Source organism: Leptobacterium meishanense (genome assembly GCF_037645805.1).
Classification (GTDB): Bacteria; Bacteroidota; Bacteroidia; order Flavobacteriales; family Flavobacteriaceae; genus Leptobacterium_A; species Leptobacterium_A meishanense.
Window position 1 is genome coordinate 1 of the sequence record NZ_JBBEXE010000007.1, and the last position, 57,671, is coordinate 57,671.

The 57,671-nt window shown below is 36.7% G+C and carries 56 protein-coding genes and 1 tRNA gene (1 of these 57 running past the window's edge); 21 read left to right on the top strand and 36 right to left on the bottom strand.

Annotated features, from left to right (window positions below; genetic code table 11):
* Nucleotides 1-340: 340 nt before the first annotated feature.
* The 3 genes from WBG21_RS08650 to WBG21_RS08660 are packed head-to-tail and all read right to left on the bottom strand — an operon-like array spanning nucleotide 341 to nucleotide 2,613.
* Nucleotides 341-805, bottom strand: coding sequence for a hypothetical protein (locus WBG21_RS08650; RefSeq protein ID WP_340076927.1), 465 nt, complete (start codon nucleotides 803-805; stop codon nucleotides 341-343).
* Between the two features lie 49 nt (nucleotides 806-854).
* Entirely contained in the window at nucleotides 855-1,967 is a 1,113-nt protein-coding gene (alr, locus tag WBG21_RS08655; protein ID WP_340076929.1) for an alanine racemase, read from the bottom strand.
* A gap of 7 nt (nucleotides 1,968-1,974) precedes the next feature.
* Nucleotides 1,975-2,613, bottom strand: coding sequence for a thymidine kinase (locus WBG21_RS08660; RefSeq protein WP_340076932.1), 639 nt, complete (start codon nucleotides 2,611-2,613; stop codon nucleotides 1,975-1,977).
* A 104-nt stretch (nucleotides 2,614-2,717) separates the two neighbouring features.
* Here WBG21_RS08660 and WBG21_RS08665 point away from each other — a divergent pair, with 104 nt between their 5' ends.
* From WBG21_RS08665 to WBG21_RS08680, 4 genes are read left to right on the top strand one after another with little or no spacing between them, the layout of a single operon-like run.
* Entirely contained in the window at nucleotides 2,718-3,368 is a 651-nt protein-coding gene (locus WBG21_RS08665) for a hypothetical protein (protein ID WP_340076934.1), read from the top strand.
* A 14-nt stretch (nucleotides 3,369-3,382) separates the two neighbouring features.
* On the top strand, nucleotides 3,383-3,733 hold the full coding sequence (locus WBG21_RS08670; protein WP_340076936.1) for a DoxX family protein: 351 nt from the start codon (nucleotides 3,383-3,385) through the stop codon (nucleotides 3,731-3,733).
* Nucleotides 3,734-3,746: 13 nt separating this feature from the next.
* A complete protein-coding gene (gene rsmI / locus WBG21_RS08675; RefSeq protein ID WP_340076939.1) occupies nucleotides 3,747-4,418 on the top strand; it encodes a 16S rRNA (cytidine(1402)-2'-O)-methyltransferase in 672 nt (223 codons plus the stop codon).
* Between the two features lie 4 nt (nucleotides 4,419-4,422).
* Nucleotides 4,423-4,995, top strand: a complete 573-nt coding sequence (locus WBG21_RS08680; RefSeq protein WP_340076942.1) for a uracil-DNA glycosylase family protein — start codon at nucleotides 4,423-4,425, stop codon at nucleotides 4,993-4,995.
* Between the two features lie 84 nt (nucleotides 4,996-5,079).
* On the opposite strand, the gene WBG21_RS08685 is transcribed toward WBG21_RS08680, so the two are convergent.
* Nucleotides 5,080-5,670, bottom strand: a complete 591-nt coding sequence (locus WBG21_RS08685) for a carboxymuconolactone decarboxylase family protein (RefSeq protein ID WP_340076944.1) — start codon at nucleotides 5,668-5,670, stop codon at nucleotides 5,080-5,082.
* Nucleotides 5,671-5,761: 91 nt separating this feature from the next.
* Between WBG21_RS08685 and recJ the strand changes: the two genes are divergently transcribed.
* On the top strand, nucleotides 5,762-7,477 hold the full coding sequence (gene recJ / locus WBG21_RS08690; RefSeq protein WP_340076946.1) for a single-stranded-DNA-specific exonuclease RecJ: 1,716 nt from the start codon (nucleotides 5,762-5,764) through the stop codon (nucleotides 7,475-7,477).
* Between the two features lie 150 nt (nucleotides 7,478-7,627).
* On the opposite strand, the gene WBG21_RS08695 is transcribed toward recJ, so the two are convergent.
* From WBG21_RS08695 to WBG21_RS08720, 6 genes are all read right to left on the bottom strand, one after another.
* Nucleotides 7,628-8,383: an alpha/beta fold hydrolase gene (locus WBG21_RS08695; RefSeq protein ID WP_340076948.1), complete on the bottom strand. Its 756-nt coding sequence runs from the start codon at nucleotides 8,381-8,383 to the stop codon at nucleotides 7,628-7,630.
* 106 nt (nucleotides 8,384-8,489) lie between these two features.
* Nucleotides 8,490-9,248, bottom strand: a complete 759-nt coding sequence (locus tag WBG21_RS08700; RefSeq protein ID WP_340076950.1) for a UDP-2,3-diacylglucosamine diphosphatase — start codon at nucleotides 9,246-9,248, stop codon at nucleotides 8,490-8,492.
* A gap of 27 nt (nucleotides 9,249-9,275) precedes the next feature.
* Nucleotides 9,276-9,725 carry a 6-pyruvoyl trahydropterin synthase family protein gene (locus tag WBG21_RS08705; protein WP_340076952.1) on the bottom strand — a complete coding sequence of 150 codons (450 nt, stop codon included), beginning with the start codon at nucleotides 9,723-9,725 and terminating at the stop codon, nucleotides 9,276-9,278.
* 32 nt (nucleotides 9,726-9,757) lie between these two features.
* Nucleotides 9,758-10,522, bottom strand: a complete 765-nt coding sequence (locus tag WBG21_RS08710; protein ID WP_340076954.1) for an enoyl-CoA hydratase/isomerase family protein — start codon at nucleotides 10,520-10,522, stop codon at nucleotides 9,758-9,760.
* Nucleotides 10,523-10,553: 31 nt separating this feature from the next.
* A complete protein-coding gene (locus tag WBG21_RS08715) occupies nucleotides 10,554-11,894 on the bottom strand; it encodes an MATE family efflux transporter (RefSeq protein ID WP_340076956.1) in 1,341 nt (446 codons plus the stop codon).
* Complete coding sequence (locus tag WBG21_RS08720) at nucleotides 11,891-12,418, bottom strand: GNAT family N-acetyltransferase (RefSeq protein ID WP_340076958.1); 528 nt, start codon at nucleotides 12,416-12,418, stop codon at nucleotides 11,891-11,893. The genes WBG21_RS08715 and WBG21_RS08720 overlap by 4 nt, the downstream gene beginning before the upstream one ends.
* 60 nt (nucleotides 12,419-12,478) lie before the next feature.
* Here WBG21_RS08720 and WBG21_RS08725 point away from each other — a divergent pair, with 60 nt between their 5' ends.
* Together WBG21_RS08725 and WBG21_RS08730 are read left to right on the top strand one after the other, a co-directional pair.
* Nucleotides 12,479-13,270 carry a universal stress protein gene (locus WBG21_RS08725; protein ID WP_340076960.1) on the top strand — a complete coding sequence of 264 codons (792 nt, stop codon included), beginning with the start codon at nucleotides 12,479-12,481 and terminating at the stop codon, nucleotides 13,268-13,270.
* A gap of 1 nt (nucleotide 13,271) precedes the next feature.
* A tRNA-Ala gene (locus tag WBG21_RS08730) sits at nucleotides 13,272-13,345 on the top strand.
* A gap of 3 nt (nucleotides 13,346-13,348) precedes the next feature.
* Here WBG21_RS08730 and WBG21_RS08735 read toward each other — a convergent pair.
* From WBG21_RS08735 to WBG21_RS08755, 5 genes are all read right to left on the bottom strand, one after another.
* Nucleotides 13,349-14,191, bottom strand: coding sequence for an alpha/beta hydrolase family protein (locus WBG21_RS08735; protein WP_340076962.1), 843 nt, complete (start codon nucleotides 14,189-14,191; stop codon nucleotides 13,349-13,351).
* Complete coding sequence (locus tag WBG21_RS08740; protein WP_340076964.1) at nucleotides 14,188-16,950, bottom strand: PD-(D/E)XK nuclease family protein; 2,763 nt, start codon at nucleotides 16,948-16,950, stop codon at nucleotides 14,188-14,190. The genes WBG21_RS08735 and WBG21_RS08740 overlap by 4 nt, the downstream gene beginning before the upstream one ends.
* A gap of 65 nt (nucleotides 16,951-17,015) precedes the next feature.
* Nucleotides 17,016-18,380 (bottom strand): OmpA family protein, encoded by a 1,365-nt coding sequence (locus WBG21_RS08745; protein WP_340076966.1) that lies wholly within the window; start codon nucleotides 18,378-18,380, stop codon nucleotides 17,016-17,018.
* A gap of 112 nt (nucleotides 18,381-18,492) precedes the next feature.
* Nucleotides 18,493-19,686 (bottom strand): glycine C-acetyltransferase, encoded by a 1,194-nt coding sequence (kbl, locus tag WBG21_RS08750; RefSeq protein WP_340076968.1) that lies wholly within the window; start codon nucleotides 19,684-19,686, stop codon nucleotides 18,493-18,495.
* A 40-nt stretch (nucleotides 19,687-19,726) separates the two neighbouring features.
* Complete coding sequence (locus WBG21_RS08755; protein WP_340076970.1) at nucleotides 19,727-22,855, bottom strand: UvrD-helicase domain-containing protein; 3,129 nt, start codon at nucleotides 22,853-22,855, stop codon at nucleotides 19,727-19,729.
* Between the two features lie 113 nt (nucleotides 22,856-22,968).
* Here WBG21_RS08755 and WBG21_RS08760 point away from each other — a divergent pair, with 113 nt between their 5' ends.
* On the top strand, nucleotides 22,969-23,577 hold the full coding sequence (locus tag WBG21_RS08760; RefSeq protein ID WP_340076972.1) for a superoxide dismutase: 609 nt from the start codon (nucleotides 22,969-22,971) through the stop codon (nucleotides 23,575-23,577).
* A 546-nt stretch (nucleotides 23,578-24,123) separates the two neighbouring features.
* Here WBG21_RS08760 and WBG21_RS08765 read toward each other — a convergent pair.
* The 5 genes from WBG21_RS08765 to purN are packed head-to-tail and all read right to left on the bottom strand — an operon-like array spanning nucleotide 24,124 to nucleotide 28,702.
* A complete protein-coding gene (locus WBG21_RS08765) occupies nucleotides 24,124-26,022 on the bottom strand; it encodes an amidophosphoribosyltransferase (protein ID WP_340076974.1) in 1,899 nt (632 codons plus the stop codon).
* A gap of 46 nt (nucleotides 26,023-26,068) precedes the next feature.
* Nucleotides 26,069-26,995: a PfkB family carbohydrate kinase gene (locus tag WBG21_RS08770; RefSeq protein ID WP_340076976.1), complete on the bottom strand. Its 927-nt coding sequence runs from the start codon at nucleotides 26,993-26,995 to the stop codon at nucleotides 26,069-26,071.
* Nucleotides 26,996-27,022: 27 nt separating this feature from the next.
* Nucleotides 27,023-27,619, bottom strand: a complete 597-nt coding sequence (locus WBG21_RS08775; protein WP_340076978.1) for an START domain-containing protein — start codon at nucleotides 27,617-27,619, stop codon at nucleotides 27,023-27,025.
* Between the two features lie 50 nt (nucleotides 27,620-27,669).
* Nucleotides 27,670-28,149 carry a ribonuclease HI gene (rnhA, locus tag WBG21_RS08780; protein ID WP_340076980.1) on the bottom strand — a complete coding sequence of 160 codons (480 nt, stop codon included), beginning with the start codon at nucleotides 28,147-28,149 and terminating at the stop codon, nucleotides 27,670-27,672.
* Entirely contained in the window at nucleotides 28,142-28,702 is a 561-nt protein-coding gene (gene purN, locus WBG21_RS08785) for a phosphoribosylglycinamide formyltransferase (RefSeq protein WP_340076982.1), read from the bottom strand. The genes rnhA and purN overlap by 8 nt, the downstream gene beginning before the upstream one ends.
* A gap of 165 nt (nucleotides 28,703-28,867) precedes the next feature.
* Here purN and WBG21_RS08790 point away from each other — a divergent pair, with 165 nt between their 5' ends.
* The 5 genes from WBG21_RS08790 to pyk all read left to right on the top strand — a co-directional run bounded on the left by WBG21_RS08790 (nucleotide 28,868) and on the right by pyk (nucleotide 33,209).
* Nucleotides 28,868-29,101, top strand: coding sequence for an acyl carrier protein (locus tag WBG21_RS08790; RefSeq protein ID WP_340076984.1), 234 nt, complete (start codon nucleotides 28,868-28,870; stop codon nucleotides 29,099-29,101).
* Nucleotides 29,102-29,199: 98 nt separating this feature from the next.
* On the top strand, nucleotides 29,200-30,447 hold the full coding sequence (gene fabF / locus WBG21_RS08795; protein WP_340076986.1) for a beta-ketoacyl-ACP synthase II: 1,248 nt from the start codon (nucleotides 29,200-29,202) through the stop codon (nucleotides 30,445-30,447).
* A 10-nt stretch (nucleotides 30,448-30,457) separates the two neighbouring features.
* On the top strand, nucleotides 30,458-31,201 hold the full coding sequence (gene rnc, locus WBG21_RS08800; protein WP_340076988.1) for a ribonuclease III: 744 nt from the start codon (nucleotides 30,458-30,460) through the stop codon (nucleotides 31,199-31,201).
* Nucleotides 31,202-31,299: 98 nt separating this feature from the next.
* Nucleotides 31,300-31,764: an IPExxxVDY family protein gene (locus tag WBG21_RS08805; RefSeq protein ID WP_340076990.1), complete on the top strand. Its 465-nt coding sequence runs from the start codon at nucleotides 31,300-31,302 to the stop codon at nucleotides 31,762-31,764.
* A 2-nt stretch (nucleotides 31,765-31,766) separates the two neighbouring features.
* Complete coding sequence (pyk, locus tag WBG21_RS08810; protein WP_340076992.1) at nucleotides 31,767-33,209, top strand: pyruvate kinase; 1,443 nt, start codon at nucleotides 31,767-31,769, stop codon at nucleotides 33,207-33,209.
* A gap of 9 nt (nucleotides 33,210-33,218) precedes the next feature.
* Here pyk and dinB read toward each other — a convergent pair whose 3' ends face one another.
* Entirely contained in the window at nucleotides 33,219-34,322 is a 1,104-nt protein-coding gene (dinB, locus tag WBG21_RS08815; RefSeq protein ID WP_340076994.1) for a DNA polymerase IV, read from the bottom strand.
* A gap of 55 nt (nucleotides 34,323-34,377) precedes the next feature.
* Here dinB and WBG21_RS08820 point away from each other — a divergent pair, with 55 nt between their 5' ends.
* Together WBG21_RS08820 and WBG21_RS08825 are read left to right on the top strand one after the other, a co-directional pair.
* Nucleotides 34,378-34,845, top strand: coding sequence for a CYTH domain-containing protein (locus WBG21_RS08820; RefSeq protein ID WP_340076996.1), 468 nt, complete (start codon nucleotides 34,378-34,380; stop codon nucleotides 34,843-34,845).
* A gap of 10 nt (nucleotides 34,846-34,855) precedes the next feature.
* On the top strand, nucleotides 34,856-35,320 hold the full coding sequence (locus WBG21_RS08825) for a YciI family protein (RefSeq protein ID WP_340076998.1): 465 nt from the start codon (nucleotides 34,856-34,858) through the stop codon (nucleotides 35,318-35,320).
* Between the two features lie 6 nt (nucleotides 35,321-35,326).
* On the opposite strand, the gene pbpC is transcribed toward WBG21_RS08825, so the two are convergent.
* The 3 genes from pbpC to WBG21_RS08840 all read right to left on the bottom strand — a co-directional run bounded on the left by pbpC (nucleotide 35,327) and on the right by WBG21_RS08840 (nucleotide 39,189).
* A complete protein-coding gene (gene pbpC, locus WBG21_RS08830) occupies nucleotides 35,327-37,675 on the bottom strand; it encodes a penicillin-binding protein 1C (protein WP_340077000.1) in 2,349 nt (782 codons plus the stop codon).
* Between the two features lie 75 nt (nucleotides 37,676-37,750).
* Nucleotides 37,751-38,770, bottom strand: a complete 1,020-nt coding sequence (gene pheS, locus WBG21_RS08835) for a phenylalanine--tRNA ligase subunit alpha (protein WP_340077002.1) — start codon at nucleotides 38,768-38,770, stop codon at nucleotides 37,751-37,753.
* Nucleotides 38,771-38,826: 56 nt separating this feature from the next.
* Complete coding sequence (locus WBG21_RS08840; RefSeq protein ID WP_340077004.1) at nucleotides 38,827-39,189, bottom strand: hypothetical protein; 363 nt, start codon at nucleotides 39,187-39,189, stop codon at nucleotides 38,827-38,829.
* Nucleotides 39,190-39,321: 132 nt separating this feature from the next.
* On the opposite strand from WBG21_RS08840, the gene WBG21_RS08845 reads away from it, so the two are divergent.
* Nucleotides 39,322-39,816: a CvpA family protein gene (locus tag WBG21_RS08845; RefSeq protein ID WP_340077006.1), complete on the top strand. Its 495-nt coding sequence runs from the start codon at nucleotides 39,322-39,324 to the stop codon at nucleotides 39,814-39,816.
* 1 nt (nucleotide 39,817) lies between these two features.
* Here WBG21_RS08845 and WBG21_RS08850 read toward each other — a convergent pair whose 3' ends face one another.
* From WBG21_RS08850 to WBG21_RS08885, 8 genes are read right to left on the bottom strand one after another with little or no spacing between them, the layout of a single operon-like run.
* The gene (locus WBG21_RS08850) at nucleotides 39,818-40,579 is read right to left on the bottom strand and encodes an SH3 domain-containing protein (RefSeq protein ID WP_340077008.1); all 762 of its coding nucleotides are present in this window, start codon (nucleotides 40,577-40,579) and stop codon (nucleotides 39,818-39,820) included.
* A gap of 5 nt (nucleotides 40,580-40,584) precedes the next feature.
* Nucleotides 40,585-42,354 carry a BatD family protein gene (locus WBG21_RS08855; protein ID WP_340077010.1) on the bottom strand — a complete coding sequence of 590 codons (1,770 nt, stop codon included), beginning with the start codon at nucleotides 42,352-42,354 and terminating at the stop codon, nucleotides 40,585-40,587.
* A 16-nt stretch (nucleotides 42,355-42,370) separates the two neighbouring features.
* A complete protein-coding gene (locus WBG21_RS08860; protein ID WP_340077012.1) occupies nucleotides 42,371-43,243 on the bottom strand; it encodes a tetratricopeptide repeat protein in 873 nt (290 codons plus the stop codon).
* A complete protein-coding gene (locus WBG21_RS08865; protein WP_340077014.1) occupies nucleotides 43,243-44,286 on the bottom strand; it encodes a VWA domain-containing protein in 1,044 nt (347 codons plus the stop codon). The genes WBG21_RS08860 and WBG21_RS08865 overlap by 1 nt, the downstream gene beginning before the upstream one ends.
* Nucleotides 44,287-45,288: a vWA domain-containing protein gene (locus WBG21_RS08870; RefSeq protein WP_340077016.1), complete on the bottom strand. Its 1,002-nt coding sequence runs from the start codon at nucleotides 45,286-45,288 to the stop codon at nucleotides 44,287-44,289.
* A gap of 2 nt (nucleotides 45,289-45,290) precedes the next feature.
* On the bottom strand, nucleotides 45,291-46,946 hold the full coding sequence (locus tag WBG21_RS08875) for a hypothetical protein (protein ID WP_340077018.1): 1,656 nt from the start codon (nucleotides 46,944-46,946) through the stop codon (nucleotides 45,291-45,293).
* Between the two features lie 4 nt (nucleotides 46,947-46,950).
* Nucleotides 46,951-47,817, bottom strand: coding sequence for a DUF58 domain-containing protein (locus tag WBG21_RS08880; protein ID WP_340077020.1), 867 nt, complete (start codon nucleotides 47,815-47,817; stop codon nucleotides 46,951-46,953).
* A gap of 54 nt (nucleotides 47,818-47,871) precedes the next feature.
* Nucleotides 47,872-48,873 (bottom strand): AAA family ATPase, encoded by a 1,002-nt coding sequence (locus tag WBG21_RS08885; RefSeq protein WP_340077022.1) that lies wholly within the window; start codon nucleotides 48,871-48,873, stop codon nucleotides 47,872-47,874.
* Between the two features lie 164 nt (nucleotides 48,874-49,037).
* Here WBG21_RS08885 and WBG21_RS08890 point away from each other — a divergent pair, with 164 nt between their 5' ends.
* From WBG21_RS08890 to WBG21_RS08900, 3 genes are read left to right on the top strand one after another with little or no spacing between them, the layout of a single operon-like run.
* Nucleotides 49,038-49,910 carry an aldo/keto reductase gene (locus WBG21_RS08890; protein WP_340077024.1) on the top strand — a complete coding sequence of 291 codons (873 nt, stop codon included), beginning with the start codon at nucleotides 49,038-49,040 and terminating at the stop codon, nucleotides 49,908-49,910.
* Nucleotide 49,911: 1 nt separating this feature from the next.
* A complete protein-coding gene (locus tag WBG21_RS08895) occupies nucleotides 49,912-50,547 on the top strand; it encodes an HD domain-containing protein (protein WP_340077026.1) in 636 nt (211 codons plus the stop codon).
* A complete protein-coding gene (locus tag WBG21_RS08900) occupies nucleotides 50,540-51,676 on the top strand; it encodes an ATP-binding protein (RefSeq protein ID WP_340077028.1) in 1,137 nt (378 codons plus the stop codon). Before WBG21_RS08895 ends, WBG21_RS08900 begins: the two co-directional genes overlap by 8 nt.
* Before the next feature lie 27 nt (nucleotides 51,677-51,703).
* On the opposite strand, the gene WBG21_RS08905 is transcribed toward WBG21_RS08900, so the two are convergent.
* Both WBG21_RS08905 and WBG21_RS08910 read right to left on the bottom strand, forming a co-directional pair.
* On the bottom strand, nucleotides 51,704-53,029 hold the full coding sequence (locus tag WBG21_RS08905; RefSeq protein ID WP_340077030.1) for a M16 family metallopeptidase: 1,326 nt from the start codon (nucleotides 53,027-53,029) through the stop codon (nucleotides 51,704-51,706).
* 70 nt (nucleotides 53,030-53,099) lie between these two features.
* Entirely contained in the window at nucleotides 53,100-53,771 is a 672-nt protein-coding gene (locus tag WBG21_RS08910) for a PfkB family carbohydrate kinase (protein WP_340077032.1), read from the bottom strand.
* Between the two features lie 54 nt (nucleotides 53,772-53,825).
* Between WBG21_RS08910 and WBG21_RS08915 the strand changes: the two genes are divergently transcribed.
* A complete protein-coding gene (locus tag WBG21_RS08915) occupies nucleotides 53,826-54,557 on the top strand; it encodes a metallophosphoesterase family protein (RefSeq protein ID WP_340077034.1) in 732 nt (243 codons plus the stop codon).
* A gap of 126 nt (nucleotides 54,558-54,683) precedes the next feature.
* Here WBG21_RS08915 and amaB read toward each other — a convergent pair whose 3' ends face one another.
* Entirely contained in the window at nucleotides 54,684-56,237 is a 1,554-nt protein-coding gene (gene amaB, locus WBG21_RS08920) for an L-piperidine-6-carboxylate dehydrogenase (protein WP_340077036.1), read from the bottom strand.
* A 59-nt stretch (nucleotides 56,238-56,296) separates the two neighbouring features.
* Nucleotides 56,297-56,827, bottom strand: coding sequence for a 3-hydroxyanthranilate 3,4-dioxygenase (locus tag WBG21_RS08925; protein WP_340077038.1), 531 nt, complete (start codon nucleotides 56,825-56,827; stop codon nucleotides 56,297-56,299).
* Nucleotides 56,828-56,947: 120 nt separating this feature from the next.
* Between WBG21_RS08925 and WBG21_RS08930 the strand changes: the two genes are divergently transcribed.
* Nucleotides 56,948-57,671, top strand: partial view of an isoaspartyl peptidase/L-asparaginase family protein gene (locus tag WBG21_RS08930; RefSeq protein ID WP_340077040.1) — the 5' portion only. It continues 347 nt past the right edge of the window; only the first 724 of its 1,071 coding nucleotides appear in the window; its start codon is at nucleotides 56,948-56,950; its stop codon lies off the right edge, out of view.

Below are 57,671 nucleotides of genomic sequence, written 5' to 3' on the forward strand. Positions count from 1 at the left end.
TAATATTTAATAGTGATATGTCAGTTAGTTTTTCACATAGTTTTATTTATTAAGGTTAGGTATTATGGTTGTGTCTGTTTTTTAATGATTTCAAAAGAAAATAATTAAACGACTACAATTATAACAATTAAAGATAGAAATACCCTACCCTTTTTATTGATTTTTTGATATAAAAAATAAAGTTTTAATTGCTGAAGTATTGTTTATTTTTATTTAATCCTTGTTCTGTCTATATCAAATGGGATTTTCTATAATTTAGAAGGACTACCTATATAAGTCATTTTGCACATTATTTTTTTCTCTATGCCTACGGTTAGTATAAAAGATATTGTAATACCATTTATAGATTGTTGACAGTAGCTTTCTTTTTAATAAACAGCAATGAAGCACAATAAATGACTATGATTAAAAGGGCTCCAATTTCAATTCCATAGCTTAAGCGCCAAAACCATTTCATTGCATTTTGTCCGCCCTGAAATGATTCTTTTTCAGAAAAAGAAAAAGAGAGATTACCTGCGAGTAAATATGCTAATGGCAGCCAAAGAATTGCTAGGGTGATTATGATTTTAAGAAATACCGCTAGAATTTTGTTGAACTTTTTTGTAGGCCTCCTTAATTCTTTAACTCCCCAGTATATTGTATGCGGAAATGAAATTATTCCAGCCCAAATAATAAAACTTCCTAGCGGTACAGTATTAGAATTATCTATAGCCACTGTCAATAAAAAAGAGCCGGTGGCTAAAAGTAGAATCGTTGAAAAAGTCACAATTAGACAACTGAAAAACCAAATATTTCTTTTATTCATTTTTTAATTGCTGCTAACCAATGGTTATATGTCATAACTTTAAAAACTATTATTTAAAAACCACCCGTTTTACCCGTTGGGAAACAGCAGTAAGCAATTCATAAGAAATGGTATTTGCCGTAGCGGCAAAAGTGGCTACGTTGGGGTTTTGGCCAAAGAGGATAACTTCGTCGCCTTCGTGGCAATGAATATCTGTGATGTTTACCATGAGCATGTCCATACACACGTTGCCAACAATCGGGGCTTTTTTACCATGAATGGTGACGAAGCCGTTTCCGTTTCCGTATTGCCGTCCAATACCATCGGCATGACCTATGGGAATGGTAGCGGTTTTCATTTTTTCAGAAGCAATAAACCCCCGGTTATAGCCCACACTTTCCCTAGGCGCAATGTTGTGAATCTGCGAGACAACACTTTTTAAGGTAGCAATAGGTTTTAGATGTTGGTTGTAATTAGGGTCATTGCCAAAACCGTACAGCCCAATACCGCTTCGAACCATATCAAATTGCGCAATAGCGGCATAGTTAAGTATCCCGGAGGTATTTAGCAGGTGAAGCATTGGCCGGAAGCCTATTTCGCTTTCAAATTGCGCAGCAATTTTTTTAAATTCTTCAATCTGGGCAAGCGTAAAATCTTTTTCGTTGAGATCTTCCGAGGCTGCCAAATGAGAAAAAACAGAGGTTACTTTTACCTGTGGGGCCTCTTTTAATATGGAGACAAGGGAGTTGGTCTCACTACTCTCAAAACCAAGCCGGTTGAGCCCGGTATTGAATTTTATGTGAACGGGATAATTGGTTTGCTTGTTTTTTTCCGCAGCGTCCAAAAAAGCGTTCAGTATGTAGAATGAGTAGATGCTAGGCTCGAGACATCGTTCAATTAGCATTTCCAGATTCGCCTTTTGAGGATGCAAGACCAAGATCGGGGCGGTGATCCCGGCATTCCGCAACATAACACCTTCATTCACATAGGCTACGGCAAAATAATCAACGTTTAGTTCATCTTGGAGGTAACGGGCTATTTCAACGGCATCACTCCCATAGGCAAAGGCTTTTACCACTGCTAAAAATTTGGTTTCCGGTTTTAACTTTGACTTTAAGTATTCGTAATTATGCTTTAAGTGGTTGAGGTTGATCTCCAAGACAGTCTCATTAGCTATTGGCATAGGCGTATTATTTATTGTTTTTTCCGGAGATTTCCTCAGGGTCTTTTACATCTATTTTTCGCACTTTTTCGTGGAGCATAGCTTTGAAAAAAGCGGCACGGCTTAGGGGTTCATAAGCTTCAGTTTCCCCTAAAAGCACCAAGTTGTCATCATTCGACTTTCGGAAGCTGTAATTGGCCAGGTTTCCGGTACGGGTACAAACGGCATGTACTTTGGTTACATATTCGGCCGTAGCCATAAGTGCCGGCATAGGGCCAAAAGGGTTTCCTTTAAAATCCATGTCCAGTCCGGCAACAATCACCCGGATACCTTTGTTGGCCAAATCGTTGCAAACGGCTACAATTTCATCGTCAAAAAACTGGGCTTCGTCAATTCCTACCACATCACAACTATCAGCCAATAAGCGGATGTTGGCAGCAGCAGGAACGGGTGTAGAACGGATTTCATTGGCGTCGTGCGATACCACCATTTCATCATGGTAGCGACTGTCAATGGCAGGCTTAAAAATCTCTACTTTTTGGTGGGCAAATTGCGCACGTTTTAGCCTGCGGATGAGCTCTTCAGTTTTTCCGGAAAACATAGAACCGCAAATTACTTCGATCCACCCAAATTGTTCTTTATGATTTACCGTATTTTCGAGAAACATTTTGTATTTTTCAAGACGAAAACGGGGATCATTCCCGTTTATAGCTATAAGCTGTACAAATTTATTAAAAAAGCGGAGTGCCTGTTGGTATAAATTAAAAACTTATGAAGAAGAAATTAGAATCCGAATTGGTTAGCATTGCTCACAGGATATTAAAACTAAAAGGAAAGGAAGATATTGTAGCATTGCAAAAAGAGGCTAAAAATGTGTATGAGCAACTTACTATTTTAAAGTTTGTAGAGGAACACTTTGGCTCTTTAAAGCCGTTGGTTGGCAAAAGTGAAGTAGTTGCTAAGTTTGAAGAACTGGCAGCATCTGTACTTGATGAAAACAAACGAGTGCCGGAAAGTAACCCACATGAGGAGGATATCGTGACTCCGTTGATGGACACTATAAAAGATATGGTAGCAGAAATGCCCAAAGAGGATTCACTGGATGATCTCCTGGCAGATTATAAAATTGAGCCCCAGTTTGTGGAAAAAGAAAAAGTAGCATCAAAGCCGATATCGGTACAACAAAAATTGAAAAAGGGCATCTCCATTGACCTGAATGACCGGATTGCTTTTGTAAAACACCTCTTTAATGGAAGCACGGAGGATTTTAACAGGGTGGTTTCACAGCTCAATACCATTGATAATGAAAAAGAAGCATTGCACTTTATCAATGACATGATAAAACCGGACTATGGTAACTGGAAAGGAAAGGAAACATACGAGCAACGTTTGGTAGAATTGATACAATACAAGTTCAATTAATATTTTCATATAAAATGGTACAACGTATTATTTATTGGATAGTCACTGGACTGATATCACTTCTATTTTTGTATTCGGCAACGATATATTTTACCAATTATGAAAGAGTTGAAGATTTCTTTCAACAATATGGGTATCCCACTTATATTGTGTATCCGTTGGCTGTGGCCAAGGTATTGGGAATAGCAGTAATTCTTATTAATAAATGGAAGGCCTTAAAAGAATGGGCGTATGCCGGATTCTTTTTTAATTTAGTTTTAGCTTTTTCTGCCCATTACACATATCAGGATAGTATTTTTACAGTGAGTTTGGCCTTACCACTATTATTGATTTCTTATTTCTTAGGGAAAAAAGTCCGATCGTAAAAATTTACAAAGCGTGTCAAAACTATACATTGTTCCTACTCCTATTGGCAATCTGGAAGACATAACCCTAAGGGCTATTAGGGTTTTAAAGGAAGTGGACATTATTTTGGCAGAAGATACCCGTACTAGCGGAAAACTTCTTAAGCATTTTGATATTACCACCCCTATGCAAAGCCACCATATGCACAATGAGCACAAAATGGTAGATGTTATTGTAAAGCGAATCCAGAATGGTGAAGCGATTGCTTTAATAAGCGATGCCGGCACCCCAGCAATTTCCGATCCGGGATTTTTACTCACCCGTGCATGTATTGAAAACGATATTGAGGTAGATTGTTTGCCGGGAGCAACGGCTTTTGTACCCGCGTTGGTGAACAGTGGATTGCCGAATGACCGATTTGTTTTTGAAGGGTTTTTGCCGGTTAAAAAAGGACGGCAAACACGTTTAAAACAATTAGCAGAAGAACCTCGAACCATCATTTTTTACGAATCGCCACACAAGTTGATAAAAACACTAGGGGATTTCATGACATACTTTGGGGAAGACCGACCTGTTTCTGTTTCCCGTGAGCTTTCCAAACTCCATGAAGAAACCATACGCGGTACTGTAAAAGAAGTGTTGGAATATTATACCAACAAACCCCCGAAAGGGGAAATTGCCCTCATCGTTGGAGGGAAGAAGTGATACTATGCAAAACCTGCTGACCACCATTAAAACCTGCACACTTTGTGAAAAACACTTGCCTTTAGGCGCAAACCCGGTGGTTGCTGCGCATCCTGAAGCGAAAATACTAATTATAGGACAGGCACCCGGAACGAGCGTTCATAAAACCGGCATCCCGTGGGATGACCCCAGCGGAAGACAACTTCGTAAATGGTTGGGGGTTTCCAACCCGGTATTTTATGATGAAACCAATATAGCATTAATGCCGATGGGGTTTTGTTACCCGGGAAAAGGAAAAACAGGCGATTTGCCACCCCGACCGGAATGTGCCCCACAATGGCATGAGCCATTATTCAAAAAAATGCCAAATATAGAATTGGTTATTTTAATTGGGCAATATGCACAGCGTTATTACTTAAAAGAACATATTAAAAGGAACTTGACGGAAACGGTTAGGGCATTTCAAGAGTACATGCCAAAATATTTGCCATTACCACACCCCTCACCTCGAAACAGATTTTGGTTGACAAAAAACCCTTGGTTTGAAGAACAAGTGCTCCCAGAGTTGCAGGAACGGGTGAAAAAAATATTGAAATAATTGTCATTCCTGTGAAAGCAGGAATGACAAAGATACTGTTATCCCTTCTCTCTACTCAATACCAACTTCTCATATCTAAAACAACTACACATGCTTTCCAACATCCCAACCATTTTTGTCGAGGTATTGTTTACCACTTTCAATAGCATCATCTTCTAAGGTAGTGCCCATACTGTCGTTCCATCGGTTCAGGTACCCGAACAGGGAAATAACTCCTAACATTTCTACGATTTCCCCTTCATCCCAATGCTCATAAAGCCGGGATTTTGTCGTTTCATCTACTTGGTTAGGCACAAGTGAAGCAGCTAAAGCAAAATCCAAAGCAGCTCGCTCTGCCTCTGAAAAAGCAGGATGTGTTTTATATTCCCAAATATTGTCCAATTGTTCCTGCTCGGCACCATAACGCTCCGCCGCTCTAATGGCATGTGCCTGGCAGTACCGGCAACCCGTAGCGTTACTGCTTACCCAGGCAATCATCCGCTTTAAAGCAGAAGAGACACGCCCATGATTTTCCATAACCGCCATGTTGAGGTTAATGAACGACCGGGCTATTTCCGGCCGTATTTGCATGGTGAGGACACTATTGGGACAAAACCCAAGGGTTTCGTTAAAAAACTCGGCTAATTTTTTCACTTCCGGATTGGCATCCGAGGATAATGGCGTCACTAAAGGCATTTGTTTATAATTTTCAAAATTCAAGAGCCAAAATACAAAATTAGTTTTCCATTTTTGTGCTTTGTTAGAGGATTAATACCTATTTTACACAATGCGTTGGAAATTAAAGCCAATTCCCGATGACGATAAAATAAAAACCCTTTCCCAGGAATTAGGGGTAGATAAAACCATTGCCATTTTATTGTTACAGCGGGGGATTGAAACCTATGAAGCCGCAAAAAAATTCTTTCGGCCGTCACTGGATGACCTGCACGACCCGTTTTTGATGACAGATATGGACAAAGCGGTCAGCCGGATTGAAAAGGCGATAGAAAACAAAGAGAATATTCTCGTTTTTGGGGATTATGATGTAGATGGCACCACAGCTGTCTCTTTGATGTCATCATATTTAAAAACCATTTATCCCAACGTGGCTACCTATATCCCAGACCGTTATGACGAGGGGTATGGAATTTCCTATCAGGGGATTGATTTTGCAGATGATAACGGGATGTCGCTCATTATTGCGTTAGATTGTGGCATTAAAGCCATTGAAAAGGTAGCATACGCAAAAGAAAAAGGCATTGATTTTATTATTTGCGATCACCACCGACCGGGTAATGCATTGCCGGAAGCCGTTGCGATTTTAGACCCGAAAAGGGACGATTGCAATTATCCGTATGACGAGTTATGTGGTTGCGGAATAGGGTTTAAGCTGACACAGGCCTTAGCCACCAAACGAGGAAAAACCATACAGGATTTATTGCCTTATTTGGATCTGGTGGCGACGGCCATTGCCGCAGACATTGTCCCCATAACGGGCGAGAACCGGATATTGGCGTATTATGGATTAAAGGAAATCAATGAGCAACCGAGGCCGGGGATAGCGGCCATTGCACATCAAATAAAAAAAGAAGAACTTACCGTAACTGATGTTGTTTTTATTATTGCCCCACGGATCAATGCGGCTGGAAGGATGAAACACGGGCAGCATGCTGTGGACTTACTCACAGAAACCAATTTTGATACTGCAGTACAGTTTGCGGAAGCGATAGAGCAGTATAATCAAGACCGGAAAGACTTGGACGAACAGATAACCAAAGAGGCGTTGCTTCAAATCGAAGAAAACAAGGAGCAACATGGCTGTACTTCTGTGGTTTATAGTGAACATTGGCATAAAGGGGTGATAGGCATTGTAGCATCCCGTCTTATAGAAACACACTATCGCCCCACATTGGTATTTACAAAGTCGGGGGAAAAACTGGCAGCATCAGCCCGCTCTGTAAAAGGATTTGATGTGTATGAAGCCATAGAAGCCTGTTCAGGGTATTTAGAACAGTTTGGCGGACATAAATATGCAGCAGGGCTTACCTTGAAAGAAGAACAATATAACGCTTTTAAGGAACGGTTTGAGGAAGTTGTTTCCACCTCTATTGACAAGGAATTGCTAACGCCGGAAATTTCAATAGATATAGAAATTGAGTTAAAAGAAATCACGCCAAAGTTTTATCGTATCCTGAAACAATTTGCACCTTTTGGCCCGGGAAACATGACGCCGGTTTTTATGACCCGCAATCTTCGGGATACCGGATACGGAAAAGTTGTGGGAGGGTATGGCAAACATTTAAAAATAAAGGTTTTTCAAAACATGCCTAAGCGTTCGGATGGAAGGGCCCAGTATTCTATAGATGGTATTGGGTTTAATTTAGGTGAAAAATTAACGCTTGTTCAAAACAAAAAAGAATTCAGCGCGGTCTATTCCATAGATGAAAATGAATGGAACGGGAAAGTTGATTTGCAGTTGAAGGTTAAAGATTTAAGAGAATAAGAGAAGGGAACCTCAAAAGTAATTTTTGCTGTCAACTTGAGCGCAGTCGAAATATTTTATTGTCAATGATATATAATTTTCGACTGCGCTCAATATGACAAATTTGATGTTTTTACGACTTTTGAGAAACTCTACTACAAGAGAAGGTATTTATTTCTCTAGAAGTTCTAAAATCTCATCTACAATTAGGGCATGCTGTGTCCAGGGGATAAAATGGTTTTCTAGTGGGAGTTCTATTACCTTGAGGTGCTCCTCATTGAAATTTTCCTTTGAGAAGGGAACATTCTCAAAGGGCACAATATTATCTTTTTTTCCATGCATGTGCACTATAGGGACATTAACGGAGGGCCATACATTTTTCACCTTTTTAAGCTCTTCTACATGCGTAAATTTTTCTTCTCCGGCTACACAGAGCGCTCCCGGGACCATCCATTTGGTCAATTTCCATTTGGAGATATTGGCAAACCAAAAGATTTTTTCATTTTCAGGGTCGATGGCAGGGGCCAACATCATAACACTTTTTACTTTATCAGAAAAAAGGCTAGAGTAAGCGGCAATAGGCCCGCCATAGGAATGGCCCACTACCAATACGTAATGCTGCGGAAGGCTGTCAATGACATTAGAGATAATACGGGTCTGTTCCTCAATAGATGTTAAAGGTTTTCCGAAATTTGAATAACCATATCCCGGACGGTCAATTGCATACAGATGTGCTTTTTCTAACAATAAAGAGTCACTTAAATAACGATAAAAAGAATCGGCTGATCCGGGGGCTCCATGAATAAAAACAATCGCAGTATCAACCTTTTTTGATGAAGTATTTACAACCCGGATTTTATAATCGTAATTGGAAGGGGAGAAATAATCGATGCGGTTTTCTATCTGCCTTTCGTTAAACAATTCCATAGATTTTTTATCGGATGTCCTTAGTCGAAAACATGACTGAAAAGCAACAAGGATCACAAAGAGAATAAAATATGGGGTAACCGAAAGGTTGTTTTTATGAAATAACTTATTCACCATATTTTTTTAAAAGAAGTTCATCGTCCTCAAAAACGCCATATGTAAAATAGCGTATCCAATCCCCCAAATTCACATATTTTGAACGTTCCCCTACAGGGATTTCCAATGGCAGGTGACGGTGTCCAAAAATGAAATAGTCGTAATGCTTACTTTCTAATTTGCGTTTGCTGTATTGTGCCAACCATTCGTTTTCTTCACCAAGGAATTTTATGTCTTCATCGCCGGAAATCAATTTGTTTTTAACAGAAAGGTATTGTGCTAGCCGAACACCCCAATCGGGGTGCAGCCATTTAAAAAGCCATTTTGACAAGGGATTGGTAAATACTTTTTTCATGCGTTTATAACCTTTATCCCCTGGGCCTAGGCCATCACCATGGCCAATATAAAAAGATTTGTTGTTAAAAGTATATTCTTGAGGTTTGTGATACACAGGAATGTTCAGTTCTTCTTCAAAATAGCCGTTCATCCATAAATCATGGTTACCTACAAAGTAATAAATGGGGATGCCGGAGTCGGTTATTTCGGCCAGTTTCCCTAAAGTCCTAGTAAACCCTTTTGGAACAACAGTTTTGTACTCAAACCAAAAATCAAACAAATCTCCTAACAAAAAAATGGCGGCAGCGTCTTGCTTTACCTCATCAAGCCATTGTACAAATTTTTTTTCCCGTTCGAGGCTTTGCATACGGGAAGGTGCCCCGAGGTGGTTGTCGGAAGCGAAGTATATTTTTTTGCCTTTAGGGATGTCCATTTTTCTGTTTATGGTGTATATTATTTTCTAGTTGTCGGTTGCAAACCATTCGGCAAAGGAGGTTTCAGTTTCCTGTAGTTTTAAAGAATAAAGCTGGATATTTTCAGGCAATCGGGCTTTAATTTTTATGGCGAAATCAATCACCATATTTTCACTGGTAGGCTGGTAGTTAGCTAAAATAACTTGATGCCCACGTTCTTTCAATTCATTGGCAAGCTCTATATGGGGGGTATTTTTATTAAAAACGGTAGCGTGGTCAAAAACATCTACAATTTCTTCTTTGACAATTTTTTTGAGGTCGCTGAAATCAATGACCATTCCATATTTTACATGATTAATATCAGAAATAGGCGATCCGATAACCGTTACAGAAAGTTTATAACTATGCCCGTGCACATTTCTACATTTTCCATCATAACCGTACAGTGCATGGCCGGTTTCGAAATTGAATTGTTTGGTAATACGAATAGTACTCATCTGTAGACAGCTTTACGCAAAGATATGACGAATTACTTTTTAAATTTTTCTAAAGCATTTTTTGTAACATCAGAAAGCACAAGCTTTCCTGATATTTCTGTTCTTTTAGCAAGTAAAGTATCCCATTGATCGGTGCCTTCCCAAAGAATCTTTTTTAGTTCAATAAGTGCTTCAGGGTTATAAGAAGCTAATTTTTCTGAAAGGGCTTCTACTTCGCGGTCTAATTCTGATATTGTTTCATATACCTTTGCATAAAGCCCTTTTTCTTTTGCCCAATAGGCATTTTTCCATTCATCAGCAGCCAAAGAAAGCTCAGCAAAAGCAGCGATCCCTATTTTATGCTCCACGGCAGGGGCTATTACAAATGGGCCAATACCAATAGTAAGCTCAGAAAGTTTGATGGAAGCATCTATTGTAGCTAATGAATAATCACATGCTGCGGCCAGCCCAACACCCCCTCCTACAACTTTTCCCTGAATGCGCCCTATAATGATTTTACCACATTTGCGCATAGCATTGATTACATTGGCAAACCCACTAAAAAAAGTTTTTCCTTCTTCAATGTTGGTTATGGAAATCAATTCATTAAAAGATGCGCCCGCACAAAATGCTTTATCGCCTTCGCTTTTTAAAACAATGACATTTACAAAGGTGTCTTTAGATAGTTTGTTGAGTTCTTTGGTAAGCCGCTCCAATAATTCAGACGGGAATGAATTACTCGCCGGGTGCCCAAATTCTATAGTGGCTATTTTGTTCTGGATGTGAGTGTATAAACTTCCGTTGGGCCAGTTGGTCATTTTTATAGTGATTTCTTCAAAAATAATAAATCTAATCGATGGTTTTTAGATATTTCTTTCTAAACTTCAGTATCAATCCACCACTACGGATAATCATCCATATAATAAAAGCCATCCATACGGCATAAAGTTTCAAATCAAAATAGTCACCTATCAAAAGGACGGGCACAAACCCTATAAAGGTAGCCACAAGGAGCAAATTTCTAAGGTACCGGGCTTCTCCCAGCCCTTTAAAGATACCATCAAACACAAAAGCGATTGCATTAATAGGCTGCATGGCCAGAACAATCCAAAAAGTAGTATAAAAAAGATTCAGTACACCTTCGTCTTTATTAAAAAGAATGCCTATGGAGTGATAGAAAATGCTGCATATAATAATTAAAAAGAATGCAATAAAAATGGCATATTTACTAATATCAATACTCAAAAGCCATAGTTTTTTATATGCTTTAGCGCCCAAAAGCTTTCCTGAAATAGCATTTCCGGCATTCGCATACCCATCCACAAAGAAGGCAAAAAACAACCAAATATTCATTAAGACACTTTGTGCAGCAATGTAATTTTTTCCATAATCAGTAGCATATGCATTGGCAAGATATATGGCAAAATTAAGTGCCGCAGTTCTTATAAAGAGATTGAGGCTCATTAAAAAAAGAGGCTTTATTTGCGGATTAGGCTTGAAACGGATTTTTAGCCCAAACGGGGTTTTCTTAAAAAAGAAATACAGCGCAATTATCAGCATCAACAATTGTGAAACAACACTTGCATAAGCAGCCCCTTTGAGGTGCATGGCAGGAATGAAATCACCTACTCCGTAAACCAAAAGATAATCTAGAACAACATTGGTTATGGCACCTGCCAAGCTGGCTTTCATTGCCCAATAGGTGTTTTGAAGCCCCCTGAACACCCCAAAAACAGCAAAGGTAACTAGCGTAACAGGGTAGCCAAAAGCCCGTATTTGATAATATTCTTTGGCATACGTGAGGATAAGCCCTTCTGCGTTATAGGCTTTAAAAATAACATGTGAAAACCAAGCGGTTGAAATATAGATAATGACTCCTAACAAAAGATTAAATATAATTGCTTGGGGCACTAATGTTTTTACAGCATGTAGCCGATTAGCCCCTAGGTGTTGTGAAACGATGGCAGAAATGGCTGTTTTTGTTTGCGCAACAATCCATACGATGGCAGAAAGGAAAGAGCCTACAATCCCAGCAGCAGCCAAGGCTTCTACAGGGTTTTTATCAACATTTCCGATGATAGCAATATCTGTAAGGGAGATCAATGGTTCGGCAATTCCCGCAATGATAGCCGGAATAGCTAATGAATTGATTTCTTTGAAAGAGACTTTATGAAGCGTTGTTTTGCTCATAGAGAAGAAAAAATATTTTCGGTTAAGATCAATTCATAACAATAGAATGGATACTCACTTTGCAAGGGAAAGTATATTTCTTCTAGCCGGGTGTACCCTCTGGTTTCATAAAAAGCACAATTCTTAGGGTTTTTGCTAAAAGTATCTAATCGTATAGATTGAAATCCATTTGTGATTGCATACTTTTCTGCGTAGTTCATGAGTTTTTGTGCATAGCCTTTGCCTTGTTCTTTTGGTTGAATAGCAAGTCGATGAATGTATATGTTCTTATAATTGGGAGTTAACCATTTAACAGGTTGATATACGTTGTCCATATAAGTAGAAACCGTAATACACCCAATAATACTATTATTAAACTCCAATATATATAATTCATGTCTTTTAAGGTCGTTTTCGAAAGCTTCTAATGAAGGATAATCATCAGTCCATTGAAAAATGCCTTTTGAGCGCATATAGCTGTCACACGAACGGGCTATGGATACTAAGGCATTCAAATCGTTTTTTTCAGCTAATCGAATTTTCATCTATTATTGCACCTTTTTGCGTACTTTTGAGCCTGTAAAAGTAAAGAAAGATATTTACGGATGAAAAATATTCTCGTACCTGTAGGTGCATCAAAAACCCCGGAGAGTACAATACAATACGCAATTGATTTTGCAGCATATTTTAATGCTCGTGTATATGTTTTGGGAGATTACAATGTGATATCCCGGGCAGGTAGGATGCAAAATATAGATGAGATTATAGAAGAAGAAACAAAAACATATTTAAAGACCTGTTTAAGTAAAGTTGACAAGCGTAGTGTTGATGTCGCTACAGTTACAGCAAAAGGGAATATAATAGACCTCATAAAGAACCTTTCTGAAGAATTAGCCATAGACTTGGTGATAATAGAATCTAACAGCAACATAAAAGAAGAAGTTTTTCTGGATACTGTATCAGGAAGTATCGTTAAGCAAACAGAAATTCCACTAATGATAGTTCCGGGAGGATACGGGTTTAAAGAGCCTTCTTCAATATTAACGGCTTTTAGGTCTGGCATATTGAAACGGGAAAATGTATTAAAACCATTGAAAGAAATTCGGGAAGCTTTTAACGCACAGATAAGCTTACTTCTTGTAAAAACTCCGAAGCTTAAAGAAAAAGATTTAATCTTAGCACCTGAATTAAAAGCATTGAGCAACAAATTGACTACAACAGAAAATGCAACTACTTTTCAAGGGGTTTTGGAGCATTTTCAAGAACACCATCCAGATATATTGTGTGTTTTTAGAAGAAAAAGAGGATTTTTTACCAAACTTTGGGAAAAAAATATAATTTTGAAGCGTGAGTTTCATTGCAGTATTCCACTATTGGTACTCATAGGGAAATTATAAAGGGGCATTAGCTCAGCTGGCTAGAGCGCTACGCTGGCAGCGTAGAGGTCATCGGTTCGAATCCGATATGCTCCACTTTTATTTTAAGAAATCGATTGTTTTTTCAACTACTTGCCCTAAAGCATCCGGCAAGTTTTTGTTTTTCCAAGGATGGTTTCCCCCAAATACATGGTTTGCTCTTTGTATAATACATAATTCACTTTTGGAGTTCCATCGGTGGAGCGCTTTAGCTTCATTAATAGATACTGAGTTGTCAGTATTACCATGAATAATTAAGTGGGGGATGTTTAATTTTTCTGAAGCACTTTGAATATTTAATCGGGACTCATTGGCTTTGAAGTTTTCATAAAACTGGTAATTGTGGGGCATTTGTTGTTTTGTTCGGGCGTTTTCTACATACATTACTCCTAACTCCTTCCATTCGGCTAATTTTTCCCCTTTAGGAAATCGGGTAGAATAATCGCTAACACCTGCCCATGAAACTATATTTTTGATTTTGTGATCTTCAGCAGCTTTTATGGTAACAATACCTCCGCCCCTAGAATGTCCGATTAATGAAATATTAGAAGTATTAATATGGGCTGCAAAAGGAAATTCAGTACTGCATAGCCAATTAATAACAACATCTAAATCGGTCAATTCTTTTATATAATTGTTTTCTGCAAAAGCATTTAAATCTGGAAAATCAATAGGATTTTCTACAGTTCCTCCATTATGGGAAAAATTGAATTTTATAAAACAATAATCAGCAGCTGCAAATCTTTGTGCTACTAAATCCCAGCATCCCCAGTCTTTAAAACCTTTATATCCATGACAAAAAATAACAAGAGGTAAAGAAGAGGAATTATTTTTTAGGAAAACATCTAAAAGGAATGATCGTTTATGAGCTCCTTCTATAACAATATTCTTTTTTATAATCATGCTGTTGTTTCTTTTTCAATAAATGGAATATCAGGATTAAATATCTCAAGAATAAGACTTTTTAAAGAAGCCATAAATTCTATATATGTTTCGTCTACTATAAGGGTGTTTTTTATTCTACTTTTAGAAGAGGTTTTTGTAGCAAACTTCAAAAAACCACTATTAAGATTTTTGAAAGAAAGAATTCCCCCCTCAACAGTTTCATGAGGCATTTTTTCATGGAACATGTAAGCATAAGCAAGTACCTGAAAAGCTTTGCTATATCTATAATCAGACCTTAATAAGTCCCAATCTGTAATTTCCAGATCATTCTGTGATACACTGCCTGTTTTATAATCGATAATACGAATTACTCCATTTTTCTCATCAATACGATCTACTTTTCCTTTTAGATATACAGGAAAGTCCAATTCAAGGATAGGCAAACGTATTTTAAATTTGCTTTCAATATGTAATATTTTTATAGAGGCTCCCTTCTCTAAATCTTTTTTCTCCATATTTAGAAAGCGCTCTATATGCTTAATAGCAACATTATAAGCAATTAAATTTTTCCCTTTGGCGTATGCTTCAGCAGGATATATTTTCTGAAAGTTTTTATCAATTAAGTTTCTAACTTTAGAGCTCATATCATCAAGCAATTCAACACTTAACAGCTGTCCTTCCAGAGGCTTATATAATGCTTCAAGTGTATCATGTATGATAGTTCCTAAGGTATTTGCCGCTAGTGTTTCTTCTATTTCTTCTTCGCTTTGGATTCCTAATATGACTTGATGATAGAAATCAATGGGATTTCTGATGTAATTAGTTAGAGAGGTAGGAGAAAAGCCCTCTTTTACAATTGTTTGTAATTTTTTTAGAACAGTATGGGTTTTTTTAACTTCTTTTAGCGCAGAAATGATCGGGGGAGTTATAGGGCTTGCAATAATTTCTTTTATATGGTGCGCAGGAACATTGTTATTTATTAATTGTAGCAAAAATCGACTTTTTTCTCCACCTTCAAGTGTATCAGGCTCTGTGTTGTATATAAGAAAAATATTTTTGGCCCTTTGTAAGACTCTATAAAAGTGATAAGTGTAAATAGCATCTTTTTCTTTGTATGTAGGTAAGCCAAAGGCTTTCTTTACATCAAAGGGAATAAAAGATTGTTCTTTTTTTCCTGCCGGAAGGATACCCTCATTAACCGATGAAATGATAATAGTTTCAAAGTCTAGATTTCGACTTTCAAGCAACCCCATGATCTGTAACCCTTCTAATGGCTGTCCTTGAAAATCGATCCGCTCTTTAATTAAAAGCTCTTTATATAAGCCTTTTAGAGCTTTTATATGGAGAATAATCTGATTTTGTTCATTCAGCACGTGTAGTTGATTAAAAACCTGATGAAACCGATATAAATATTCTAACGATAGTCTATCGTTGCGTATTTGATACATTTCTTTTAATCTTGAGATGATTTTAAGGCAATTTAAGATAGTGTTTCGAACAGAATTATCTGTATTAAATATTGTTTTTACAATTTCGCCTAACTCCTTAGGAATGTTATTTTCTATGAAATTAATACTGACATAAATACTGTTTTCTCGATGGATATTTTTAATTAATGAACGAGCAAAATTTATTTTTTTAAACTCGAAAAGCAATGAAAAAATAGGATGAGATAATATGGAAAGAACATTTTTATAATACCATCCGTTATTGTTTTTTTTCTCAAGCAACTCAAAAAACATATTAAAAAATGCAGCTATTGATGTATTATACAAAGAGAGGCCGCTTGTAATATTTACCGAAGGAATAGTCGCTGGAATGCTATTTAAAACAGCAGGCAATAAATTTTCATTTCCTAAAATCACTGCGGTATTTTTTATTGATAGATCGCCTTCTTGAATCTTTTTTAATAGATTGCCAATGTATTTTGCCTGCCCAATATTTTTGGAAACACCAATTATCTGAATGTTTTTTTCTTCCTGAAAATGATTGGAAATGTGTTTAAGTGGATTTTTTTGATAATAGCTCCATGAACGGAGATAACTTCGTATGAAAAAACTAGCATCGTGCTCCTTATCGTCAAGAAAGTGGTTGTCACAGTCCCAATAAATTTCTGCTAATGAAGCATCTAATAATGATTGAATGATTTTAGACTCAGCATTATTTAGTGCATTAAAGCCAATAAATAAATGTTTTTTTTCAGTATTATTATGGATGTATTTTTCTAAATTATTAACAGCCTGCCTGTAAAGTAGACCTTGATAGCCTATTTTCTTTTTTAAGAGCAGTTTTTTATAATCATCATAGTAACATTTCAGGTTTTCAAAAAAGCGGAGATAATTTTTTTGTAACGCTGTTTGATCTTTTCCCATTCCCCATTGGTCAAGTTTTTTAAGGGAAGATAAATATGAAAATAGTTGATCGTTTGAAATTAAATGCCGATCAATCTCATTAAAGTCATGTATTAAAGTAGTGCCCCATTTGGAAAAGGCATAAAAATCCTCAATAGGATCATTTTTATGAGTACGCCTATAAATATTATAAAGTTCAAAAAGCAAAGTTAAGTTTTGGGGTAGTATAATTCCCGATAACTCTTGAATAAACTCCTCAATACTGTAAATCTTAGGAGCTAAAATTGTTTGTGTATTTTGATTTAGCAGGGCATTTTTAAAAAACAACCCAGCTCTTTTACTGGGTAGTATGAAGGTTATTGAGCTTAAACGATTGGCATAGTTTGCATATACCTCTTCAGCAATTTCGTTTAAAAAAGGCTTCATATTTTAAAAATAAAAAAACGCTCAGATATCTGAGCGTTTTTTGTGAATTATTATATATAGTTAAATTAATTCTTAACTAGGTTTATCTCAACTCTTCTGTTTTGTGCTCTTCCAGCTCTGGTAGCATTGGAAGCAATAGGCTTAGATTCACCATAACCTAGGGCAGATAACCTAAAGGCATCAACACCGTTTGCAATTAAATATTCTTTTACTGAGTTTGCTCTTGAATCAGATAATCGTTGATTAAGTTTTTCACTACCAACACTATCCGTATGGCCTTCTACAGTAAATTTGGAATTAGGATACTCATTAAGAATAGCAATGATATCTTTTAATACTGCTTCAGATTCATCTTTGATAGAAGATTTTCCTGTGTCAAATAAAATAGTTCTTGCATATTCATTAAGTTGTTTTTGAACTTCTTCAGTAATTTCTGGACAACCTTGGTTCGCTACAGTACCAGCTAAATCAGGACAAGCATCATCTTTATCAAGAACACCATCATTATCTCTATCAGGATATGGACATCCTCTGTTTGCTTTTGGACCAGCTTCATTGGGACAGTTGTCATCTTTATCAGCAACACCATCACCGTCAGCGTCAGGACATCCATTTAAAGCAGGAAGACCAGCTTCATTTGGGCAAGCATCATCTTTATCAGCAATACCATCACCATCAGAATCAGGGCATCCGTTTAGTTCAGCAAGGCCAGCCTCGTTGGGGCAAGCATCTTTACTGTCTTCTATGCCATCACCATCAGAATCAGGGCACCCGTTAAATTCTGGAAGTCCAGGAACTTCTGGGCAAGCATCATCGTCATCAAATATCCCATCTTTATCCGTGTCAACACCTCCAAATTTGAAGCTGACACCAAATACATGTTGGAAATGAGGGAGTACTACAGCTTGTTGAAAAGTATGCTTGTACGTAGATTGCACAGTTAATCCAACATTTTCAGTAAACCAATAATTAAAACCTAAACCTCCATTAAGAGTGATTCTAGAACTTTCTTCACCTAGCCATATTGAACCACCTCCAATTTCTGCAAAAGGATCAAATTTACCTAAATTTAGAAATTCATTAAAGCTATATTTAAGATTAGCGTCAACACTAAAGTAGCTTAAGTTATCAATACTTGTGTCTCCTATTTTTTCAATTTTATTTATTGTTGCACGAGCACCAATAGAAAAACCATCTCCAATATATCTAGATACTGATATTGCCGAAACTGTGGGAAGATAATTCCAGTGATCTTCCACATTGAAATATTCATCAAACCAGTTTCCTGTTGCTGGATGATTGGTAGGATATAAATCTATAGCATTGATGCCAAAACTTATCAACCAAGGATTATTCTGATCTTGTGCTTGTAAGTTGCTTAACCCTACAAAAAGCAAAGAAGCAATTAGAAATTTGCTAAGATGTTTCATGTTTATTATTTAATTTTAAGTGTTAATTAACGACAAATGTAAGTTGTTAAAATTTATTAACAAAAACAAATATATTAATTTTTTTGATTTTTTAATGAAATTAAAACAGTGTTTAAATAACGTTAAGGCGATTTCCTGCCGAAATAAAAGCTTCAATAGCTTTATCTAGGTGCTCTTTTTCATGCGCTGCTGAGAGCTGAACCCTAATCCTAGCCTTTCCTTTAGGGACAACAGGATAGAAGAACCCAATGACATAAATCCCTTTTTCTAACAACATATCTGCCATGGTTTGAGATAACTCAGCGTCATAAAGCATCACTGGAATAATGGCAGAGTTACCATCAATAATATCAAAGCCAGCGGCTTTGATTCCTTTTTTAAAGTAGTCAGTATTCCACTGAAGTTTATCTCTCAGAGAAGTGTTATTTGATAATATATCAAAAACCTTAATTGAAGCACCTACTATTGCCGGGGCTAATGAATTGGAAAACAGATAAGGTCTAGAGCGTTGGCGTAGCACTTCTATAATTTCTTTTTTGCCTGTTGTATAGCCTCCCATAGCACCTCCTAATGCTTTCCCTAATGTTCCTGTGATGATATCGACACGCCCCATAACATTTTTTTCTTCTAATGTTCCTCTACCAGTTTTTCCTATAAATCCGGCAGCATGACATTCATCCACCATTACCAATGCATCGTATTTATCTGCCAAATCACATATTTTGTCCAATGGGGCCACTAACCCATCCATTGAGAAAACCCCATCAGTAACAATTATTTTAAATCGTGTATTATCTTGATTGGCTAATTTCAATTGTTTTTCCAAATCATCCATATCATTATTTTGATAACGATATCTTTTGGCTTTACACAGACGAACACCATCAATAATGGAAGCATGGTTTAAAGAGTCAGATATAATGGCATCTTCAGCTGTGAATAAAGGCTCGAAAACTCCTCCGTTGGCATCAAATGCAGCAGCGTAGAGAATGGTATCTTCTGTTTGATAAAAATCAGCAATTCTTTTTTCCAGCTCTTTGTGAATATCTTGGGTGCCACAGATAAATCGGACAGAAGACATTCCATATCCATGAGAATCCATGGCATCCTTAGCAGCTTGGATAACTTCAGGGTGTGATGAAAGCCCTAGATAATTATTGGCACAAAAATTAATGACTTCTTGACCGGTTGCAATTTTTATAATAGCATCTTGAGGAGATATGATGATCCGCTCTTTTTTATATAACCCACTTTTTTTTATTTCTTCTAATTCAGATTGAAGATGTTCTTTTATTTTTCCGTACATAAATTGTTTTTTACAAAAATATTAAACTTTAAACTTTAGATTACAGTTTTTGAACATGTATGCTCTCATTTATGTAAACAAGGATTTTGGCAGTTACTTTAAAACCAATTTCCTTTAGTATACTCCCATAACGTTGTATTTGTTCTTCATGTGAAATATGATGGCTTCCTGTTTTATAGTCAATAATAATAACATTATTGTGCTTATCATCAAATACTAATCTGTCAGGCCGTAGAATAATACCATCAGCAGTAAAAATTTCGCGTTCATTATGAATGGTATAATTAGCAGAAAAATATACTTTTAATTCAGGATGGGTAACTATATTCTTCAGATTCGATGCTATAGTAATCTTATCTTCTGTCGCTAATGTCCCATTAAGAACATTCTTTTCTATAATAACACTTACATCTTCAGCGTAAATAATCTGTGAGAGCAACAAATGATAAACATTCCCTTTTTCAATAGTCTTTTCTTTAGAGGCGGCCCATAGAGAGCCGGATTTAGTAACAATTTTAAAAGGACTTTCCCCAGACTGATTACTGATAAAAGGGATTATTGTATTATGTGTTCTTGAAGTAAGAGTGCTTTTATTTAACTTTTTTCCTATCGAATAATGCAATTTTTCATCATTCCAAAGAGCCTTAACTTTTAAATAATTAATAAAAAGACCTGAAAAAGTATTGGTGTTTTCTTCACCATTTCTTTTAATATCTTTTTTGGATATGATATACAAACGTTCAACAGCCCGAGTTAATGCAACATACAAAATGTTAATCTGATCAAGTTCTAATTTTGATTGCGCATCTTCGTAGAGGGTTTTTGCACTGTTATTGAAAAAAGAAAAGTCTTTATTTTTAGAAAATAACGCATTATCAATGCCCCATTGTTCTTTTTCTACGGGAAGCCATATTTTTGGGTCTTGTTCTTCATAAATATAGGTGTCTGCAAACGGATAAATAACAACTGAGAACTCTAGTCCTTTGGCTTTATGTATGGTCATGATTTGTACCGCATTAGTTTCTTGAGGTGAAACAATGCTTAAAGTATCTTTTTTCTTTTCCCAATAAGCAATAAAGTCAGTGAAACTTGAATGATTTTTAAAACTGAAATCTAGTACTTCATCTAAAAAATATTGTAAATAAGCATCCGATTCATCACTCAATTCGAAACAATTGATAGTATATTCCAAAGCATCTAACAATGATAAACGCATGAACAGTGCTGTTCGGAATGAATAATCCAGGAACAATTGCTCAAGGTTGTCCAAAAATGTTTTAAAAAAAGCATCCTTATCATCAATTTGTTTTTTCATTGCGATAAAATGAAGCAATGACATTTGTGTTTCTTTGTTTTCAGGTTGCAAAGAATATAGAATGAGCTGGATTAGAAAATCAATTTTAGGGCTGTTTTTGAGCAATAAAGACTCAGAAGAAATAATAGGAACCTGATTTTTTGACAAAAAGTCAGCAACAATTAACCCGTGCTTCTTTTTTCGGGTAAGAATACAGATATCACTATACTGATAGCCATCATCGATTAATTGTTGAATGTGAGTTATAACAGTCTCTACATATTGTTGGAGCATTTCTTTTTTATCTGATACTATAAGGGGATCTATGAAATCAATGTGTATATACCCACCAGGATTTCCATTCGTTTTTTGAGTACTTTTATTTAAATATAAGTCCTTGTAATTGTCATTGGTTAAAAATTGTGAAATATGTTGAAAAAAAGAATTGTTAAATTGGACAATTTCATCTTTGCTTCGATAATTTATGGGCAGTGATGTAACCTCTTTTTCTGTTTGGAATGGGTTATTACAGTTATATAAATCAATAAACTGTTCTGCTTTTCCCCCGCGCCATCGATATATAGCTTGCTTAGCATCTCCTACAATCAATAAAGACCCTCTTTCACCCGAAGAAATTTCACCTTCCAAGGCATTTCCTATAAGAGGGATTAAGTTTTTCCATTGCATTTCAGAGGTGTCCTGAAACTCATCAATAAAATAATGACGATATTTTTCTCCTATTCGCTCATAAATGAAAGGAGCAGGCTCATTAACAATAACATTTGAAAGGATGGCATTAAACTCTGAGATTAAAAGAATATTTTGATCTGCTTTTATCGTGTCTAATTCATTTTGAATGGCATTTAAAAGGGTTAACGGGACACAATTCTTATAAAAGTTTTGTAGAAATTTAAGTTGATAAACTCCTTTCTTCATAGTCTGATAGTGCTCTATAAGTTGAGGAATAATACGATCAATAATTACTGCTTTTTCTTCAGGAGTTGATTTTGGATATATTTTTCCTTGCAAAAGGTTTTCTTCCAGTAAATTGTTGTATAAACCGTTAAAGTCCCCTGCAGCAATTTTTTTAAAATGATTGGGGAGGGTTTCACGAGAAAAATCAGAAGGTTCCAACAGGTTATTTGTAATTAAATCTAAGACATTACGGGCTTGTTTTTTTAATATAGTTATTTGTTTTTGAATAGCATTTTGCAGTAACTTTTTTAATTGTATGAAATCTGATAATGAATAATTTTTTAGTTGCTCTATATGTTCGTTATGGTTTTCTTCCAATAATAATTTGGCAACTTTGTTTAGATCATAAGCGATATCCCAACTTTTGTCATCATCAGTTTTTTCAATGGCATAGTCAACTAATATTTGTGTAACTGCATCATCTTCTCCAGCTGTGTATATCAGATTATCAACGGCTTCTTGAAGCAGGAGTTCAACATCCAGTGCCACATCAAAATTCATGGGAAGTTTTAGATCATATGCAAAGGCCCGAAGTAAACGATGGTTGAATTTATCTATTGTTATTACATCAAAAAATGCATAATTATGCAAAATTCGCTTTAATACTTTTGAAGCCCTGTCCTGAAGTATTTCGGGAGTTATTTGGAGCACTTCACTTAAAGAGTCTGAAAGTTCTGTTGACGTGTTTGTATTAGAAGGGGGTGTAATATTTTTAAGATTTTTAATAATTCGTTCTTTCATCTCATTTACGGCTTTATTAGTAAATGTGATAGCTAGGACATGCTTAAAAATATCTTTTTCGGGATTTTGTAATAATAATGTTAGGTATGTTTTTACAAGCACATAAGTTTTTCCAGAACCAGCTGATGCATTGTATATTTTAAAAGGAATATTGCTCAAAGCTAAATTTTATACCAAAATAATGAAACTCTATGAGTTCGCGAGAAATAATTCTAATAGAATCTTTAAATTTGAACAACAATAAAAATACTAACATTAAAAAACAAAATATTATGGCATTTGAATTACCAAAATTACTCTATAAATATGACGCTTTAGAACCACATGTAGATGCACGTACCATGGAAATACATCATACAAAGCATCATAATGGCTACACTACAAATCTAAACAATGCAATATCAGGGACACCTCTTGAGGGAAAATCAATAGAAGCAATCCTTTCAGGATTAGACATGAACAATACTGCTGTTAGAAATAATGGAGGAGGGTTCTATAACCATTGTTTGTTTTGGGAAATTATGTCTCCTGAGGGAGGTGGGGTGCCTTCCGGTGAGCTGGCAACTGCAATCAACAATTCTTATGGTTCTTTTGAAGGCTTTAAAGAAGCTTTTTCTAAGGCTGCGGCTACGCGTTTTGGATCAGGATGGGCATGGTTGTGTGCACACAAAGGTGGAAAAGTAGAGATTTGTTCCACAGCAAATCAAGACAATCCTTTAATGCCGGGTATAGGTTGTGGAGGGTTTCCAATATTAGGAATTGATGTATGGGAACATGCTTATTATTTACATTATCAGAACAGGAGGCCGGATTATATTACTGCTTTTTACAATGTGATCAATTGGAATAAAGTAGAGGAACTATATATAGCAAACAAATAGCGATTTAGTTTTTAGATATTGTAAAATAAAAAAGGTGGATTTTGTCCACCTTTTTTTGCCCCAAATCTTACCATGAACTTAACCTACTTATGCTATGGTGATACAAACATAAATCGTATTTGAAAACTGTGAAAATATATTAGGTGTAACTACAAATTTATCAGATGAATAGATGAACTACACAATAGTAAAATAAAAAAGGTGGATTGCTCCACCTTTTTTGCCCCAAATCTTACCATGAACTTAACCTAACTTACGCTATGGTAGTACAAATATACGATTATTTTTAAAATTAAACAGAAAAACAAATAATATTCTGTTAAACTTTTTAAATAGTTAAAATCAGGAATGTAATATAAAAAGAAGAGAAGTAAAAAAATTGCTTATAAATAAAAAAGGCGGATTGCTCCACCTTTTTTTGCCCCAAATCTTACCATGAACTTAACCTACTTATGCTATGGTGATATAAAAGTATGCTAACGATGTATACAGGTATAATTATTCAGGTAAAATACATGTTTATCCGATGAAATACACATTTCAACTTTAATATGCACGTTCTTTTTTCCCTTCATAGAAGTTAATAAACGCTTTATTGACGACTCTATTGCCACCGGGGGTAGGATAGTCACCTGTAAAGTACCAGTCCCCTAAATTATTAGGACAAGCTATATGGAGATTAGGTACTGACTGAAAAATGATATTAATTTTAGCAGTGATAGATTCAGGCGTCAGAAGTTCAGCAATTTTGGCAGAGAGCTCCTCATCGGAAAACGGGCTATATATATCTTTTACATGATTTATGATTTCAGCATCTTCTTTATTTAACTGAGCAATACATTTGGAATACACATTTTCAACTACATCATACGAACCTTTTTCTTTATGAATTGCTAGTGCAGCCCTGAACGCGACTAAATCTTCTAAACGGGCCATGTCTATTCCATAGCAGTCGGGATATCGTATTTGAGGTGCAGAAGAAACTACAATAATTTTTTTAGGGTGTAAACGGTCTAAAATTTTTAAAATACTTTTTTTAAGTGTAGTGCCCCTAACAATACTATCATCTATGATAACCAAATGATCTGTAGGTTTTACAGAGCCATACGTTATATCGTAAACATGGGTAACCAAATCATCCCTACTAGTATCTTCTGTAATGAATGTGCGGAGCTTTACATCTTTAATAGCTACTTTCTCAATTCTGGGGCGTAGTGCTAAAATTTCACGCAACCGTTCTTTAGTAATATTAACCCCTTCATTAAGGATCAAATCTTCTTTTTTCTTATTCAAGTAGTTTTGAGCTTCTTTTACCATTCCATAATAACACGTTTCGGCAGTATTTGGAATGTATGAAAATACAGAATTTTCCATATCATGATCAATAGCCTCTAGTATTTTAGGAAATAAAAGACGACCTAAGTTTTTGCGTTCTTTATAAATCTCGGCATCACTTCCTCTTGAAAAATAGATACGCTCAAAAGAACAGGCCTTTCGTGCAAGAGGAGGAAGTATTTCTTTAAATGTAGTTTCTCCTGTTTTTTTGATAATGATGGCTTTGCCAGGATCAAGTTCATGAATAGCATCGTAATCCACATCGAAAACGGTTTGTATTGCAGGACGTTCAGAGGCAATGACAACAACTTCATCGTCTTTGTAGTAATATGCAGGCCGAATTCCTGCCGGATCGCGTAAAACAAAAGCATCACCATGTCCTAAAAGACCGGCCATAGCATAACCGCCGTCCCAATTTTTAGATGCTTTTCTGAGTATTTTAGCAATATTGAGCCGTTCTGCAATAAGTGGGGAAGCCTCAATTTTGGAATGGCCTTCTTTTTTAATCTGTTTGTATAGCTTTGCAACTTCATCATCTAAAAAATGTCCGATTTTTTCCATAACGGTGATGGTATCCGCTTTTTCTTTAGGATGCTGTCCCAGACTTACAAGATTTTCAAACAACTCACTTACATTGGTCATATTAAAATTCCCTGCGACAATAAGGTTTCTGTGCATCCAATTGTTCTGTCTTAGAAAAGGATGAACACTCTCTATACTGTTTTTACCGTAGGTTCCATAACGGACATGTCCCAGTAGAAGCTCCCCCAAATAAGGGATGCTTTTTTTCTGAGCAGCTACATCATTATTAAACTCCGGGTTTGTATTTAGCACATCATTTATCCGGGTGTTTATTTGTGAAAAGATGTCCTGTATGGGTTGTGCTTTATTAGAGCGTATACGGCTTATATAGCGCTCCCCAGGATCCATATTGACTTTTATACTGGCAAAACCGGCTCCATCTTGCCCTCTGTTGTGCTGTTTTTCCATCATGAGATACATTTTATTGATTCCATAAAATGCACTACCATATTTTTCTTTATAAAATTCGAGCGGTTTTAAAAGCCTTATTAAGGCAATTCCGCATTCATGTTTAATAGCATCGCTCATAAGCACTGTTAAGAATAAAAATGCCTTGAATATTCAAGGCATTTGTTTATGATACTTCTATTTCAAATTGTGTTAGCTCTTTAAATTGCAACAACCTATCTTGTACTTCTTCTTGAGACAAATTTTCTAATCGTTCTGTTCCAAACTTTTCCACACAGAAGGAGGCAAGTGTAGAACCATATATGACACCATTTTTCATGTTCTCAAAAGAAATGTCTTCAGTTTTTGCTATGTAGCCTGCAAAACCTCCTGCAAAAGTATCTCCTGCACCTGTGGGGTCAAACACATCTTCCAATGGTAAAGCAGGGGCATAGAAAATATTGTCGTCATGAAATAATAACGCCCCATGCTCTCCTTTTTTAATCACCACATATTCCGGACCCATTTTATGAATCTTTTGAGCCGCCCTAACTAAAGAGTACTCTTTCGATAACTGCCGTGCTTCTTCATCATTAATGGTAATAACATCTATTTTGGCAATCACATCTATTAATTCATCCCATGTATTGTCCATCCAAAAGTTCATAGTATCAAGGATAATAAGTTTAGGAGGTTGTTCCATTTGTTCTATAACGTCCTTTTGTATAGAAGGGTGTAAATTCCCCAACATCAAAACATCAGCATCATTGTATTTTTCAGGAACTATAGGTTTAAAATCAGCCAGCACATTAAGCTGTGTATCTAATGTATCTCTTGTATTAAGGTCGTTGTGATATCTTCCGCTCCAAAAAAAGGTTTTTCCTCCGGGAACTATTTCTATTCCTGATGTATCTATATCACGATATTGAAGCATATGTAGATATGCTTTCGGGAAATCATCCCCAACAACAGAAATAATAGCTGAATTAACATCAAACTGAGATGCTGCCAACCCTATATAAGTTCCTGCACCACCCAGTATTTTATCTGTCTTGCCAAAAGGCGTTTCAATAGCATCAAAAGCAACAGTGCCAACAATTAAAAGCTTGCCCATTTACATAAGTTTTTTGCAAATATAAGGTTAGTTTTCAAGAAGTTGTTTTAAGTTGAAAAAAGAATGATAAGCACCATTAGATAACATTGTATTTACCAGCCATGGAGCAAGCGCCCCTTCGGGATCACCATACATTTGTTGAGTAACCTCTACACCTTCCGGTTTTGGAACAATGAGCCAATATCCTTTAAAATTTGTAATTCTTATAACCCCTTTTTTAGCAGGGAAATTGTAGGAAGGTTTTGGCAGGATGTCAATTCTTACTTCTCCTTTATTGTTAGTTATTGTTTTAACTAACGAGATATGGTCTCTGTCACGAATAGGCCATGGAAGATTATTGCTCATCCATAAGATAAATTCACCATCGGCATATTTTTTTAAAACTTTACTGGCAGATGTTCGATAATTCCATATCCATATGTTATCTCCGTCGGTGATTGTCTCATAAACCTTCTCGATAGGGATATCTATTATCATTACAGCTTTATACTCATGAATTTTTGTAGAATCAAGTGTTCTAGTATAAACTTTTATACCATTTTTGTCTTTTTTAAGTTTCCATTCTTGAGCAAGTCCGTTGAAAACATGGAAAGATGTAATTAAAAGAAACAGGTAAAATTTCATATGTGGGGGCTACTGTATTAAGAAATAACATATTTTGTTCAACTTTATTGCTATAAGAGTGTATCTGCTTTATTAAACCCTTTGTCAATCAATAATAGTTTTTTTTTAGAAGCTTGTACCGCTAATTTATCACACCGTTCATTTTCAGGATGGTGATTATGGCCTTTTATCCATTGAAAATAAATATTATGTTTTCGATATTGTTTTAAAAACCGGATCCATAAATCAACATTCTTTTTGTCCTTAAAAGCATTTTTTTCCCATTTGAAGACCCACCTTTTTTCTACAGCATTTGTAACGTATTTAGAATCAGTAAATATTTTAACCTTTGTATTGTGATTTTTTAACTTACTTAATGCAACAATTATGGCCATTAACTCCATTCGGTTATTAGTAGTAAGCTGATATCCTTCAGAGAACTCTTTCTTATAATTTTTTCCTACCCATTCCATGATAATCCCATAACCGCCTGGCCCCGGGTTTCCACTACAGGCACCATCGGTATATATGTAAACATCAAAATCAGGCATTTAGTAGTTTTTCAATTACAACAGGGAAGTGCTTTTGTTCCAATAAATGCACTTTATGGGCAATATCATTAGGCGTGTCTGAGGGTGAAATATTGGTTTCAGCTTGAAAAATGATGGCTCCATCATCATAATTTTCATTTACAAAATGAATTGTAATCCCTGTTTGGGACTCTTTATTTGCACAGACAGCATTGTGAACATGTATGCCATACATGCCTTTCCCTCCATATTTTGGGAGTAATGCAGGGTGAATATTTATAATTTTATTTGGGAAAGTAGCTATAATTGCTTTTGGGAATTTCCATAAAAAGCCTGCAAGGACTATTAAATCAGGATTTAGTGTTTTTAATATTTCGGGAATAATAGTATTAAAAGCAAACTTATTAAAATAAAGTGCACTAACACCATGTTCATCGGCTCTTTCCAATACTTTTGCTGTTTTTTTATTGGCAAAGACTGCACTAATCTCTACAGAAGGGTTGCGCTTAAAATAGCGTATAATATTTTCAGCATTGGTTCCCGATCCGGAAGCAAAAAGGATAATTTTTTTCATCTAAAAACTAAAAAAAAGCATTAGAGTATTTAATTAATTTGGTAAAAATACATATTGATACGTTAATTTTTAATGAATTAAGAAGACATTTTAAAATGTAAAACGTTGTTTTAAAGCAAAGTTTTTTATTTTTGCCAACAATTTAATATTAAAACCAAAAAAATTATGTCAGACATTGCATCAAGAGTAAAGGCTATCATCGTAGATAAACTAGGTGTAGATGAAAACGAAGTAGTACCGGAAGCAAGCTTCACAAACGATTTAGGTGCAGATTCACTAGACACTGTTGAATTGATCATGGAATTTGAAAAAGAATTTGATATTCAAATCCCTGATGATCAGGCTGAAAACATTGCTACAGTAGGCCAGGCAATTCAATATATTGAAGAAGCAAAATAAGTAAGACCTTATAAACACAGGAAGGAGATGCGCTTAAGTATTTCTTTCCTGTGTAAAATTTTGTACCTTACCAAACAATCAATTTATTCATTCACAATATGGAATTAAGGCGAGTTGTTGTCACAGGTTTAGGAGCACTAACCCCCATAGGAAATACTATTGATGAATATTGGAATGGGTTGAAAAATGGTGTTAGCGGTGCAGCTCCTATCACATATTTTGATGCATCAAAATTTAAAACACAATTTGCCTGTGAAATAAAAAACTTCAACGTTAATGATTTTCTTGACCGAAAAGAAGCGAGAAAACTTGATAAGTTTGCACAATATGCATTAGTCGCTTCTTCAGAGGCAATTCAAGATTCCGAATTAGATATAGAAAAAGAAAATAAAGACAGGATTGGGGTTATTTGGGGAGCTGGAATAGGCGGTTTGGAAACCTTTCAGGAAGAAGTTTTAAATTTTGGAAAAGGGGACGGAACCCCTCGATTTAATCCCTTCTTCATTCCTAAAATGATTGCTGATATTGCCCCTGGGCTTATTTCCATTAAGCATGGGTTCAGAGGGCCTAACTTTACAACAGTATCCGCTTGTGCATCCTCTGCAAATGCAATGATAGATGCGCTCAATTATATCCGGTTAGGTTATGCCGACATTATTGTATCAGGAGGTTCTGAAGCGGCTGTTACTGAAGCAGGCATCGGAGGGTTTAATGCTATGCACGCACTTTCCACAAGAAATGATGACCCTAAAACGGCATCAAGGCCATTTGATAAAGACAGAGATGGGTTTGTTTTAGGAGAAGGGGCAGGAGCATTGATTTTGGAAGAATATGAGCACGCTAAAGCACGAGGGGCGAAAATATATGCAGAAGTAGCTGGAGGTGGCTTATCAGCAGATGCATACCATATGACAGCACCACATCCTGAGGGGTTAGGGGCAAAGCAAGTAATGTTGAATTGTTTGCGAGATGCACAAGTGTCTGTAGAAGAAGTAGATGCGATTAACATGCATGGAACATCAACCCCTTTAGGGGATGTTGCAGAATCAAAAGCAATACGTGACGTTTTTGGAGAGCATGCCTATAAACTAAACATTAATTCAACTAAGTCTATGACAGGACATTTACTGGGAGCAGCAGGTGCCGTTGAAGCTATTGCATCTATTTTGGCGATAGAACACGGTATAGTGCCACCGACAATTAACCATCAAACGTATGATGAGAATATAGACCCTAAAATGAACTTCACATTCAACAAAGCTCAAAAAAGGGATGTAAAAATAGCAATGAGCAACACATTTGGCTTCGGAGGGCATAATGCTTGTGTGCTTTTCAAAAAGCTATAAACTGCCTTTTATGAGTGGCATCAAAAAAATATTAAATCCCCGTTCAAATGATGACGGGGATTTTTTTTTGAAAATCAAAGCAATTATTGGTTTTAAACCTAAAAAACTACACTACTACCATAAAGCCTTTACACATAGGTCAGCCAATATAAAAGATAAAAAAGGAAATCCGCTAAATTATGAACGCTTAGAGTTTGTAGGCGATGTAATGCTAGGGGCTATTATCTCCAACTACTTATTTAACCAGGTTCCTTCCGGAGATGAGGGCTATCTTACTAAAATGCGCTCTAAAATAGTTAGTAGGGAGCATTTAAATGAATTAGGGAAAGATTTAAACCTTATCGCACTTTTAAAATCGAAAATTCCAAGAAATAATTTTGGAGAAAATATACATGGGAACATATTTGAAGCACTTATAGGCGCAATTTATTTAGATAAGGGGTTTAAGTATTGCGAGAAATTTGTTTATAGCCGTGTTATAGAACCATATGTTGATATTGAGCAGCTAGAAGGAAAAATAATTAGTTATAAAAGTTTGTTGATAGAATGGTGCCAAAAAACAAAAAAATCTTTTTACTATGAAGTTTACGAAGATGATGGTAATGAAGAGATAAAACATTTTGCGGTTAAGCTTCATATAGATAGGAGAGTAATAACCAAAGCCAGAGCAACCTCTAAGAAAAAAGCAGAAGAAAAAGTGTCAAAAAGAGCATATTATGTATTGCAGGCTCATATAGAAACTGAAGGATATTAACCATAACGTTTTCGTTATTAAATAAGGGTTAAACACATATTCAAAAGTTGCTAAGTCGTTTATAGAATCATATCTTTACATTTCCATGAAAACAACATATGGCTATTTTAAAAATACCAGATGATTTTTACGAACCCACGTATGGACTGATAGCTATTCATAGCTATAAAGAAGATTACCAAATAGCGTATTTTTTGAATGTGCATCTTAAAACCAATCTTAAGCGTATGCCTTTTTCTATTGAGCTTGATAACAGGTTTTCTTTTTCATTATATGAATGGGAAGATATATACAAGGAAGTTCGATGGAATTTGATAGCAAATGTATCGATTGATGAACAGGAAATCAATGAAACAAAAGGTTTGTTCAAAGGAACAAATACCCTTGTAAAGAATTATTTAATTCCTGAATATAGAAAAGCAGACTATTTTTTAAAAATAGAAAATGGAGAAATGCTTGATATGAAGCCTATTATCGAAAAAATAAATAATATTCCTCAGATAGCGACAGCATATACTGTTTATACAAACAAGCTGAAATCCAAGAACAATTTAATTTTTTAAAAATGCCAAGCATAAAAAAAACAAAAATCGTTGCAACCCTTGGCCCGGCTACAAGTAAAAAAGAAATACTTAAAGCGATGGTGGAAGCTGGGGTCAATGTTTTTCGGATTAATTTTTCACATGCTGATTATGACGATGTGAAAGAGCGAATAGCAATGATACGGTCACTTAATGAAGAATTTGGATACAATACAGCAATATTGGCAGATTTGCAAGGTCCTAAACTTCGTGTTGGGGCGATGGCAGAAGACGTCGTGGTTCATGAAGGAGATGAAATCACTTTTGTTACCGGTAAAGAGTTTAAAGGGAATGCTGAAAAAGTTTATATGAATTACAAAGCATTCCCCAAGGATGTGAATCCCGGAGAGCGGATATTATTAGACGACGGCAAACTTATTTTTGAAGTGGTAGAAACAGATAAAAAGGGAGAAGTAAGGGCAAAAGTAATTCAAGGAGGCCCTTTAAAGTCTAAGAAAGGTGTAAACCTTCCAAATACAAATGTCTCATTGCCGGCCCTTACGAAAAAAGATATAAAAGATGCTGCCTTTGCTATTGAACAACAAGTAGACTGGATAGCACTTTCCTTTGTGCGCCATAGTCAGGACTTAATTGATTTACAGGAGATTATCGAAAAAAAATCAGCAATAAAAATCCCAATCATTGCTAAAATTGAAAAACCGGAAGCGGTTGAGAATATTGATAAAATAGTAGCATATTGTGATGGACTTATGGTGGCTCGAGGTGATCTGGGCGTAGAAATACCAGCACAAGAAGTACCGCTCATTCAAAAACAATTGGTGTTGAGGGCCAAAAAAGCCCGGATTCCAGTGATTATTGCTACCCAGATGATGGAGAGTATGATTACCAGTCTTACCCCTACCCGTGCAGAGGTAAATGATGTGGCCAACTCCGTAATGGATGGGGCAGACGCAGTAATGCTCTCTGGAGAAACTTCGGTGGGGAGCTTTCCTGTTCAAGTAATTGAAAAAATGACCAGTATTATCAAAAGTGTAGAGCACTCTTCCCTTATTAAAGTGCCACAAGAACCACCCCACATACGCACCAAACGGTACATTACCAAATCTATTTGTTACCATGCGGCATTAATGGCCAATGAGATCAAAGCACAAGCCATTTCTACATTGACCAATAGTGGGTACACCGCCTTTCAGATATCAGCATGGCGCCCGAGTGCACATATTTTGGTATTTACGTCTAATAAACGGATACTTAACCAACTAAGCCTCCTATGGGGAGTGAAAGCATTTTATTATGACAAATACGTAAGTACCGATGAAACCATTGAAGATGTTAACCGGATTGCCTGTGAAAAGGGGTTCTTGGATGTTGGAGATATGCTAGTTAGTCTTGCAGCAATGCCTATTCAAGAAAAGGGGATGGTAAACACATTACGGGTTACCGAGATTACCAGTTGTTATATTTAATATTTGAAGCTAAAATTCCAACGTCAACTGTACCGAAACACTTTTTTGTATAGGTTTTTTTTCAGGTTTTTTTTGCGTGTTTAAATTAGAAAGGGATATACCTAGCAGTCGTACAGAATTTTGCAAAGTGTCTTGATACAACAATTCTTTGATAGTATCGAGTATACTAGATGCATCGGCAATAAAATAATCTAACGTTTTACTGCGGGTTTGGAGGGTAAAGTCACTATATTTTATTTTTAACGTGACTGTTTTTCCGGTAATGCGGTGCTTTTTTAACCTTCGTTCCAACTCATTGGCAATGGTCTCCAGGCGTTCCAACATAAAAATTTCACTGCTTAAATTCTCAAAAAAAGTATGCTCTGCACTTACCGATTTGTGGGCACGATGTGGTTTTACTTCACTTCGGTGAATACCTCGCACCACATTGTAATAAAACGAACCATGCTTGCCAAAATGGGTTTCCAGAAAATCTAAAGGCTGTTCTTTAAGATCCCTTCCGGTAAAGATGCCCAACCGGTACATTTTTTCAGCGGTAACCTTCCCCACACCATAAAACTTACGAATGTCCAACATTTCTAAAAAACCCAACACTTCCTCGGGAGGTACTGTTTTTTGTCCATTGGGCTTATGAATGTCACTGGCAATTTTTGCAATAAATTTATTGATGGAGATTCCGGCAGAAGCCGTTAAGCCGGTTTCATTAAAAATACGTGTTCGAATTTCTTCAGCAATAAGTGTAGCAGAAGGATTTGCTTTTTTATTTTTCGTTACATCTAAATAAGCCTCATCAAGCGAGAGTGGCTCTACTAAATCGGTATAGTTATAGAAGATAGCGCAGATTTGTTTGGAAAGTTCTCGATAGCGGTCAAATCGAGAGCGCACAAAAATAAGCTGTGGACATAATTTTTTAGCCATGACCCCGCTCATAGCACTTCGCACACCATATTTTCGTGCTTCGTAGCTTGCAGCAGAAACCACACCCCGTTTTTCACCGCCTCCAACAGCCACAGGTTTCCCTCGCAATTTTGGGTCATCCAGTTGCTCTACTGAAGCATAAAAGGCATCCATATCCACATGGATAATTTTCCGTATGGGAAGCATATTCTCCATAGCATAAAATTACTATATTTAATCCATTGAGTTAGATTATGATAACAACACATAGATGCTTGAAATAGAACGTAAATTTTTGGTCAGTTCAGAAGGTTACAAAGAGACAGCTATAAAAACGGTTCGGATTACACAAGGCTTTTTAAACACAGATCCGGAACGAACGGTGCGTGTGAGAATTAAAGAAGATAAAGGGTATATAGCTGTAAAAGGCAAAACAAATGCTTCAGGATTAACACGTTTTGAGTGGGAGAAAGAAATTCCACATGAAGAAGCCACCGAATTAATGAAGTTATGTGAGGCGTTTGTTATTGATAAAATTCGGTATGAAGTCCCTTTCATCAATCATTTGTTTGAGGTGGATGTTTTTTTAGGAGACAATGAAGGATTGGTAGTAGCAGAGGTTGAGTTGATTTCGGAAGCAGAAAAATTCTCTAAACCTAAATGGCTTGGAGGGGAGGTGACCGGAGACATAAAATATTACAATTCGCAATTGAGCAAAAACCCTTATAAAAATTGGTAAACATAAGAAAATGAAAAAATTAACCTCTTTTTTGATTCTTTTGATGATCGTTGCTTGTACTACACAAAAAAAGGACACCCCAACTACAAATACGGAAGTAGAACCAATAGACTCAATAAAAGATACCGGACATGAAACGTTTTCATACAAAGAAGGTGATACTACGTATGTGATGCAAAAATATTTTTTGGTGCTGTTGAAAAAGGGGCCTAACCGAGATCAACCGGAAGAAGCATATCAAAAAATACAAGTGGCACATCAGGCATATTTAGAGCAGCTTTTTTTAGAAGGGAAATTAAGTATATCAGGCCCTTTAGAAGCTGAAGAAAGCGATATTTCCGGGATTGTTATTTTTAACACACCTACCAAAGAAGAGGTGGAAACATTGATGCAAGCTGATCCTGCAGTAAAAGCAGGGCGGTTGGTGGTAGAGGTACTGCCGTGGTGGGCTGCGAAAGGGAGTGTGCTGAAATAGTATAGATTACCTTTCTACTTCAATTGCCTGTATTAATTGGTTACCTAACTCATCTACAACAGTAATGAGATGTTTTCCGGTTTTGGGAAGAATGGCCATTTCATGAAAAGTCTGTGTTTGCCCTACAAAAATAGCATCTACATACCAAAAAACGGTAAGCTCTGGTTTAGAGTGTGCCAGTTTTAATACCAATTCATTAGTGGTTCCGTCAAAATCCTTAGGCAGTATTACCCGCCCATTTTCTTTTGGGTAAATAAAATCCATGGTTGCTTGCCCTTCCGAGAAACAATCACTCCTATATGGAGGCAGGCTCCGGTATTGTGCATTATTGCTTTTGTAATAGTATTCCATAAGGGGGGGCAACACAAACCAAGAGACCGGTTCCATAGTATCAAGTGCTTCACAGGACGTGTTTACCCTGAATTGTTTTTGTGTATCTAAGTGGACTAGTTGGTGATAAGGGCAGGGAGGGGTTCGTTGTCCGGTGATTGGAATCCATGTCGTTGTTTTTGGGCAAATATCAGTAGCTAAGTGACCACTATTTATACAAACTTCTGCCTCTGTCAGTTCATCAAAAGGCTTTCTGAACCATGGAGCATTAGGAAGAACATCAAACACATCAAATAAAATAGGAGCTGCTGAACCTACTCCGGTTAAATTCGGTCGGCCTTCACCATCAGCATTGCCTACCCATACACCAACAACATATTTTGGAGTGACACCGATGGCCCATCCGTCCCTATTTCCAAAACTGGTGCCAGTTTTCCAAGCAATTTCTTTGGAAGAATCAAAAAACTCCCAAGCCTGTTCACCTTCAGGGCGGTTTACTTCTTTCATCGCTTCAAAAGTGAGGTAAATGCTACCTGCATCAAATGTTATTTTTTCCCGGGAACGATTGCCAAAATCCGTATTACTGTTAATAGTTGTTATAGGCTCAGTGAATTCATGTGTAAAATATTCACTAGAGGTTTCGGTATAATGGTTAACGGTACCTGCAAGAGCAGCATAGGTTTTACAAAGATCCCAAAGATTGCTTTCAGCACCCCCCAAAATTAAGGATAGCCCATAATGATTTGCAGAACGGTTAATGTCTCTTAAATTAAAAAAATCAAGTTGGTCCCGAAACCGCTCTAAACCATAACTTTTAAGCAATCGTACTGCAGGGACATTTAAAGAACGTGCCAATGCACGCTTTGCGGGGACTGCACCATCATAGGTTTCCTCAAAGTTTTCCGGGCTATAACCAGCTATTTGGGTAGGGACGTCAGCGACTAGGGTATTAGGCAATAGTTCTCCGGAATCGAGCATGGCAGCATATAAAAAAGGTTTCAAGATACTCCCGGTGCTTCGTGGCGCTGAAATCACATCTACATCTTTTTGATGGTTTCTATCGGTAGGGGTATTTCCTACATAGGCCAAAACATGTCGGGTATTTACATCCATGACCAATACACCTGCATTATGTATCTCATTTTGGAGGAGTGTTTCGTGGTGTTTTTTTACAATAGCAACAACATTGTCCTGGAGTTGGGCATCCAATGTTGTTTTTACCCTTTTTCCTTGCTGGGTTTTGGCAATGTATTCTAAGAAATGAGAAGCTTTTTGTGGAAGCGGAAAAGGTTTTTTAGGCAATGCTTCCACGATGGCAAGTTGATAAGTCAGGGAATCAATTATAGCATTCTCAAGTAATTTTTTTAACAGCTTATTTCGTTTTGCCAAGAGTTTTTCTTGGTTCTTTCCGGGATAAATGAGTGAAGGAGCATTGGGCAAAACGGCTAAAGTAGCACTCTCTGCCCATGAAAGTTGATGAGGATGTATACCAAAATACCTCCAGGAAGCCATATCAAGGCCTACAACATTACCACCAAAGGGGGCATGTGAGGCATAAAGATTTAAAATCTCATTTTTGGAATACCGTAATTCAAGACGGGTAGCAAGAATAATTTCAATTGCTTTTTCAAAATAAGTGCGGTTTTTGTTTTTGCGGGACAAACGAATTACTTGCTGTGTAAGTGTACTTCCGCCCCGGACTACTTTTCCAGCTTTTATATTTGTTATCAACGCCTTTGCTATAGATACCGGATTGAACCCGGGATGGCTGTAAAAATGTGCATCTTCGAAGAAAAGAAGGCTTTGTTTAAACTTTTCTGGTACACTATCGGACTTTGGGAACCGCCATTGTCCATCAGCAGCAATTTTTGCACCAAGTAATGTGCCGTCTTTGGTTTCAATAACAGTAGCGGTGGGGTCATTAAACAGTTGCTTGGGAAGTGAAAAATAATATAGGACCAGCAGTACCAATAGGATAGCTGTTTTTAACTTGTGTTTTTTTATGTGGTTGATAATGGTTTGCAACTTTTCCTGACTTTGTTATTAGAAAGGTATTGTTTTTTTAGGGGAAAAGAGCAATAGAAAACAAACGGATGTTTTTTATAGCGCTGATTTAAATTGCTCTAGGAAACGAAGATCATTTTCACTCAGCATACGGATATCCGGAATCTGGTAGAGTAGCAGTGCAATACGGTCAATCCCCATTCCGAAAGCAAAGCCGGAATATTCTTTAGAGTCAATTCCGCAGTTTTCAAGTACATTTGGGTCTACCATACCACACCCCATAATTTCGAGCCATCCGGTACCTTTGGTCATTTTATAATCAGTTTCCGTTTCTAGGCCCCAATACACATCAACTTCGGCACTCGGCTCGGTAAAAGGAAAATAAGAAGGACGCAAGCGTATTTTGGACTTTCCAAACATCTCGGTAGTGAAATACTGAAGTGTTTGTTTTAAATCGGCAAAAGAAACCCCTTTGTCAATATACAACCCTTCTACCTGATGGAAGAAACAATGCGACCGTGCAGAAATATCTTCATTTCGGTACACTCTACCCGGGGAAATAGTCCTAATAGGGGGTTTGTTATTTTCCATATATCGTACTTGTACAGATGAGGTATGGGTGCGCAGTAAAATATCAGGGTTGGTTTGGATAAAAAATGTATCCTGCATATCACGTGCCGGGTGGTGTTCAGGAAGGTTGAGTGCCGTGAAGTTATGCCAATCATCCTCAATTTCAGGGCCTTCGGAAACGTTGAACCCTATTCGGGAAAAAATGTCTATAATTTGGTTTTTTACAATAGAAATGGGATGCCGTGCACCAATTTCTATAGGCTCTCCCGGACGGGTAAGGTCTCCGTATTTGCCTTTTTCTTCTATAGTATTCTCTATAGCTTCTTTTAATGCATTTACTTTATGGATGGCTGCATTCTTAAGCTGATTGATGGTTTGCCCATATTCTTTTTTAAGCTCGGAGGGCACATTTTTAAATTCAGCGAAGAAAGTGTTTAACAATCCATTTTTCCCCAAGTATTTAATGCGGAAATTTTCGATAGCTTCTTGGGTATCGGCATGGAACTTTTCCACTTCTTCAATATGTCCTTTTATTTCGTCGAGCATTGTTCAGTTATTAAGAGCGGCAAATTTAATGATTTTTATACTTTACGAGAAGTGTGTTATATATCTTCAAGATATTCTTTTTCTATAAAATAGCTTACAATGGCTTCTTTCATTAAAATAGTTTGCTCACCGGGCTTAAGAGTAGGAAGCTGTTCTTTTATTTTATAGTGTGGCCAGCCATCGTCATCAAAAAAATCAAATTCATAATAGCCATAAGGTTCTAATAATCTACAAATGGCAATGTGCATGAGGTTTACTTTTTCATCTTTTTTAAAAGAACGGTGTAGTTGGCCAAGCTCTTGTATGCCAATAAGGTAGATAATACTATCTAGCTCCAAAGGATCACTGTCTGAGAACTGTTGGGATAGTTTTTCTATAATGGTATCCCATTGTTTTTTGAGTTTTTCGTCTCTTGCCATTTTTACGATTGAGTAAACAAAGATATAGGTTATAAGGGAAATTTTTGGTAAAGAAACCTCACAGGGTTTTAAAACATATGGGAGCTTAAAAGGATATGATCAAACTCGTATATTTGTTTGAAAGAATACAACATGAATTTCATTGATATCGTTTTGGGAGGTTTGATCATCTATGGGGTAGTAAGAGGCTTGATGAAGGGTTTTTTTGTTGAATTAGCTTCTCTCTTGGCACTGATTTTAGGAATATATGGAGCTATACATTTTTCTTATTATGCAGGGGATTATCTTTCTACTCGTGTGCAATGGGAGGAACGCTATATAAATTTAACAGCCTTTGCAATTACATTTGTTGGAATAGTTGTAGCAGTAACTTTTGCAGGAAAACTATTTACCAAGATTGCCAGCTTTGCTATGCTAGGGATTCTTAATAAATTATTGGGAGCTGTTTTTGGAGGGTTGAAAATAGCGATTATTCTTGGAGCTGTTCTTGTGTTTTTTAGCAGGACAAATAATTTAATGGGCTTTGTGAGTGAAGAAACGATTGAGGGTTCTGTGTTATATAAACCATTGAGTACTATAGGAGAATATGTATTTGCAATGGTTTTGCAAGAGACGACGAAAGGTTAATTTAGTTTATTTTCAATTCTTTAATTTCTTGTTGTGGAACCCAACCCACTTTTCCATCAGCTAACCGGATTTTTTTCCAATCGTTTAATTCTTCCAAAACAGTTACTTTAGCACCTTCGTGCAGGGAGAATATTTCTTCGCTTCGATCATTGGGTTCAGATTTTATACCTACTTCTTGTGCAAAGACAATTGCAGGCCGATTATTTTTATAGACGTTATATTCCTGAAATGCCATTATTATAGCAATAACAGCTAAAAAAACAGTAATTAGGCTTGTCACAAAGAACAAACGTTTTAGTTGTTGTTTGTTGAAGAAATAGTATAGTAGAAATAAGAGAATAAATACGAATACAAAAATGACAGCAGTTATTGCCCATTGGTTGTATGATAATTTCCCAATACTTTTTTCAATAAGCTTGGAAAACCCAGTTTGTGGCAATGGTTCAATAACATCAATAGTCATGTTTTTTGCAAATGCAAGATTATTTTTTACATCTTCATCATTAGGCGCAAGGAGTAATGCTTTTTCATAAAAGTAAATACTAGGCCCTATGCGGTTGAGTTTGTAATGTGCATTTCCTAGATTATAATAGAGTGCTGCAGAATGTTCTCCGGATGCTAAGATAGTAGTGTATTTTTCAATAGCACTTTCATAATCTCCTTCATTATATAGTTTTGTGGCTTCTTCAAACAACACATTGTTTTGTGCGGTAAGAACATTTGCCAAGAAGCCTATCAATAAGATTAAAAACAATTTCTTCATGGCCATTAGATTTGTTTGTCAATTTGAGAAATTACTTCTGCCGCTTTTTGGTAATCTTGCTGCATGGCTACTTCTGATGCAGGGCTGTACCTTGCCAATTCACAGCTTTTTAAAAGTCCGATAAAACTGTCTACAACAACACTGTTCACCTTTTTAGAAGTTAATAAAGCGTGAATTTTATCTTTACTGAATTCAGCAGTTTCAATGTGGAGTTTTGCTTTTAAATAGTTATGCAAGGCTCTTTCTAAAGCTTCATAAAACAGCTCCTTTTTGCCTAATGTTTTTTTAGCTTCCGACAGATATTTTTTGGCAAGCTTATTTGCTTTTCTAATTCTGTTCCCTTGTACATCTGCGTTTATAGCCTTTTTCTTTCTACCTACAAAAATGGCCACAGGAATTAGCAGTAGGGGTGCAAGGAGCAATGCATAAAATGTTTTTGAGTTGAAAAACTCTTTTTGTTTAATAGGTTTCAGGTTTGGGGTTAATTTGATGAATCTAAATTGACTTCCGGTAGTTATAATAGCTTGTTTATTGGGTGTTGAGGTCACAGCATTGGTTGAATTGCTATTGTTGACAGGTCCTTCAAAAACATTGACTAGGATTTCTTGAGATTTTAGTGTTTTATAGATTTCATCTGAAGGATCAAAATAAGAGAAGGTTACCGGAGGAATAGGATACTTTCCTCTGTATTGTGGTACAACCGTGTAATTGTCAGTCATTTTTCCTCTAGACCCGGAAATATTAGTATTGACATTTTCTTCATATTCAGGGTCATATACTTCTAAAGATCCGGGAAGGGTTAGTTTGGGCAGATCAAACAATTTAAGGTTTCCTTTTCCGGAGACTTCCACTTTTAGCTGAAATGACTCGGAAGCCTTTAAGTCTGTTTTGCTAGGGATCACGTTAAAATCAAAATTGCCCACTGCTCCGGTAAAATTTTCCGGTTTGCCATTTTCCGGCAGTGGTTTTACATTGATAGTCCGGTTTCCTGCAGCAATTGTTTTATGGGCTTGTGTATAGATGCGGCTACCAAAAAAATCTCGTCTATTAGTGGGCACATCTACAGTTACATCTAAAGACAGGGGTTCTATGGTAAGTTTCCCTGTTTTCTGAGGGTATAAAACGACGCGTTTAAGCACTACGTATCGGTAAGAACGCCCTTTATAGGTGCCGTTTTCTACTTTTAGCCGTTTTACAGGAATATCTTGGCTCCAGAAATTGTTGTATTTTGGGTTGTCTAACGGCCGGAAGTCGCTCACATTAATATTAGGGCTTACATAGAGTTTATAGACAACACTAACAGCCTCATTTAAGTAGGGCCTTGTTTTAGAAACTTCAGCAACAAGATGCAAATTTTCTTCTGCAATATCATCGGCGGTTGGGGGAGCATTCGGGTTGTCTACTGCCGCGGTTACTTCTACTGTTTTTGGAAGTGTTTTATAGATTTTCCCATCTATTTGAATAGAAGCTTGTTGTATGGTAAACTTTCCTCTTGCTGTGGGGACAAGGATATAAGTATACGATTTGGAGTAAGTTCTTTTCCCATTAACCCAGGAGTTGCTTATGGACTGACTGGGGCCACTAACCCTAAAACCGTCAAAGTTTGGCGGAATGAAATTGTCACCATCTTTGTTCATATGAAATTCTACTAACAGGCGCTCATTTACACCAAGCCTTTCTTTGCTGAGCTTTACTTCAAACACAACATTATCCTCTTGTGCTACAAGCGTTGTGTAACTACTTAATACGAGTATGATTGTTAATAGCTTTTTCATCTTTTCACAGTACAATCTACCAATCTTTTTCAGCTTTTACTGGTTTTCCTTTTACTTTTTTGGCATTCAACTTATCCTGCACCTTTTTTTCTTCATTGTTCATGGCTTCTAGTAGGTTTTTTATTTGTTGAGGAGATAACTGGCTAGGGCGTTGTTGCGGAGTTCCTTTTTGATCTTCCGGTTTTTCACCTTGCTTGTTTTCCTCTTTTTTGTCCTGTTTTTTATCGTTTTCTCCTTTGTTATCTTTTTCAGGGTTTTTATCGCCTTCTTTGTTTTCTCCGTTTTTATCTTCTTTTTTCTCGTCTTCTTTGTTGTCGCTTTTCTTGTCTTTATTGTTTTCTCCGTCTTTGTTGTCTTGGTCTTTGTCCTTCTTGTCCTCTTTATTATCCTTATTGTCTTTGTTTTTTTCGTTTTCTTGTTGTTGTTTTTTCAACATTTCTTTGGCAAGGGCTAAGTTGTAGCGGGTTTCATCATCAGCAGGGTCATTTCGTAAAGATTCTTTGTAAGCTTCTACTGCTTTTTCGTATTCTTTATTTTTCATAAAAACATTGCCCATATTGTGGTAAGCACTGTGTTTTTCTCCTTTTGAATCAGCTACCTCTCCTGCTTGTTTGTATCGGGAAAATGCTTCTCCCAAGCTATTTTCACTATAGTAAGCATTTCCAAGGTTGTATTTGGCAGCAGCATAATCACCACTTTTAGAAATTGCCTTACGGTAAGCAGCTTCCGCATCAGCAAACTTTGCTTCTGCTAAGTCGCTATTTGCATCATAGACAAGGTTGTTGGCTTGTACCAATGCTTTTTGCTTCTCTTTTTCTTCTTTTGTTGTTTGAGAAAAAGCAAATTGACTGACGCCCACAAATAATAATATCCACTTCATTTTTTTCATCAGCTGTCTTGTTTTTCGTTAAACAAATTTAATCGTTGCAACCATGCTGTTTTTCGTTCTAAGAGAAAAATATCTAAAAACAACAGTATGATGGCAGCTCCCAGAAACCATTGGAATTGGTCTTTAAAATCAGCAAATTGTTTTGCTTCAAATTCTTTTTTATCTAGCTGTGCAAGCGTTTCTTTTATATATTCAACAACTTTTTCGGTATTGTTTCCGTTAATGTACCCACCATTTCCTTTTTCGGCAATATTCCTTAGGATTGTTTCATTTAACCGGGTGATAACGACTTCTCCGGTTCGATCTTTTTTGTAACTTTCAACAACACCGTTACGTTTTTCAGGGATGGGGCCTCCTTTGGCCGTGCCAACACCAATGGTAAATACTTTTATGCCTTCTGCAACAGCTTCTTCTACAGCGTCAGCTGCTCTTTCGGAATGGTCTTCTCCATCAGAAATAATGAGCAGTACTCTATTGGTTTGTTCTTCATCATTATAATAGGTTTTGGAAAGTTCAATAGCGTCATCGATAGCGGTTCCTTGAGAGGAAAGCATATTGGTATTCATGTTTTGCAAAAACATTTTTGCTGCAGAATAGTCGGTTGTAATAGGTAATTGCGGGAATGCTTGCCCGGCATAGGCAATAATACCAATCCGGTCACTCCCTAATTGATTGATGATTTCTGAAACAAGCCGTTTGGTTTTTTCTAGACGGTTGGGCGCAATGTCTTCTGCCAACATGCTTTTAGAGACATCTACGGCAAACACCAAATCCAGTCCTTCTCTTTTAACGGTTTCTAGTTTGGTACCGATTTTCGGGTTTACTAATCCTATTGTAAGGGATGTTATAGAAAGTAGGGCAATAATAAGTTTAAAGGTAGATTTGAAAAAGGAACGGTCAGGGCTTAGTTTTGCCAAGAGTTCTTTATCTGCAAACCTGGCTTGTGTTCGTTTCTTCCAAAATTGAAGAAATAGAAAAGCCAGGATCATTACAGGGATAATGACTAAAGCATAGAAATATATTTTTTCTTCAAGTTGGTACATCTATATAAAGCTTCTAAATAGTGTATATTTTAATAGTAATTCAATAAGCAGCAAACCTCCTGCCAAAAGGGCAAGCGAGCGATACTTTTCTTCAAAATTTGTATATCGGAACTCTTCTACTTCTGTTTTCTCAAGTTTATTAATTTCCCGATAGATTTCTTCTAATTTTTGATTGTCAGTAGCTCTAAAATAACTTCCTCCGGTCACTTTAGCGATTTCTTTGAGGAGTTTTTCATCTATTTCTACTTCTCGGTACCCGTACCGGAAACTTCCGTCAGGATTATAGGCTACAGGTGTTAATGCCATGCCATTGGTTCCTAACCCAATGGTATATGTTTTTATACCATATTCTATAGCTAATTCTGCGGCAGTCCGGGGTTCTATAAAGCCCGCATTGTTCACCCCATCTGTTAGCAGGATAATAACTTTACTTAATGCTTTACTTTCTTTTAACCGGTTTACAGATGTAGCTAGTCCCATACCGATGGCTGTTCCATCTTCTATTTGACCATAGGTGATTTCCCGAAGGGCTCCTAACACAATAGATTTGTCACTGGTAATGGGGGTTTTGGTATAACTTTCCCCTGAATAAACAACCAAGCCTATCCGGTCGTTCGGGCGTCCTTTTATGAACTCGGCAGCAACATCTTTTAATGCAGATAACCGGTTAGGTTTAAGGTCTTTTGATAGCATACTTGAAGATACATCAATAGCAATAACGATGTCAATTCCTTTGGTTGTTTTTGTCCTTGTGGATACTTCTTTGGTTTGTGGCCTTGCTAATGCGGTTATCAATGCAGCAAGGGCCAACAAGCGAAGTGCAAATAGTAAAGGTTTTAACCTTGGCAAGAATGTGCTTGTTATTTTAAACCCTTTTACACTAGATATTTTTAGCGAAGCTGTTGTTTGTCTTTGTTTGAAAACATACCATAGTATTGCCACTGGAAGCAGTAGGAGCAACCAGAAGAATTGTGGATTGGCAAATTGGATATTTTCAAACATTTTTAATTAATTGCTTTAAAGTTTATAGAGTTTAAGATACGTTGTACCACGTCTTGGGCATAGCGGTTATCATCTTTGTGTACAATGACCAATTGTTGAAAACCACCATTTTCAGCGAAACTCAGTAAGGTGTATTGTTGTTTTTGTTCTTTTGTTGATTCAGGCCCCTTCATGAGCATACTTCCGTATACTTTGATACCTTCTTTTCCAGTAAGGGTTTCAAACTTGTCTTGTTTGGTGATGATATTTTTAGCGCCTTCTGCTTCAAATAAAGCAATACTCCCGTCAATCGCTTTTTGAAGGTCAAATTCAACATCTTTGTTAAATGTGGTAACACTTGCCATGATATAAAAATGATCAGTTAGTGTCCCATAAGCAAAGGTTTGGTTGCTATGTATGGAAGCTTTAGCTTCCTTAGGGATTGGCAACTCAAATCTTTTTAAAACTTCGGGAGCTTCCAATTCGATGGGCGGATAACCATATTCACTGGCAACCCATTCTCCTTCTAACAAAGCTTTTGTGGGATGCCCTAAAACCGTATCTTTTACGGTATGGAAACCAAAAAAACCAATGGCCCCGGCAGTAACCATAAGGACAAGGAGTAACGAAGCAGCCCCTGCGATAATAATTTTTCTTTTACGTTTCTTTTGTGTCAGTTGTAGCAGGTATTCTTCATCATTCTGTAGGTCTTCCTCAGTGGGCTCGGGGAGCCCTTCTTTGGTTTTTACGACAATTTGCTCAATGGCTTTTCGATCAGCTTCGGCAATGTTGTTTTCGGGTTTAGACTTTGCAAACTTTACCAAGTCAGCGGTTTTGAGGACCTGCTGAAATTGTTTGATGGTCTCTTTCTCAATTTTTAATGCTCCCGAATCTTTTAGCATTTCTATTTTTTGAATAAGCTCGTCTGTAGTACTTTCCAATGCTGAAATATGTACATCTTCTTCTATATATGCCCTAACAATATTAGTGAGTTCGGAATAATATTGTTTATGCTCGGATTGAATTAAATATTTAGATTCTTCCAGTTTTTTTAGTTCCAGCATTGCCCTGTCAAAAGGAGGGAGCAAGGCCACTTTTTCTTCTTCGGACAATGGTTTTTTACGGAAGAAAAACCAATATACAAAGCTGCCAACAATGGCAATGCCGAGAAACCACCAGAGGTAGGATAACCATCCGGAGTAATTTTTTTCTACAGCAATGATCGGTTTTATGTCATACATTTTTTGCTTGGTTGTATCTACCAATACAGTATTGACATCTATTTGTATGGAATCCGTAAAAAAAGGTGTGTTGTTGACAAGGATTTGCTGTCTAGGGAGCATATAACTTCCGGAATCAAATTGTGTAAGGGCATATTTTTTAATGAGGTTATAACGGTCTTTGTTTCTAGAGGTATCCACCGGATAGGATTCTATAACCTCTAGAGGCAAAAAAGCTTTAGCCTCGGGAAAAACTACTTGTGCTGTGGTATCAACTTCTACATCTACTGTAAAATTAATTTGCTCTCCAATCAATATCTTAGTAGAATCAATGGTAGAAGTGACTTTTGGGGCATTTTGCGCAGTACTATGAAAAACCACAAAGAACAGTATCCAAAAAAACCAAAAAAGCTTTTTTTGGAGTATTTTAAAAATCTTATGTAACGATAGATTTCCCATTTTTTTATCCACGTCTTTTAAAATAGCCTAACAGCTTTTTTACATAGCTTTCATCTACCCTACAACTCAATAATCCGGCGCCGCTTTTTGTAAATGTGTCTTGGAAATAACTTACTTGTTCTATGTAATGCTTTGCATAGTTATTCCTCACTTTTTTAGATTGTGTGTTCACAAGCAGCAGTTCTCCGCTTTCGGCATCTTCCATTTGTACCATTCCCAGGTTTGGGATTTGTTCTTCCCGATGATCGTATATCCGAATCCCGGTAAGGTCGTGTTTTTTGCTGGCAATTTTTAATGTTTGTTCATAATCGCTTGTTATAAAATCAGAAAGTATAAAAACAATTGCTTTCTTTTTCATAACGTTGGAAAGGAACTTTAAGGCTTCAGAAATATCCGTTTTATTACTACGGGGCTCATATTCAATGAGTTCCCGAATGATACGGAGCACATGTGAACGCCCCTTTTTAGGGGGAATGAACAATTCTACTTCGTCGGAAAATAAAATAAGCCCAATCTTGTCATTGTTTTGTGTTGCAGAAAACGCAAGCGTAGCAGCGATTTCAGTAATGATCTCTTTTTTAAACTGTTGAGAGGTTCCAAACAACTCAGAACCACTTATGTCTACCATGAGCATCATAGTGAGCTCGCGTTCTTCTTCAAACACTTTTACAAAAGGCTCGTTATAACGTGCAGTAACATTCCAGTCAATAGCCCTTACATCGTCTCCATACTGATATTGGCGTACTTCGCTAAAGGTCATCCCCCGTCCTTTGAAGGTAGAATGATATTCTCCCCCGAAGATATGGTCGCTTAAGCGACGGGTTTTGATCTCTATTTTCCGGACTTTTTTAAGTAATTCTTTCGTATCCATTGGGTTTCAGTAACAGTTATCAGTTGATAATTTGATGGTTGTTTTTTGAAACTACTATGGCACTTCAATCTCGTTGATCACTTTATTGATGATGTCTTCTGTAGTCACATTTTCGGCCTCTGCTTCATAAGTAAGCCCTATACGGTGGCGCAGTACATCATGAACAATAGCCCTTACATCTTCAGGGATCACATAACCTCTCCGTTTGATGAAGGCATAACATTTAGCTGCGTTGGCAAGGTTAATACTTCCTCTTGGAGAAGCCCCGAAGCTAATAAGTGATTTTAAGTCAGCCAATTTATATTTTTCAGGGTACCGGGTAGCAAAAACAATATCGAGGATGTATTTTTCAATTTTTTCATCCATGTACACTTCCCGCACGACTTCTTGTGCTTTTAAGATTTGTTTTACGGAAACTACCGGATTCACTTTTTCAAAAGCTCCTTTTAGGTTAGCTCTTATAATAAGCTGCTCTTCGTCCATTTTAGGATAATCAATTACCGTTTTTAGCATGAAACGGTCTACCTGCGCTTCCGGTAATGGATAGGTCCCTTCCTGTTCTACCGGATTTTGGGTGGCCATTACCAAGAAAGGTTTATCAAGCGGAAAAGTTTCATCGCCGATAGTTACTTGCTTTTCCTGCATGGCCTCGAGCAATGCTGACTGTACTTTGGCTGGGGCCCGGTTGATCTCATCAGCTAGCACAAAATTGGCAAAAATAGGCCCTTTTTTTACTGAAAAATCATTCTGTTTGATGTTATATATAAGTGTTCCTACAACATCTGCAGGAAGCAAATCGGGCGTGAATTGAATTCGGCTAAAGCTTCCATTAACAGCTTTTGAAAGGGTGTTTATTGCCAACGTTTTTGCAAGACCAGGAACTCCTTCCAACAAAATATGCCCTTGCCCTAAAAGCCCAATGAGCAGACGTTCCATCATGTGCTTTTGACCGACAATTACTTTATTGACTTCTTGGTTTAGGAGGTCAATGAATGCACTTTCTTTGGCAATTTTTTCATTAATTTCACTAATATCTACAGTAGCGTTTTCTTCCATATGCAGTTATTTTTAAGGACGTGAATATACTAATCCCATTTTGAGGTTGCAAATTGAAAAAATATTAGGCTCCTTGCTGTTAATAATTGGTTAAAACTTATTAATTGCCAGTACTTTTAAGGAAGTTTTAGGTTTATTACATTTAGTATAAGAAAAACGAGGGTATGACAAACAACACATTTTCAAAAATTATTGCCGGTACTATGGCATGGGGAAGTTGGGGGAAAGAATTTTCTAAAACAGAGATGGCAGCATTAATAGACCATTGTATAGCGTGTGGCATCACAACATTTGACCATGCAGATATTTATGGAGATTATACTACTGAAGCTGATTTTGGAGAAGCATTCGCGGCGAGTAAAATTCCTAGGGAACAGATTCAATTGATCTCAAAATGTGGGATTCAGTATATTTCTGAAAATCGATCTAACAAAGTAAAGCACTACGATTACAGGAAAGCGTATATCGTTTGGTCGGTGGAAAAGTCTTTGAAAGATCTTCGAACAGATTATTTAGATTTGCTTTTACTGCACCGTCCGAGCCCTCTAATGCAATCGGATGAAATTTCCGAAGCGATTACAACCTTGAAGCAACAAGGAAAAATTAAAGCTTTTGGCGTGTCAAATTTTACACCTTCGCAAACAGATCTTATCCAAAAACAGCTAACAGTTTCTGTAAACCAGATTGCATTTTCTTTAACAGCTCATGGGGCAATGCACAACGGTAGTTTGGACCATATGATGTTGCACAATATCAAACCCATGGCCTGGAATCCTTTGGGGAAGATATTTAAAGAGGAAGACGAACAAACAAGTCGGATAAAACAACAGCTATTAGCGTTTATGGAGAAGTATGAAGCTACAGCAGACCAATTGCTTTTGGCATGGATATTAAAACATCCTTCAGGAATCCATCCCGTCATAGGTACTACAAATAAGGGGCGAATAGCAAATGCAGTAAAAGCAACAGAAGTTACCATGGACTTAGAAGATTGGTTTATGCTTTTAGTAGCAAGCCAAGGGCATAAAGTACCTTAAAATGGAACATTCGGTTTTAATAAGTAAATGGACAGCGCTTGCTACAAAATATACAGATGATACAGCATATGTGTCATTTTTGTGGAGCGAGCTTGAAAGGAACTATTCCTCCAAAAAAAGACATTACCATAATTTAGAACATATTTTAGAGATGCTCCGTTTAGCAGCGCAGTTTGAGACAGCATTAGTCGATTACGATGTACTATGTTTTGCTATATGGTACCATGATTTAGTCTATAATATATTAAGAAATGACAATGAAAGCCGAAGCGCAAAACGGGCATCAGGTAGATTGAATAATTTACAGTTAGCAACCAATCGTATAGAAAACTGTGCAATGTTGATCCGCTCTACAAAAAACCACGAGATTATTCTTAAAGAAAATCAAGACAATGCTTTTTTATTGGATTTTGATCTTTATAGATTAGGAACTGACTCCGAAACCTATCAAAAGCACTGTGCTAATATCCGAAAGGAGTATATGCGGTACCCTGATTTCATCTATTTCCCCAAAAGAAAAAAAATACTCAAGCAGTTTTTGAAAAGGGATTTTATTTACCACACGGATTATTTTCGTGAACATTATGAAGAAAATGCACGAAACAATATAAAAAAGGAGTTAACAAAATATGATTAATAAGCGCCTTCTAGTAAAAAACTTATTGGCTCATAATGATGAAAATAGTTTTTATGACAAAAAACGGTTTATCAATATTGGTCAAAAAGAAGGGAAGGCAAAATTTTTAAAACATATTTGTGCATTGGCCAATTCTAACCCTAAAAATAACTCTTTTATTGTTGTAGGTGTGGAAGATGAAGACAACAAAATAGTAGGAGTTGATTTTTTTGATGACAGTAAAATTCAAAACTTAGTCAATGCCTATATAGAAAACCCGCCGCTTATTTCTTATGAAAATATCCCTTTTCCCCATCTTCCCGAAGGGAAAGTAGTAGGCCTTGTGACGATACGCTCCACAGGAAAAATATGTGCGCTCCGAAAAAATATATGGAAATATTGGGGAGGAAGTGTGTTTTTTAGAGATGGTAGTATGAGTATGCCCAAAGTATTTGACCTTGAAATAAAAGACACCAACTCAGCAATTGTAGCAGCAATTGAGCAACATGCCCGAAATAATATTGAGTTAACGTTGGATGGCGTGATAGATTTTATAAATAACCGCCATGGAGACTTAGCGTCCAGTTATAAGGTTTTTAAAGAGCAATTTGTGGTATGTTGGGCAGGAAACACCAAAAAGGTAAAAGACAAAACATACTATTCACGTGTAGATATTGAATTGATTAATGAACAGGTACAGCTTTTTTACTCGGCGTTAGATGAAGTTGAAATTACTTTTGACGATGGTTCTTTTACCATTACAGAATATGTGCATTTAGGCTTGGGGGATGACCAAAGATACTACCCGTTGGAAACCGTTACCATTACATTTAATGACAATGGTGTATATAAAATGGACAGTACCATTCTTTTTGAGCCACCAAAGTATGATAAGAAAAGCCTTTTCCATGTTCTTAATGCGAACAACGCTGCACTTGAAAAACTACAAAAAAACCTTCCGCTTTCTACAATAGATAAGAAAACATTAAAAACGTTACCGGCTACGTACCTGATATGTTATTTAAATGGTTTTGATGATGTTAAACCCATGCTTGAAAAACACCGATGGGCCATAAAAGCCTATGATCTCAATATATACACCTCCCTTAAAGAAGCGTTGCGGATTTTACGAAAAATTAAGTACCGATAAAAAGATTGCAAAACAATAATAAAGAGATTACTCTTCTTCTTTATTAGAAACAAATAATATTCGATAAGGAGGCTTTTCAAGCCATTTTTTTGCAACGTTTTTAATGTCTTTTCTATTTAAACTCAGTTGACTTTTTAACACTTCATAATAAAACGTCGGGTTTTCTGTAAACAGCAGTCCCTCTCCTAATAATTCTGTTCTACTAGCCTGGAAGCCTAGTTTTTGCTGTATCTTTTTTATAACGGCAACCTCATTTTTTTGGGCATCAATCAATTCTCTCTCTGTGACACCTTTTTTGATAAGGCCATCCAAAGTTTTAAAAATAAGATTTTCCAGGATTGTACTATCTTTTGTAGATGAAAAAGAGGCTTGTATTAAAAATCGTCCTCCAAACTGATACATCTCTGTATCAACATTACTTTTTATAACTGTTTTTAGAGAACGACTTTCCGCCTCAATTCGATTATTAAGTATAGAAGCAATAAGTTTTAAAGCTCCGTGATCTCTAGACCCCCATTTTGATACTGACCAAGACAAGGCTAATGTATTTAAAGTATCATTTGGATGAGGAGCCTTCATAGTTAGACTCTTACTTAAGTGTTTCGCTTGTTTAATAGTTTCTGGAAGCTTTTTCTTTGAATGAATATCACTAAAGTGAATATCAATTAATTTTTTAGCATCTTCTATGTTAAAGTTGCCCACCAAAAAAAGAACAGTGTTATCAGCGTAAACTATTTTTTTATAATGTTCTCTAAAATCTTTAAGTTTAAAGGCTTTATTATTTTCTATTAAACCATAGGCACTACTCCCATAAGGATGTTTTTCACCAAAAGTACCTTCAAAAATTGCCGTACCGCCTTCAGGGCTCCATAACGGATAATTTTTTGCAACTCTATCAATTTCAGATAAAACCCTTTCCCTTTGAAATTCAACTCGCTTTTCAGTGATTCTATTCGGACCGGCTTTTAATCTCCCAGCAACTATTTTCAAAGCAACACTCAATCCTTCTGACACTACCTGTGTATAAAATCTGATATAATCTTTTCTGACCTGTGCATTGTTATTAGTTCGGTATGTATTGAACCTAGAAAGTTCAATACTATCCATAGCAGCATAAGGCATAACATGCTCAAAAAAATGTGTAAAACCATACTGGGTGGAATTATCTGTTCGAATTCCGTCACGAAGCCAAAATTCAACAGAGACATCTTTTACATCCTGATCAGGTTGCAATATAACTTCAAGTCCATTTTTTAACGTGTAATGCTCATAGGATAATAATAAAGAATCTAGTTGACTATGTGCGTTAAAACAAAAAACAAAACAGAAAATAAAAGAATATTTACTTTTCAAAATAATTAGGATTTATTAACCATATATAAAGATGTAGAAAAAACAAAATTGTTACACTTTATTAAATTTTCTATAAAACGCCTAACTGTTCTTTGGTGGGCAAGGCCGCAATAGCCCCATATTGTGTTGCGGTGATGGCTCCAGCAATATTAGCTCTTTTCACCATTTCCGTGAAAAGTGTTTTGTTAGACAATACTACTTTAGGGTTTGTTGTTTGTGATAGTTGTTGTAAGAGACAGCCAATAAAAGCATCACCGGCACCCGTAGTATCAACAGAAGTTATAGAAATGCTATTTACGTGTTCTTGATACTCTTTTGTGCGTATAAATGTTCCTTCTTTTCCTAGGGTAATAGCGATGGTAGTTGCCCCAATATAGTGCAATTTTTCACAGGCTTTTTCAATAGATTGTTCGCCTGAGATAAGCTGCGCTTCTTCCAAACTAAATTTGGCTAAATGTGCTTTTTCAATAAAGGGAATACAGGCTTTGATAAACGTTTCTTTATTGCCTTTCCATAAATCAACTCGGTAATTGGGATCAAAACAAATAAAAGCCCCTTTAATAACAGCATCTTTTAGATAGGTTTCATGCAGATTTCCACCTAATAAAGCAGTAGCAGCACAAACATTTGCAGGAGCCCCTCCGGCTTTTTTGGTAAATTGCCAAGCCTCTGTTAAATCATTTCCCTGGCGTTCAGCAATAAAATCAATTAGTATTTCCCCAATGCAGTACACATTTTTCATAGAAAATACAATTTATAGTTAAATTCTTTACTTTGTGTATCATTATCTCATTTTATGGAAGGGAGAACATTGGTTATTGGAGATATTCACGGAGCATTAAGAGCACTGCATCAGGTGTTGGAGCGAGCTCAAGTAACACCTGAAGACCAGCTTATATTTTTAGGAGATTATGTAGATGGGTGGAGTGAATCGCCGCAGACCATTAATTTTTTAATAGGACTTACAGCTAACTACTCCTGTATTTTTATAAGGGGAAACCATGATGATTTGTGTTGCCAGTGGTTAAAATTTGGAAAAGATAATCCGGAATGGCTTTTCCATGGAGGTCAAACAACCGTAGATGCCTATTCAGAAATTTCAGAAGCTGATAAAAAACAACACGTTTCTTTTTTAGAATCATTGCAAGATTATTACATTAATGAAGCGAATAAGCTTTTTGTACATGCCGGATTTACCAATCAACATGGCGTGGAGAAAGAATATTTTTCTAAAATGTTTTATTGGGACCGGTCACTTTGGGAGACTGCCCTGTCATTAGACCCAAAACTTAGTGTGAATGACACAAAGTACCCTAAACGGTTGTTGCATTACAATGAAATATTTATTGGGCATACACCCACCATTCGGATAGGTGAAACCACTCCGGTAAATGCAGCAAACATTTGGAATATAGATACCGGGGCAGCGTATAAAAGCCCATTGACCATTATGGATGTTGATACCAAACAGTTTTGGCAAAGCGACAATGTAAACGAATTATACCCGGACGAAAACGGCAGGAACTAAAAGAGATTGATCGAGTCATTTCGAAGGAATGGAATGACTGAGAAATCTACTTTATAGATAATTTAGATTTCTCACCTTGCAGTTATAAAATTCGAAATGACATCCCGAAAATATTTGTGAAATCCGTTATAGATCAAACTTTATCCCTTGCGCTAATGGCAGTTCCGTAGTATAGTTGATCGTATTGGTCTGTCGTCGCATATATACCTTCCAAGCATCAGAACCACTTTCACGACCCCCTCCGGTATCTTTTTCACCACCAAATGCGCCACCAATTTCCGCTCCCGAAGTACCAATATTTACATTGGCAATACCACAATCGGACCCTGCATGGCTAAGGAAACGTTCGGCTTCTCGCAAATTATTGGTCATGATAGCAGAGGAGAGTCCTTGCGTAACGCCATTCTGTATTTCAATAGCATTTTCTATATCCCCACTATACTTCAATAAATATAATACCGGAGCAAAGGTTTCTTCCTGTACAATTTTAAAGTGAGATTGTGCCTCAGCAATAGCTGGCTTCACATAACAACCACTTTCATAACCTTCCCCTTTGAGTACACCGCCTTCTACGAGGAGCTTTCCACCTTCTGCAACTACTTGTTCTAAAGCGTGTAGGTACATTTTTACTGCATCTTTATCAATAAGCGGGCCTACATGGTTTTTCTCATCCAGCGGATTGCCAATACGAAGCTGTTTGTAGGCATTTACCAAAGCATCTTTCACCTTATCGTAAATAGCTTCATGAATAATTAATCGACGGGTAGAAGTACACCGTTGCCCGGCCGTACCACAAGCTCCAAAAACAGCACCAATGATGGTCATTTTTATATCGGCATCAGGTGTAATGATGATGGCATTATTGCCGCCTAGCTCCAACAATGATTTTCCAAGTCGCTCTCCAACAGTTTTTGCCACAATGCGTCCCATTCGGATAGAACCTGTAGCAGAAATCAATGGAACGCGTTTGTCGGTCGTCATAAATTCTCCCACTGTATAATCACCGTTGATAAGACAAGAAATCCCTTCCGGTAAGTTGTTCTCTTTTAATACTTCCGCAATGATGTTTTGGCAGGCAATACCACAAAGCGGTGCTTTCTCAGAAGGTTTCCAAATACATACATCACCACAGATCCATGCCAGTGCCGTATTCCAGCTCCATACAGCTACCGGAAAATTAAAGGCAGAAATAATACCTACAATCCCCAGCGGATGGTATTGTTCATACATGCGGTGCCCGGGACGCTCTGAGTGCATGGTAAGCCCGTGCAATTGGCGTGATAGCCCTACTGCAAAATCACAGATATCAATCATTTCTTGCACTTCACCAAGCCCTTCCTGATAGGATTTCCCCATTTCGTAAGAAACCAGTTTCCCTAACGGTTCTTTATATTGGCGTAACTTTTCACCAAACTGCCGGACGATTTCCCCACGTTTTGGAGCTGGCATCATTCGCCACGATTTAAAAGCTTCTTGCGCAGTTGTAACAACCTTCTCATAATCTTCTTGGGTAGTAGCTGTTACTTTTCCAATAAGCGCGCCATCAACAGGGGAATACGAAGCAATTTCTTCACCAGATGAAAACCATTGTAAACCTGTGGAGGTTCCTAGGTTAACAGCTTTTACATGGAGTGCTTTTAAAACCTCTCGTATCCCAAAATCAGTGGCAGTTTGTATCATTTTTATAACTTTTTAGTATAAGGATGTTAAATTATTTGCGAAAGTACAAATTAAATTTCTTAAACAAACCGTTGATCTACGGACATCACAGTTCCACAATTACTACAGATTCTTAATACTTCTGAATCGTAAAAATCTTTGAAGTGAGGAAGAAAATCTTTTTCAATATCGTGCAACTCAAAATAAACCTCATGCAGTTTGTGGTTGCAAGTATCACAAAACCATAAAAGACCATCGGTGAAGCCTTTTCCAGCACGTTTCCGTTCAATGACCAATCCTATGGAACCTTCCGGCCGGACAGGGGAATGGGGAACTTTTGCCGGGTGCAAGTACATATCGCCCGCATTTAATTCCATTTCTTTTCGTTCGCCATTTTCCTGAATGAGGACTTTAATGGAACCCTCCAATTGATAAAAAAGCTCTTCCGTTTCATTATAGTGGTAATCTTTTCGAGCATTAGGACCTGCTACCACCATAACGATGTAATCCTCAGATTCCACATATAAATTTTTATTTCCCACCGGAGGTTTTAACAAATACCTGTGTTCGTCAATCCATTTAATGAGGGTAAAAGGTTTTTGAATAGCCATATGGAACGCTTTTTGATTTCTAAAATTACAGATTTATCAAGGAGCTAAAAAATTAATTAAAAAAATAAAAGAATTTTATTCGTGTATTTTCTTAAATTTAGACCACTGACTAAAATATTTATGAAAAAACCAATACTTCTTATTGCATTATCGTTCGCTTCATTTATTGGGTGTAAACAAACAACAACTTCAGAAGCTTCAAAAAGTGAAAATAATCACGCCATAGCTGGAATCAGCAAAACTACGGACAATTTTGGCATTGTCATCCATGGAGGCGCGGGGACTATTCTTAAAGAGAATATAACCCCTGAACTGGAATTGGCATACAAAGAGAAATTAGAAGAAGCAATAAAGGTTGGCCATGCCATACTAAAGAATGGAGGTTCTAGCATAGAAGCGGTAGAGAAAACAATTAATGTACTGGAAGATTCCCCATTATTTAATGCCGGAAAAGGAGCTGTTTTTACCAATGAAGGAAAGAATGAACTCGATGCTTCTATTATGGATGGTAAAACATTGAATGCGGGGGCCGTAGCAGGTGTAACTACTGTAAAAAACCCAATTGACCTTGCCAGGGCTGTGATGGAAAAATCAGAACATGTAATGCTTGCCCGTGAAGGAGCAGAAGTTTTTGCTATAGCGCAAGGATTAGAAATGGTAGAGCCGTCTTATTTTTATACAGAAAATAGGATGAAATCTTTAAAAAGGGCGCAAAAAAGAGAAGCAGAAAAGAACAAAAAAATTTCCTTTTATGATCCCTTAATTAAGGATGTTAAGTTTGGAACGGTTGGCTGTGCGGCATTAGATAAGAACGGGAATTTAGCTGCAGGTACCTCTACCGGGG

What these genes read in the sequence shown, in the direction of transcription:
- WBG21_RS08650 (WP_340076927.1), bottom strand. Translation starts at nt 805, where the DNA reads ATGAATAAAAGAAATATTTGGTTTTTCAGTTGTCTAATTGTGACTTTT.
- alr (WP_340076929.1), bottom strand. Translation starts at nt 1,967, where the DNA reads ATGCCAATAGCTAATGAGACTGTCTTGGAGATCAACCTCAACCACTTA.
- WBG21_RS08660 (WP_340076932.1), bottom strand. Translation starts at nt 2,613, where the DNA reads ATGTTTCTCGAAAATACGGTAAATCATAAAGAACAATTTGGGTGGATC.
- WBG21_RS08665 (WP_340076934.1), top strand. Translation starts at nt 2,718, where the DNA reads ATGAAGAAGAAATTAGAATCCGAATTGGTTAGCATTGCTCACAGGATA.
- WBG21_RS08670 (WP_340076936.1), top strand. Translation starts at nt 3,383, where the DNA reads ATGGTACAACGTATTATTTATTGGATAGTCACTGGACTGATATCACTT.
- WBG21_RS08680 (WP_340076942.1), top strand. Translation starts at nt 4,423, where the DNA reads ATGCAAAACCTGCTGACCACCATTAAAACCTGCACACTTTGTGAAAAA.
- WBG21_RS08685 (WP_340076944.1), bottom strand. Translation starts at nt 5,670, where the DNA reads ATGCCTTTAGTGACGCCATTATCCTCGGATGCCAATCCGGAAGTGAAA.
- recJ (WP_340076946.1), top strand. Translation starts at nt 5,762, where the DNA reads ATGCGTTGGAAATTAAAGCCAATTCCCGATGACGATAAAATAAAAACC.
- WBG21_RS08695 (WP_340076948.1), bottom strand. Translation starts at nt 8,383, where the DNA reads ATGGAATTGTTTAACGAAAGGCAGATAGAAAACCGCATCGATTATTTC.
- WBG21_RS08700 (WP_340076950.1), bottom strand. Translation starts at nt 9,248, where the DNA reads ATGGACATCCCTAAAGGCAAAAAAATATACTTCGCTTCCGACAACCAC.
- WBG21_RS08705 (WP_340076952.1), bottom strand. Translation starts at nt 9,725, where the DNA reads ATGAGTACTATTCGTATTACCAAACAATTCAATTTCGAAACCGGCCAT.
- WBG21_RS08710 (WP_340076954.1), bottom strand. Translation starts at nt 10,522, where the DNA reads ATGACCAACTGGCCCAACGGAAGTTTATACACTCACATCCAGAACAAA.
- WBG21_RS08715 (WP_340076956.1), bottom strand. Translation starts at nt 11,894, where the DNA reads ATGAGCAAAACAACGCTTCATAAAGTCTCTTTCAAAGAAATCAATTCA.
- WBG21_RS08720 (WP_340076958.1), bottom strand. Translation starts at nt 12,418, where the DNA reads ATGAAAATTCGATTAGCTGAAAAAAACGATTTGAATGCCTTAGTATCC.
- WBG21_RS08725 (WP_340076960.1), top strand. Translation starts at nt 12,479, where the DNA reads ATGAAAAATATTCTCGTACCTGTAGGTGCATCAAAAACCCCGGAGAGT.
- WBG21_RS08735 (WP_340076962.1), bottom strand. Translation starts at nt 14,191, where the DNA reads ATGATTATAAAAAAGAATATTGTTATAGAAGGAGCTCATAAACGATCA.
- WBG21_RS08740 (WP_340076964.1), bottom strand. Translation starts at nt 16,950, where the DNA reads ATGAAGCCTTTTTTAAACGAAATTGCTGAAGAGGTATATGCAAACTAT.
- WBG21_RS08745 (WP_340076966.1), bottom strand. Translation starts at nt 18,380, where the DNA reads ATGAAACATCTTAGCAAATTTCTAATTGCTTCTTTGCTTTTTGTAGGG.
- kbl (WP_340076968.1), bottom strand. Translation starts at nt 19,686, where the DNA reads ATGTACGGAAAAATAAAAGAACATCTTCAATCTGAATTAGAAGAAATA.
- WBG21_RS08760 (WP_340076972.1), top strand. Translation starts at nt 22,969, where the DNA reads ATGGCATTTGAATTACCAAAATTACTCTATAAATATGACGCTTTAGAA.
- WBG21_RS08765 (WP_340076974.1), bottom strand. Translation starts at nt 26,022, where the DNA reads ATGAGCGATGCTATTAAACATGAATGCGGAATTGCCTTAATAAGGCTT.
- WBG21_RS08770 (WP_340076976.1), bottom strand. Translation starts at nt 26,995, where the DNA reads ATGGGCAAGCTTTTAATTGTTGGCACTGTTGCTTTTGATGCTATTGAA.
- WBG21_RS08775 (WP_340076978.1), bottom strand. Translation starts at nt 27,619, where the DNA reads ATGAAATTTTACCTGTTTCTTTTAATTACATCTTTCCATGTTTTCAAC.
- rnhA (WP_340076980.1), bottom strand. Translation starts at nt 28,149, where the DNA reads ATGCCTGATTTTGATGTTTACATATATACCGATGGTGCCTGTAGTGGA.
- purN (WP_340076982.1), bottom strand. Translation starts at nt 28,702, where the DNA reads ATGAAAAAAATTATCCTTTTTGCTTCCGGATCGGGAACCAATGCTGAA.
- WBG21_RS08790 (WP_340076984.1), top strand. Translation starts at nt 28,868, where the DNA reads ATGTCAGACATTGCATCAAGAGTAAAGGCTATCATCGTAGATAAACTA.
- fabF (WP_340076986.1), top strand. Translation starts at nt 29,200, where the DNA reads ATGGAATTAAGGCGAGTTGTTGTCACAGGTTTAGGAGCACTAACCCCC.
- rnc (WP_340076988.1), top strand. Translation starts at nt 30,458, where the DNA reads ATGAGTGGCATCAAAAAAATATTAAATCCCCGTTCAAATGATGACGGG.
- WBG21_RS08805 (WP_340076990.1), top strand. Translation starts at nt 31,300, where the DNA reads ATGGCTATTTTAAAAATACCAGATGATTTTTACGAACCCACGTATGGA.
- pyk (WP_340076992.1), top strand. Translation starts at nt 31,767, where the DNA reads ATGCCAAGCATAAAAAAAACAAAAATCGTTGCAACCCTTGGCCCGGCT.
- dinB (WP_340076994.1), bottom strand. Translation starts at nt 34,322, where the DNA reads ATGGAGAATATGCTTCCCATACGGAAAATTATCCATGTGGATATGGAT.
- WBG21_RS08820 (WP_340076996.1), top strand. Translation starts at nt 34,378, where the DNA reads ATGCTTGAAATAGAACGTAAATTTTTGGTCAGTTCAGAAGGTTACAAA.
- WBG21_RS08825 (WP_340076998.1), top strand. Translation starts at nt 34,856, where the DNA reads ATGAAAAAATTAACCTCTTTTTTGATTCTTTTGATGATCGTTGCTTGT.
- pheS (WP_340077002.1), bottom strand. Translation starts at nt 38,770, where the DNA reads ATGCTCGACGAAATAAAAGGACATATTGAAGAAGTGGAAAAGTTCCAT.
- WBG21_RS08840 (WP_340077004.1), bottom strand. Translation starts at nt 39,189, where the DNA reads ATGGCAAGAGACGAAAAACTCAAAAAACAATGGGATACCATTATAGAA.
- WBG21_RS08845 (WP_340077006.1), top strand. Translation starts at nt 39,322, where the DNA reads ATGAATTTCATTGATATCGTTTTGGGAGGTTTGATCATCTATGGGGTA.
- WBG21_RS08850 (WP_340077008.1), bottom strand. Translation starts at nt 40,579, where the DNA reads ATGAAGAAATTGTTTTTAATCTTATTGATAGGCTTCTTGGCAAATGTT.
- WBG21_RS08855 (WP_340077010.1), bottom strand. Translation starts at nt 42,354, where the DNA reads ATGAAAAAGCTATTAACAATCATACTCGTATTAAGTAGTTACACAACG.
- WBG21_RS08860 (WP_340077012.1), bottom strand. Translation starts at nt 43,243, where the DNA reads ATGAAAAAAATGAAGTGGATATTATTATTTGTGGGCGTCAGTCAATTT.
- WBG21_RS08865 (WP_340077014.1), bottom strand. Translation starts at nt 44,286, where the DNA reads ATGTACCAACTTGAAGAAAAAATATATTTCTATGCTTTAGTCATTATC.
- WBG21_RS08870 (WP_340077016.1), bottom strand. Translation starts at nt 45,288, where the DNA reads ATGTTTGAAAATATCCAATTTGCCAATCCACAATTCTTCTGGTTGCTC.
- WBG21_RS08875 (WP_340077018.1), bottom strand. Translation starts at nt 46,946, where the DNA reads ATGGGAAATCTATCGTTACATAAGATTTTTAAAATACTCCAAAAAAAG.
- WBG21_RS08880 (WP_340077020.1), bottom strand. Translation starts at nt 47,817, where the DNA reads ATGGATACGAAAGAATTACTTAAAAAAGTCCGGAAAATAGAGATCAAA.
- WBG21_RS08885 (WP_340077022.1), bottom strand. Translation starts at nt 48,873, where the DNA reads ATGGAAGAAAACGCTACTGTAGATATTAGTGAAATTAATGAAAAAATT.
- WBG21_RS08890 (WP_340077024.1), top strand. Translation starts at nt 49,038, where the DNA reads ATGACAAACAACACATTTTCAAAAATTATTGCCGGTACTATGGCATGG.
- WBG21_RS08895 (WP_340077026.1), top strand. Translation starts at nt 49,912, where the DNA reads ATGGAACATTCGGTTTTAATAAGTAAATGGACAGCGCTTGCTACAAAA.
- WBG21_RS08900 (WP_340077028.1), top strand. Translation starts at nt 50,540, where the DNA reads ATGATTAATAAGCGCCTTCTAGTAAAAAACTTATTGGCTCATAATGAT.
- WBG21_RS08910 (WP_340077032.1), bottom strand. Translation starts at nt 53,771, where the DNA reads ATGAAAAATGTGTACTGCATTGGGGAAATACTAATTGATTTTATTGCT.
- WBG21_RS08915 (WP_340077034.1), top strand. Translation starts at nt 53,826, where the DNA reads ATGGAAGGGAGAACATTGGTTATTGGAGATATTCACGGAGCATTAAGA.
- amaB (WP_340077036.1), bottom strand. Translation starts at nt 56,237, where the DNA reads ATGATACAAACTGCCACTGATTTTGGGATACGAGAGGTTTTAAAAGCA.
- WBG21_RS08925 (WP_340077038.1), bottom strand. Translation starts at nt 56,827, where the DNA reads ATGGCTATTCAAAAACCTTTTACCCTCATTAAATGGATTGACGAACAC.